At 64.2% G+C, this 56,090-nt stretch carries 55 protein-coding genes and 1 pseudogene (1 of these 56 cut by a window edge); 26 read left to right on the top strand and 30 right to left on the bottom strand.

Annotated elements, in window-relative coordinates; genetic code table 11:
* From POM99_RS16365 to POM99_RS16335, 7 genes are all read right to left on the bottom strand, one after another.
* Positions 1–680: the 5' portion of an Eco57I restriction-modification methylase domain-containing protein gene (locus POM99_RS16365; RefSeq protein ID WP_277279557.1), read on the bottom strand. 2,392 nt of this gene lie to the left of the window's left edge; 680 of the gene's 3,072 nt are visible here — the first part of the coding sequence; the start codon lies at positions 678–680; its stop codon lies off the left edge, out of view.
* Entirely contained in the window at positions 677–2,386 is a 1,710-nt protein-coding gene (locus POM99_RS16360) for an Eco57I restriction-modification methylase domain-containing protein (RefSeq protein ID WP_277279556.1), read from the bottom strand. The genes POM99_RS16365 and POM99_RS16360 overlap by 4 nt, the downstream gene beginning before the upstream one ends.
* Positions 2,383–2,637 (bottom strand): ribbon-helix-helix protein, CopG family, encoded by a 255-nt coding sequence (locus POM99_RS16355; RefSeq protein WP_277279555.1) that lies wholly within the window; start codon positions 2,635–2,637, stop codon positions 2,383–2,385. Before POM99_RS16355 ends, POM99_RS16360 begins: the two co-directional genes overlap by 4 nt.
* A gap of 50 nt (positions 2,638–2,687) precedes the next feature.
* On the bottom strand, positions 2,688–3,875 hold the full coding sequence (locus POM99_RS16350; RefSeq protein ID WP_277279554.1) for a site-specific integrase: 1,188 nt from the start codon (positions 3,873–3,875) through the stop codon (positions 2,688–2,690).
* Positions 3,872–5,089: a tyrosine-type recombinase/integrase gene (locus tag POM99_RS16345; RefSeq protein WP_277279553.1), complete on the bottom strand. Its 1,218-nt coding sequence runs from the start codon at positions 5,087–5,089 to the stop codon at positions 3,872–3,874. The genes POM99_RS16350 and POM99_RS16345 overlap by 4 nt, the downstream gene beginning before the upstream one ends.
* Positions 5,090–5,347: 258 nt before the next feature.
* Entirely contained in the window at positions 5,348–5,629 is a 282-nt protein-coding gene (locus tag POM99_RS16340) for a hypothetical protein (protein ID WP_277279552.1), read from the bottom strand.
* A gap of 19 nt (positions 5,630–5,648) precedes the next feature.
* A complete protein-coding gene (locus POM99_RS16335; protein ID WP_277279562.1) occupies positions 5,649–5,771 on the bottom strand; it encodes a hypothetical protein in 123 nt (40 codons plus the stop codon).
* Positions 5,772–5,863: 92 nt separating this feature from the next.
* Between POM99_RS16335 and POM99_RS16330 the strand changes: the two genes are divergently transcribed.
* Positions 5,864–6,172 (top strand): hypothetical protein, encoded by a 309-nt coding sequence (locus POM99_RS16330; RefSeq protein ID WP_277279551.1) that lies wholly within the window; start codon positions 5,864–5,866, stop codon positions 6,170–6,172.
* A 343-nt stretch (positions 6,173–6,515) separates the two neighbouring features.
* On the opposite strand, the gene POM99_RS16325 is transcribed toward POM99_RS16330, so the two are convergent.
* Positions 6,516–7,412 carry an OmpA family protein gene (locus POM99_RS16325; RefSeq protein WP_277279550.1) on the bottom strand — a complete coding sequence of 299 codons (897 nt, stop codon included), beginning with the start codon at positions 7,410–7,412 and terminating at the stop codon, positions 6,516–6,518.
* Between the two features lie 234 nt (positions 7,413–7,646).
* Positions 7,647–7,853 (bottom strand): hypothetical protein, encoded by a 207-nt coding sequence (locus POM99_RS16320; RefSeq protein ID WP_277279549.1) that lies wholly within the window; start codon positions 7,851–7,853, stop codon positions 7,647–7,649.
* 108 nt (positions 7,854–7,961) lie between these two features.
* On the opposite strand from POM99_RS16320, the gene greB reads away from it, so the two are divergent.
* The 5 genes from greB to POM99_RS16295 all read left to right on the top strand — a co-directional run bounded on the left by greB (position 7,962) and on the right by POM99_RS16295 (position 10,110).
* Positions 7,962–8,441, top strand: a complete 480-nt coding sequence (greB, locus tag POM99_RS16315) for a transcription elongation factor GreB (protein ID WP_277279548.1) — start codon at positions 7,962–7,964, stop codon at positions 8,439–8,441.
* A gap of 197 nt (positions 8,442–8,638) precedes the next feature.
* Complete coding sequence (locus POM99_RS16310; RefSeq protein WP_277279547.1) at positions 8,639–9,244, top strand: phosphoglycerate mutase family protein; 606 nt, start codon at positions 8,639–8,641, stop codon at positions 9,242–9,244.
* Positions 9,244–9,435: a DUF4169 family protein gene (locus POM99_RS16305; RefSeq protein ID WP_277279546.1), complete on the top strand. Its 192-nt coding sequence runs from the start codon at positions 9,244–9,246 to the stop codon at positions 9,433–9,435. The genes POM99_RS16310 and POM99_RS16305 overlap by 1 nt, the downstream gene beginning before the upstream one ends.
* Complete coding sequence (locus tag POM99_RS16300; RefSeq protein WP_277279545.1) at positions 9,419–9,622, top strand: hypothetical protein; 204 nt, start codon at positions 9,419–9,421, stop codon at positions 9,620–9,622. Before POM99_RS16305 ends, POM99_RS16300 begins: the two co-directional genes overlap by 17 nt.
* A complete protein-coding gene (locus tag POM99_RS16295; RefSeq protein WP_277279544.1) occupies positions 9,622–10,110 on the top strand; it encodes a hypothetical protein in 489 nt (162 codons plus the stop codon). Before POM99_RS16300 ends, POM99_RS16295 begins: the two co-directional genes overlap by 1 nt.
* A gap of 21 nt (positions 10,111–10,131) precedes the next feature.
* Here the strand turns inward: POM99_RS16295 and POM99_RS16290 are convergent, their stop codons facing one another.
* Complete coding sequence (locus tag POM99_RS16290; RefSeq protein WP_277279543.1) at positions 10,132–10,809, bottom strand: outer membrane protein; 678 nt, start codon at positions 10,807–10,809, stop codon at positions 10,132–10,134.
* Between the two features lie 78 nt (positions 10,810–10,887).
* Positions 10,888–11,601: an outer membrane protein gene (locus tag POM99_RS16285; RefSeq protein ID WP_277279542.1), complete on the bottom strand. Its 714-nt coding sequence runs from the start codon at positions 11,599–11,601 to the stop codon at positions 10,888–10,890.
* A gap of 287 nt (positions 11,602–11,888) precedes the next feature.
* On the opposite strand from POM99_RS16285, the gene POM99_RS16280 reads away from it, so the two are divergent.
* Together POM99_RS16280 and rlmN are read left to right on the top strand one after the other, a co-directional pair.
* The gene (locus tag POM99_RS16280; RefSeq protein ID WP_277279541.1) at positions 11,889–12,617 is read left to right on the top strand and encodes a 2OG-Fe(II) oxygenase; all 729 of its coding nucleotides are present in this window, start codon (positions 11,889–11,891) and stop codon (positions 12,615–12,617) included.
* Positions 12,618–12,709: 92 nt separating this feature from the next.
* On the top strand, positions 12,710–13,972 hold the full coding sequence (gene rlmN, locus POM99_RS16275) for a 23S rRNA (adenine(2503)-C(2))-methyltransferase RlmN (protein ID WP_277279540.1): 1,263 nt from the start codon (positions 12,710–12,712) through the stop codon (positions 13,970–13,972).
* 34 nt (positions 13,973–14,006) lie between these two features.
* On the opposite strand, the gene POM99_RS16270 is transcribed toward rlmN, so the two are convergent.
* Both POM99_RS16270 and POM99_RS16265 read right to left on the bottom strand, forming a co-directional pair.
* Entirely contained in the window at positions 14,007–15,302 is a 1,296-nt protein-coding gene (locus POM99_RS16270) for a hypothetical protein (protein ID WP_277279539.1), read from the bottom strand.
* A gap of 60 nt (positions 15,303–15,362) precedes the next feature.
* Positions 15,363–16,226 carry a PhzF family phenazine biosynthesis protein gene (locus POM99_RS16265; protein WP_277279538.1) on the bottom strand — a complete coding sequence of 288 codons (864 nt, stop codon included), beginning with the start codon at positions 16,224–16,226 and terminating at the stop codon, positions 15,363–15,365.
* A 195-nt stretch (positions 16,227–16,421) separates the two neighbouring features.
* On the opposite strand from POM99_RS16265, the gene POM99_RS16260 reads away from it, so the two are divergent.
* Together POM99_RS16260 and POM99_RS16255 are read left to right on the top strand one after the other, a co-directional pair.
* Positions 16,422–16,826 (top strand): glycine zipper 2TM domain-containing protein, encoded by a 405-nt coding sequence (locus tag POM99_RS16260; protein WP_277279537.1) that lies wholly within the window; start codon positions 16,422–16,424, stop codon positions 16,824–16,826.
* Positions 16,827–16,939: 113 nt separating this feature from the next.
* Complete coding sequence (locus POM99_RS16255) at positions 16,940–18,217, top strand: SAM-dependent methyltransferase (protein ID WP_277279561.1); 1,278 nt, start codon at positions 16,940–16,942, stop codon at positions 18,215–18,217.
* Here the strand turns inward: POM99_RS16255 and POM99_RS16250 are convergent.
* From POM99_RS16250 to POM99_RS16240, 3 genes are read right to left on the bottom strand one after another with little or no spacing between them, the layout of a single operon-like run.
* Complete coding sequence (locus POM99_RS16250) at positions 18,209–18,649, bottom strand: hypothetical protein (RefSeq protein WP_277279536.1); 441 nt, start codon at positions 18,647–18,649, stop codon at positions 18,209–18,211. The genes POM99_RS16255 and POM99_RS16250 overlap by 9 nt on opposite strands.
* A gap of 22 nt (positions 18,650–18,671) precedes the next feature.
* The gene (locus POM99_RS16245; protein ID WP_277279535.1) at positions 18,672–19,031 is read right to left on the bottom strand and encodes a hypothetical protein; all 360 of its coding nucleotides are present in this window, start codon (positions 19,029–19,031) and stop codon (positions 18,672–18,674) included.
* A gap of 44 nt (positions 19,032–19,075) precedes the next feature.
* Entirely contained in the window at positions 19,076–19,534 is a 459-nt protein-coding gene (locus POM99_RS16240) for a response regulator transcription factor (RefSeq protein ID WP_277279534.1), read from the bottom strand.
* A 625-nt stretch (positions 19,535–20,159) separates the two neighbouring features.
* Between POM99_RS16240 and POM99_RS16235 the strand changes: the two genes are divergently transcribed.
* The gene (locus POM99_RS16235; RefSeq protein WP_277279533.1) at positions 20,160–21,434 is read left to right on the top strand and encodes an MATE family efflux transporter; all 1,275 of its coding nucleotides are present in this window, start codon (positions 20,160–20,162) and stop codon (positions 21,432–21,434) included.
* Positions 21,435–21,452: 18 nt separating this feature from the next.
* Here the strand turns inward: POM99_RS16235 and POM99_RS16230 are convergent, their stop codons facing one another.
* Complete coding sequence (locus POM99_RS16230) at positions 21,453–23,501, bottom strand: S46 family peptidase (protein WP_277279532.1); 2,049 nt, start codon at positions 23,499–23,501, stop codon at positions 21,453–21,455.
* Positions 23,502–23,745: 244 nt separating this feature from the next.
* Between POM99_RS16230 and POM99_RS16225 the strand changes: the two genes are divergently transcribed.
* On the top strand, positions 23,746–24,612 hold the full coding sequence (locus tag POM99_RS16225) for a calcium-binding protein (RefSeq protein WP_277279531.1): 867 nt from the start codon (positions 23,746–23,748) through the stop codon (positions 24,610–24,612).
* Positions 24,613–24,736: 124 nt separating this feature from the next.
* Positions 24,737–25,951 (top strand): argininosuccinate synthase, encoded by a 1,215-nt coding sequence (locus tag POM99_RS16220; protein ID WP_277279530.1) that lies wholly within the window; start codon positions 24,737–24,739, stop codon positions 25,949–25,951.
* Between the two features lie 770 nt (positions 25,952–26,721).
* Here the strand turns inward: POM99_RS16220 and POM99_RS16215 are convergent.
* Positions 26,722–28,755, bottom strand: a complete 2,034-nt coding sequence (locus POM99_RS16215; protein WP_277279529.1) for a tetratricopeptide repeat-containing sulfotransferase family protein — start codon at positions 28,753–28,755, stop codon at positions 26,722–26,724.
* A 404-nt stretch (positions 28,756–29,159) separates the two neighbouring features.
* Between POM99_RS16215 and POM99_RS16210 the strand changes: the two genes are divergently transcribed.
* Positions 29,160–31,934, top strand: a complete 2,775-nt coding sequence (locus POM99_RS16210; protein ID WP_277279528.1) for a TonB-dependent receptor — start codon at positions 29,160–29,162, stop codon at positions 31,932–31,934.
* Positions 31,935–32,092: 158 nt separating this feature from the next.
* On the opposite strand, the gene POM99_RS16205 is transcribed toward POM99_RS16210, so the two are convergent.
* The 7 genes from POM99_RS16205 to POM99_RS16175 form a co-directional block, all read right to left on the bottom strand.
* Complete coding sequence (locus POM99_RS16205; RefSeq protein WP_277279527.1) at positions 32,093–32,710, bottom strand: S8 family serine peptidase; 618 nt, start codon at positions 32,708–32,710, stop codon at positions 32,093–32,095.
* Positions 32,703–34,382, bottom strand: a complete 1,680-nt coding sequence (locus tag POM99_RS16200) for an ABC transporter ATP-binding protein (RefSeq protein ID WP_277279526.1) — start codon at positions 34,380–34,382, stop codon at positions 32,703–32,705. The genes POM99_RS16205 and POM99_RS16200 overlap by 8 nt, the downstream gene beginning before the upstream one ends.
* A gap of 20 nt (positions 34,383–34,402) precedes the next feature.
* Positions 34,403–35,416, bottom strand: coding sequence for a hypothetical protein (locus tag POM99_RS16195; RefSeq protein WP_277279525.1), 1,014 nt, complete (start codon positions 35,414–35,416; stop codon positions 34,403–34,405).
* A complete protein-coding gene (locus tag POM99_RS16190) occupies positions 35,413–35,802 on the bottom strand; it encodes a YncE family protein (RefSeq protein ID WP_277279524.1) in 390 nt (129 codons plus the stop codon). Before POM99_RS16190 ends, POM99_RS16195 begins: the two co-directional genes overlap by 4 nt.
* Positions 35,763–36,281 carry a hypothetical protein gene (locus POM99_RS16185; protein WP_277279523.1) on the bottom strand — a complete coding sequence of 173 codons (519 nt, stop codon included), beginning with the start codon at positions 36,279–36,281 and terminating at the stop codon, positions 35,763–35,765. The genes POM99_RS16190 and POM99_RS16185 overlap by 40 nt, the downstream gene beginning before the upstream one ends.
* A 144-nt stretch (positions 36,282–36,425) precedes the next feature.
* Positions 36,426–38,624 (bottom strand): xanthine dehydrogenase family protein molybdopterin-binding subunit, encoded by a 2,199-nt coding sequence (locus tag POM99_RS16180; protein ID WP_277279522.1) that lies wholly within the window; start codon positions 38,622–38,624, stop codon positions 36,426–36,428.
* Positions 38,624–39,088 (bottom strand): (2Fe-2S)-binding protein, encoded by a 465-nt coding sequence (locus POM99_RS16175; protein ID WP_277279560.1) that lies wholly within the window; start codon positions 39,086–39,088, stop codon positions 38,624–38,626. Before POM99_RS16175 ends, POM99_RS16180 begins: the two co-directional genes overlap by 1 nt.
* Before the next feature lie 126 nt (positions 39,089–39,214).
* Between POM99_RS16175 and POM99_RS16170 the strand changes: the two genes are divergently transcribed.
* The 10 genes from POM99_RS16170 to POM99_RS16125 all read left to right on the top strand — a co-directional run bounded on the left by POM99_RS16170 (position 39,215) and on the right by POM99_RS16125 (position 47,531).
* Positions 39,215–39,892 carry a TetR/AcrR family transcriptional regulator gene (locus tag POM99_RS16170; RefSeq protein ID WP_277279521.1) on the top strand — a complete coding sequence of 226 codons (678 nt, stop codon included), beginning with the start codon at positions 39,215–39,217 and terminating at the stop codon, positions 39,890–39,892.
* Between the two features lie 93 nt (positions 39,893–39,985).
* Positions 39,986–41,155, top strand: a complete 1,170-nt coding sequence (locus tag POM99_RS16165; protein WP_277279520.1) for an MFS transporter — start codon at positions 39,986–39,988, stop codon at positions 41,153–41,155.
* Between the two features lie 96 nt (positions 41,156–41,251).
* Positions 41,252–42,427, top strand: coding sequence for an amine dehydrogenase large subunit (locus POM99_RS16160; RefSeq protein WP_277279519.1), 1,176 nt, complete (start codon positions 41,252–41,254; stop codon positions 42,425–42,427).
* Positions 42,424–42,966 (top strand): MauE/DoxX family redox-associated membrane protein, encoded by a 543-nt coding sequence (locus POM99_RS16155; RefSeq protein ID WP_277279518.1) that lies wholly within the window; start codon positions 42,424–42,426, stop codon positions 42,964–42,966. The genes POM99_RS16160 and POM99_RS16155 overlap by 4 nt, the downstream gene beginning before the upstream one ends.
* A gap of 3 nt (positions 42,967–42,969) precedes the next feature.
* Positions 42,970–43,572: a thioredoxin domain-containing protein gene (locus POM99_RS16150; protein WP_277279517.1), complete on the top strand. Its 603-nt coding sequence runs from the start codon at positions 42,970–42,972 to the stop codon at positions 43,570–43,572.
* Between the two features lie 36 nt (positions 43,573–43,608).
* Entirely contained in the window at positions 43,609–44,151 is a 543-nt protein-coding gene (locus POM99_RS16145) for a methylamine dehydrogenase light chain (protein ID WP_277279516.1), read from the top strand.
* A gap of 12 nt (positions 44,152–44,163) precedes the next feature.
* On the top strand, positions 44,164–44,676 hold the full coding sequence (locus POM99_RS16140) for a cytochrome C (protein WP_277279515.1): 513 nt from the start codon (positions 44,164–44,166) through the stop codon (positions 44,674–44,676).
* Positions 44,673–45,575 (top strand): XdhC family protein, encoded by a 903-nt coding sequence (locus POM99_RS16135; protein ID WP_277279514.1) that lies wholly within the window; start codon positions 44,673–44,675, stop codon positions 45,573–45,575. Before POM99_RS16140 ends, POM99_RS16135 begins: the two co-directional genes overlap by 4 nt.
* Complete coding sequence (locus POM99_RS16130) at positions 45,565–46,146, top strand: nucleotidyltransferase family protein (RefSeq protein ID WP_277279513.1); 582 nt, start codon at positions 45,565–45,567, stop codon at positions 46,144–46,146. Before POM99_RS16135 ends, POM99_RS16130 begins: the two co-directional genes overlap by 11 nt.
* Positions 46,143–47,531 carry an aminotransferase class III-fold pyridoxal phosphate-dependent enzyme gene (locus tag POM99_RS16125; protein WP_277279512.1) on the top strand — a complete coding sequence of 463 codons (1,389 nt, stop codon included), beginning with the start codon at positions 46,143–46,145 and terminating at the stop codon, positions 47,529–47,531. Before POM99_RS16130 ends, POM99_RS16125 begins: the two co-directional genes overlap by 4 nt.
* On the opposite strand, the gene POM99_RS16120 is transcribed toward POM99_RS16125, so the two are convergent.
* The 4 genes from POM99_RS16120 to POM99_RS16105 form a co-directional block, all read right to left on the bottom strand.
* Positions 47,501–48,883 carry an amino acid permease gene (locus POM99_RS16120; protein WP_277279511.1) on the bottom strand — a complete coding sequence of 461 codons (1,383 nt, stop codon included), beginning with the start codon at positions 48,881–48,883 and terminating at the stop codon, positions 47,501–47,503. The two genes, POM99_RS16125 and POM99_RS16120, sit on opposite strands and share 31 nt — an antisense overlap.
* Before the next feature lie 53 nt (positions 48,884–48,936).
* The gene (locus POM99_RS16115; RefSeq protein WP_277279510.1) at positions 48,937–50,661 is read right to left on the bottom strand and encodes an amidohydrolase; all 1,725 of its coding nucleotides are present in this window, start codon (positions 50,659–50,661) and stop codon (positions 48,937–48,939) included.
* Positions 50,662–50,759: 98 nt separating this feature from the next.
* On the bottom strand, positions 50,760–52,103 hold the full coding sequence (aptA, locus tag POM99_RS16110; protein WP_277279509.1) for an omega-aminotransferase AptA: 1,344 nt from the start codon (positions 52,101–52,103) through the stop codon (positions 50,760–50,762).
* An 11-nt stretch (positions 52,104–52,114) separates the two neighbouring features.
* Complete coding sequence (locus POM99_RS16105) at positions 52,115–53,182, bottom strand: ABC transporter substrate-binding protein (RefSeq protein ID WP_277279508.1); 1,068 nt, start codon at positions 53,180–53,182, stop codon at positions 52,115–52,117.
* A 106-nt stretch (positions 53,183–53,288) separates the two neighbouring features.
* Between POM99_RS16105 and POM99_RS22490 the strand changes: the two are divergent.
* A pseudogene (locus POM99_RS22490) lies at positions 53,289–53,411 on the top strand (twin-arginine translocation signal domain-containing protein); the annotation flags it as partial.
* Positions 53,412–53,501: 90 nt separating this feature from the next.
* On the top strand, positions 53,502–55,235 hold the full coding sequence (locus tag POM99_RS16100; protein WP_277279507.1) for an FAD-dependent oxidoreductase: 1,734 nt from the start codon (positions 53,502–53,504) through the stop codon (positions 55,233–55,235).
* Positions 55,236–55,352: 117 nt separating this feature from the next.
* On the opposite strand, the gene POM99_RS16095 is transcribed toward POM99_RS16100, so the two are convergent.
* On the bottom strand, positions 55,353–56,033 hold the full coding sequence (locus POM99_RS16095) for a GntR family transcriptional regulator (RefSeq protein ID WP_277279506.1): 681 nt from the start codon (positions 56,031–56,033) through the stop codon (positions 55,353–55,355).
* Between the last annotated feature and the right edge of the window lie 57 nt (positions 56,034–56,090).

Genomic DNA, 56,090 nt, shown 5'->3' with positions numbered 1-56,090 from the left:
ACTGGGTTGTGCCGGTGAATGTCAACGGCAAGGCGTTCGCGCCATGAACGGACTTGGCGCAAGAAAAAATCGTCAAACTGATTGGCACCATGCCGGGTGACATCGACTGCAAATTCGCGGTCGAACTCGCCGGAATAGACCGCCTCGCGGGAAAGCAACGGCCAAAGCTCGTCAAAGCGGGCTTCGAAATCCTCGTAGCCGACAAGCATCCGACGTGCGACGTGCGCTTCATCGGTTTGACTCGGCAACGGGACGCAGTCGTAAATGGCGAGCTGATGGAAGTTCGTCAGAACGGCGATAGGAAGGCTTGCCGAATAGCCGTAGCGCCGGGTCTGGAACGCCGCGTCTCGGCTTCGATCAATGCGAACGCTGGGCTTCTTGGCCTCGATGAACAGCTTGCGCTGGCGTGCCAAGCGCAGTTCATAGTCGGGCCGTTTGGACAGCTTCTCTTCGCCGACCTCGACGGTGGCTTCCTCGATGACCTCTCGCAAGCCAAGGGGTTGCCCGGCAACGTTATGAACATCCCAGCCGAAGGCCTCCAAGAGAGGCGTGATGAAGTCCGTGCGCGCCTGCGTCTCGTTGTAAGCTGCACTCAGGTAATCCGCTTCATTGCGCTGGAAGGCGCGAACAAGCTCTGCGACGCAGGCGCGGGCTGCCGCTTTGCCCCCGTCTCCACTCATCGGCTGGCGCTACGCCGCCGCGACATGCGGCGGTCGCGCATTTTCGTCCACGCGCCTTTGAGCAGGGCGCAGTCAGCCGCTGACAGACCCATGTGACCCATGAGAACCGCGCGGGCGTTTTCCTCAAGAACATCATCTAACCGTCCCGCCCGGGTCAGGCGGTCAGCCTCAGCAAGCGGCATTGCACCGTTAAGCGTGGCGGGCATCAAGAGGCGCTCCGCCTCGGTTGGTTCAAGTTCAAGAACTCCGCCGCCATAGCTGCGCCCCTCAATCTCAGCTGACGCTGCGGTCAACCAAGAATAGGTATTGGCGATGATGCGCTCGGGCTTTGCGCCCTTACTGCTCAGGCGATGAATGGTGTCGGTGGATGTGGCTTCTGACGCATTCAGCACCATACGCGGAAAGTCGTAAATCTGCCGGAAGGCGAAACCGTCGGGAATCCATACGGACGGCACGGCATACCACGGGCTGCGGATCGAACACTTGTAGCCCTTATGAAACTCTTTGCGTTCCCCCTCCTCAATATAGCGGCGCAGCTTTGGACTCAAACGCGCCGCCTGAGCCGGGGCAATGGTCAACAGATGGACGCGGTCACCAGCAGCGGAGAGTGATTTCCAGTCAGCTTTGCCGATCCGTGCACCCTTAAGCTGCACGGATCGCGAGACGAGCGGGGTCGTATATGCAGCCAGCTCCATGTCAGCGACTTGCTCGCCGGTGAGCACGAAAAACTCGTTCTTGCCTGTGACCACACCAACGTTGATGTGAGCGTGGGCCGACATTGGTGAGGTGATCGCTGAATCGCGAAGCTCGCGCATGAACTCGATCTGTTTGTTGTCGAGGAAGTATTTGAGCCACTTTTCACTGTCATGGCGAATGACCTTGGGCTGGGCGCTCTTCAAGAAGGCGGCTGGCGCATAATCGGTGATCGCCGCTACCGTATCGGCCTCAGTCATGGCCACGCGGCATGTGTTTGTTTCTGACGCGCGCGCCAAGGCGCCATCGGCCAGCAGCAACACGACTTCTTGCTCGGCCTTCTCAAAAAACAATTCGTTGCACGCCACCACGTCGATGCGCTTGAAATGGTCGGTCAGGAACGAGCGAAGTTGTGCCGCATATGTGACTTGGAGGATCTCCGCAGGGAGAACCAAAGCAAGCCTGCCGCCCTTCTTGAGGCTGGCGGTCGCAGCGACCACAAATGGCACCCAGATATTGGTTAGGCGATTCGGTGTCAGACCTTGCTCGCCCATGATTGCCATCGCCAGCGTGCGGTGCGGCTCGGGAAATGACTGGTAGCGAATGAAAGGTGGATTGCCGATGATGACATCAAAGGTTGGCTGCGTGGCATTCTGCCACCACGCGAAAAAGTCCGATGAAACGACGGTTTCATCTGCGGCAGGACCAAGCAGTGGCTTGAGCCTTTTGCGGGCGCTGCGTGCTTCGCTGGCGACGATTTCAACGCCGCGCACGTTGGCAGCAATTTGTGCGGGTTTGGCTCCGAGCGCGGTTAAGCGATTGGCTGCCGCTTCAAGAAAGGCACCGTCGCCACAGCTTGGTTCAAGTATGGTCTCATTGACGTCGCGGACTGCCCAGGCACAAAGCCATTCGGCCACATTTGCAGACGTGTAATAGCCGCCGCGCAGCTTGTCGGTATCGAGGTCCGCATAGCGGCCTCGCGGCGCGGTCGGTACTTTAAGCGCCACAGTCATTCTCTCCCCACGTGCAACAGCGGAACGTCATCTCGCAGAAGCCTGTCAATGGCCTCGCGGACGACCCACGCGGCTGATACTCTATTTTTGCGCGCAATCTCGTTGAGCTCGCGATATTGCTCGGCTGTCAGACTGACAGACAGGCGATGGGGTGACTTTTCTTCCTGAGCCTGAGCGGCGATTGGCATGGCTTGCTTCACTTTTGCATCGGATTGCACCACCTTACACCAAAGCGGTGCAGCCGCCAGCAAATATTGCTTGATTTGTCGTTTTCTGGGCTGCTGAATTGCCGGAAAGCAAGTTATCCGCTGAAATACAGGTCCAGCAATAAGCCAACCTTATCGACAGCCTGCAAAATCTGCCGGTCATCAAGGTGTGCGTATCGAGCCGTCGATCCGATTTTGGCGTGGCCAAGTAGCTTGCCAATCATAGGCAATGTCTCCGACATGGCAGCTGCATGGCTGGCGAAGCTGTGCCGAAGATCGTGCAAACGAACGTGCGGCAGGCCGACCTTATTTTTCGTCAATCGAAAGTGATAATCGACGGAGTTTTTCAGGGTATCAAGATCGCCGCTCCAAAATACGCGATTGTGTTTTGGGTGCCGTGGCAGGGCGTCAATCAAAGCCCGGACCTCCTCACCCACCCAGACCGTGCGAGGGCCGGTCTTGCTGTTGTGAAGCAACAGGCGTCGTCCTTTGACCTCACCCCACGTCAGGCCAAGGATTTCACTCCGGCGGCATCCAGTTAGTGCCAGGACAAGAATTGCAGTAGCTTGCGCCGGATAATCGCGCTTCAAATCTTCCAGCGCCGCGCCAAGTCGGGCAAGCTCGTCGTTCGACAAGAAGCACTCATATTTGCGACGCCGGTTTGGCCGAATGCCTTGGCAGGGATTCGAGCATTCTTCTCGGTAGCCCCAAGCCTCCGCTTTGTTCATCATCGTTCGCAGAATTTCCAACGTCCGGTTGCCCGCACCGGGTCCGCCTGTGTTGCTAACGCGGGCAAACCATTTGACCACCTCGGCATGGGTGATTTCATCGGCAAATCGCTTGGGGAAAGCATCGTCCAGATAGAGGCGGCGATAACAGTCATTGGTGTAGCGGGTCAGAGGTTTCCACTGAACGGCAACTTTTTTCCAAAACTCTTCGAGGAACACGTCAAAGCGCGGTGACGCCTTGATGCGCTTCGCAGTGTCGGCGGGGTTCTCACCATTCTGGGCGCGCAACAAAATTCTACGCGCAACGTCCGTTGCCTCGGCATCGGTGAACAGGTTGGCGTTGCCAAGCGTCATCGTGCGAAGGCGACCGCCCATTGCAGTCTGCACGATGTACACCCTTCTACCTGTGGAATAGTGACGGACGCCGAAACCGGGCAACGTGGTTGACCAGACAGTGCGGCGGGGACTCCCCCACCTGCCAGTGCCTTTGAAACCGACGATGCCAACGGTTGCCAGTTCTTCCGCAACAATGCGGGCAAGGCTGTGCGCTGTCATGTCCTAACCCCCAGCGCGGATGCAATCGACGAGCAAACGCGCGTTGCCGCCTCTATGACGGCCCCATCAGCAAGATGAGCATAGCGCGCGGTTGTCTCGGGCAAGGCATGGCCCAAGAGCTTGCCAATAAAGTTCAGCGAAATACCATCGCGGATCGCAACAGATGCAAAACTGTGGCGAAGGTCATGCAAGCGCACATCGGGAAGCGCCGCCCGCTTTCGCAGCATTCGCCACACCGGGTCCAAATTGAACGGCTTGGTCGGTTTATATGGTTTTGGAAATAGCAACCCCGACAAAGAGCGGTTCGGTAGCGCATCAATCACTGCCTGCGCCTGACGGTTGAGATAGATCGTCTTCGCACCCGTCTTGCTGTCTGGCAGAAAAATGCGGGGCGGCTTGATGTACTCCCATCGCAATCCCGCGATTTCTCCACTGCGCGCACCCGTGTAGATCAATAGCCATATCATCGCGACCGGAAGCGGAAGTTCGCCTTCCGCTTCCCTCAATGTCGCCGCAAGGCGGCGATATTCCTGCGCGCTAAGGTAGCGCTCGGACAGTTCACGCTTGTAGCGCGGTGTCCCTCTGCACGGGTTCGAGCCTTTGCGCCGATAGCCAAGCTGCTCGGCATAACTGAGCATAACCGCAAGGACTGGCAGCGTCCGGTTGAAAACACCCGCCCGCGCCGCCATACCGTCTCGCCACCGGTTAATGTCGCTCCGCGCAATAGCGGCAAGCGGCATGTCACCGAACACAGGCGTAAGCTCGCGCCGGATTGCGTATTTGCTTCGATAGAGCGTGGCGGGTTTCCAGTGCCGTCCATAGTCCTCTAAAAACTCGTCAACATAGCCGCTGAAAGTGACCGCTTTCGGCAAAGTGACCTTCGCTTTGGTCGGCAATCCGTTTAACTGGTTCGCCGCGAGAATTTTGCGGGCGCTGTTCCGCGCTGACTCGGCGTCCACTTTGCTGACCGGGCCAAGGCTGACTGTTCGGACGATCTTGCGTTCCCGATAGCGAACAATCCAGCTTTTGCCGTTGGGCGGACGAAACCGCAGCCCAAAACCGGGCAACTCGCTATCCCAAAGAACCTCGCTGCGACGTCCGCAGTTCCGGCGAGCTGTATGGCCAGTCAGTCTTACAAGGGGGTGTTGGCGTGTCTTGCTGGCTTGGCAGGACCGATTCGCGGCGGCCTTTTGGCTGTCGATTCTGGCGATCACATAGCCATAATCAATAGGCCGGATGGCAAGGACGCTTTCCGACTTTACTCTATCATTTTCAATAGTTTGACTCTCATTTTCTACTGCTGGCAGTGTAGGGTGTGCTCGGTTCACACCTCGATCACGCGCGTAGCGCGGCGCTCGGTGGTCGTGGGAGTTCGAGCAGGATAGGGACAGGCTTTGACCAGCGGTGACAATTGGGGATTTAGTAAAGTGGCACCGTAATCCAGGGCTTCATACCGCCACCGCTCGGGAGCTCTACCCCTCGTCGTTAGCTGTTTTCGCCTTCCGCTTGGTCAGCAGGTCTTCCATCTCATGGATCAATGCGCGGCCCGCCAAGCCGTCCTCGGTCTTATCTTCAGGGTCCGCCTCGAAGTGCGCCCGCATCCGGTCGGACAAGGACACCAATGCCGCATAACGCTCCTCGCCCAGCTTCTTCCGGACCACCTTCAAGCCTTCGTTGAGTGAGAAGAAAACCGTATCGATGTTCTGATCAACAAAATAGTCATCCATAAAGGTGGGCGATTTCAGCATCATCATTCCAAGGTGGTCCATTATCTCACCAACTGCTTGAGGAACATAAGGCTGATAGGGACGACGTGGCATGATTACCTCGGGGCTTGTTGGGCAGCAGCAGCTCGATCACGCGCCATTCGAAGCCGGTCAGGTCGTATCGGCTCATTGCAAGCTTGAATCAGAAATCGGAGCGATATGAAAGGGGCCACTTGCGCTGGAGAGTTGCAGTCAGACACCTTCCGCTACAGGATGAGCGGCATGTTCAATTACTATCTGATCTCGCCGGGTGAGCGGCCACAATCCATCTCGGTCGGACGCCACCTCTGGGGCAACGACTGCGACTTCGATTCAGACGGAAATGATGATGAAACGCCTGTCGGTGGCTGGACGGAACTGACCGTTGCACTCCGCCCGGAATGTGAAGAGCGCGTCGATGTCGATCCCATCGACGACAAAGAGCCTCTTGTGCTTGAAATCCGTTCAGAATCGGCCGATCTCGCCAAGAAAGCCGCTCTATTTCTCCAGCAACATTCCGGCGGAGAACTCAGCGAACAAGCGCCTCGCTAAACCAATTCCGTTCCATGATTTTTATGGGTTCACGGCCTAGCCCTTGGGCCACGAAATTGAATGCAGTTTCTGCGGCAAACCGTGCATCAAAGAAATAGTGCGCAATTCCCCTATCGGTGCGGGAGAAGGGCTTTGATTGAGCTCGCAGCATTTAGCCACACGATCAGGGAAGAGCACGACATCGTCAAGGTCCGCAAGTGGGCGCAAACAGACATTAGTGCTTACCCCCCGCGCTTCTATTGAGCCGGACCCCACAGTTGCCCCAACCTCAAATCACACCGCTCATCCAGCGCCCCCAAAGCACCCGGCGCAGCGCCCCTGAAAGACGCTGCGCCGGAACGCTTTACATCCCGTCCACGCTCTTGCTGACGAGGATATTCACCGCCACGCGGCGGTTCTGGGCGCGGCCTTCGGGGGTGGAGTTGTCGGCCAGCGGGTCTGCGGTCGCCATGCCGGTGGGGGTCAGCATGCGCCACGGCTTCCAGTGGCACTGCTGCTGCAGATAGTTGATCACCGCGCCCGCGCGCTTTTCGCTCAACGGCTGGTTCACTTCGTCGCTGCCGGTGGAATCGGTATAGCCGACCACCAGCATCAGCGCGTTGTCGGTCGCCTCGGCCTGTGACGCAGCGGCGCAGAGGTCCGCCTTGGCGCGGGGCGAGAGCACGGCCTTGCCGGTGTCGAAATAGACGTTGGCAGTGCTCTTGATGTTGTACTTGTCGATGTCGGCCATGCGGCCGCGCAGCGCCTCGGTGGCGGCGGCCTGTTCGGCAAAGCCCTGCGCCGTGCCGGTGCGGATCATCGCAGCGGTCTTCAGGTCGTTGCCCTTGAAGGTGATCTGGCTGGCGACCAGCCCGCCTTCGGCCTGCCAGGTCTTCACCGTCACCGGCAGGCCATTGAGCAGCGCGTTGGCGCCCAGCTTCGTCTTCGCGCCGAACAGACCCTTGCTCGACCGGATCTGCGTCTCTTCGCTGATGTAAACGACCGTGCTGGTGCCGTCTTCCGCGGTCACCTGCACCTTTTCACCGCTGCGCGCGGTGATGTTGCCCTTCACCTCAGGCCCGGCGACGCGCTGCGCCGGATCGGGCAGGCGCACGCCGTTCACGATGATGCGGCCCTGTGCATCCTGCGATGCGTCCTGCGCGGGCAGTTGCTGATCCTGCGCCAATGCCACGCCCGCGGCCGAAGCCGCCAGCACACCTGCTGCAACCGCAGCGCCGAATTTGTGGGAAATGACCCCCATCTCGAAAATCTCCTGTACCAGTCCCGGTGGCCCCGCCTGTTCGGCGGCACCTTGCACGCAGATGAACGCTGCGGGCAAGTCCGGGAACTCAACGGGCGATCCGGGCGATGGCTGCGGCGAACCGATGGGTGTGGTGGTTAATTCAAGGTGCGTTGATGCTGCCTCACCCCTCCCCGGCAGGGAGGGGCTATGGGTTGCAACCAACGCAACCTGGCATGAGACGGCGGTCCCGGATCAATCTTCGGGCAGCAGGTCGCGCAGGCGGGTCAGCAGCTTCTGGATGTTCAGCGCGGCGTCCTTGAACGTCTCCACGTCCTCGCGCGCATTGTTGCCGCGCGCTTCCTTGGCGGCTTCGACATAGCCTTCCAGATCGACCTCGAGCGCGTCGCACAGCATCTCCAGCTCGTCGGCGGTCACGGTCAGGGTAATCTTGTCGGCCATGGGAATCATACTCGCACTGTGAACCTGTGCGCCTAGGCAAGGCCAGGCGATCAGGCAACCGCCCTCACCCGCTTTCGCCACAGGCTGGATCGCCCTAAAGACGCGTGCATGAAACCCGATGGCAATCCGATTACGCCCGCCGGCCTCGCCGCGCTGCGCGCCCGCTACGATCACCTGCTCGGCACGGAGCGGCCGGCCATCGTCGAGATCGTCAGTTGGGCGGCGGGCAATGGCGACCGCAGCGAGAACGGCGATTACCTCTATGGCCGCAAGCGGATGCGCGAGATCGACCGCGAACTGGCCTACCTCGCCCGGCGGATGAAGGCGGCGCGCGTGGTCGATCCCGCCCGGCAGGAAGATCGCACCCGCGTGCTGTTCGGCGCGACGGTGGAGATCGCGGACGAGGACGACAACCGCAAGGTGCTGACCCTGGTGGGAGACGACGAGCAGGACGCATCGAAAGGCCTGATCGGCTGGAGCGCCCCCATCGCCCGCGCCCTGCGCGGTGCGCGGGTGGGAGACCTGCGCGTGGTGCGCCTGCCCAGCGGGGAAAAGGAGTGGGAGATCATGGCGGTCAGCTATCCGTGAAGCCGCCAGTTTGCGCTGTCCTACACGATGGCCGAAGGGTAAAAGGGCGGTCCATTGCTTGTACCCGTGAAGCGCTCCTGATCGTGAAAAGCGATTGGAAACGCCCTACTGATCGAAACCGATTTTTCCGCAGGACAGTGTAAACTGTGTCAACCTCGCCCCGAATCCCCGGCAGAATCCCGGGCCGTTTCTTCATCATGCGCCACGGGGAAACCGTCTACAACGCCACCCGCACGCTGCAGTCGAACTCGATCCACACCCCCCTCACCCGGCTCGGCTTTGAACAGGCGGTGGCGATGGGACAGGCGCTGCGCCACCATTTGGGTGAGCGGCCGCAGGTGACGCTGCACGTTTCGGACACCGGCCGCGCGCTGCAGACCGCGGCGCTGGTGTGCGAGGAACTGGGGCTGGACTGGTTCGCGGCGCAACGCACCATGGATCTGAAAGAGATCGACATGGGATCGTGGTGCCTCAGGTCCTATGACGCGGTGGAGGCCGAACACGGCCCGATCACGCTGGCCGACCACCTGCTGCGCCCCGCGCCCGACGGGGAGGACTACCCGGCGATCGCCGAGCGGCTGAAGCGCTGGATCGATCTGTTGGGCGATGGCGGCGGCGATCATGTCGTGGTGATGCACGGCATCTCCAGCCGGGTTCTGCGCGGGCTGATGGCCGGGTATCCGCAGCATCCCGAACATGGCGCCCCGATTGCGCCTTCACTGGTGCAGGGATCGATCGCGCTGGTGGAAAACGGGGTGGAGACCGTGCTGTTCGGATCGGAACGCGGGACGGAGCACGCCTGATGGCTGAAGTGATCAACCTGCGGCAAGCGCGCAAGGCCAAGGCGCGGGGTGAGGCAAAGGTGCAGGCCGCCGCCAACCGCGCCCTGCATGGCCGCACCAAGGGCGAACGCCAGCGCGAAGCAATGGACGCCGCCCGCGCCGAGCGGCAGATCGACGGCGCAAAGCGAGAGACCGATGCGAACGACCTATGACACCGCCACCGTGCGGCTCTATCATCTGGGCGACGGGCCCGAGTGCGGATCGGCGGACACGCTGTTCTATGGCCCGCTGGCCGAGGCGCTGGCCATTGCGGCACAGCAGCCCGAGGCGATGCAGGAGGGCCTGTTCATCGCCACCGACAACGACGTGGTCGCCTATCTGGACCTGATCGAGGAATGATGAAGCGACTGATCCTTGCCGCCGCCCTGCTGGCGGGTGCCCTGCCGGCCCAGGCGCGCGACAGTCTGGGCATCTGGAACGATTGGGGCGCGTTTCGCGACATGGGGGTGCCGCGCTGCTACGCCATCGCCATGGCCGTGCCCGTGGTGGGAAAGCGCATTGATTTCCAAGGATACCTGACTGTCGGCACGTGGCCGCGCAAGGGCACGAAGGGTGAGGTGCACGTGCGCCTGTCCCGCCGCCTGGCCAACGATCCGCAAGTGGTGCTGACCGTGAACAACCAGCGTTTCCCCCTGGTGGCGGGGCCTGCCGATGCATGGACCACCGACCAGCGCGCCGACGCCGCGATCATCGCGGCCATGCGATCGGCAGACAACCTAGTGGTCATGGCGCGGGGCGTGGATGGACGCACCTTCCAGGATCGCTATCGCCTTGCCGGGGCAGCATCGGCCATGGATGCCGCCACGCTGGGCTGCGCCCGCGCCTGATCGGCACGAGCGCGCTCAGGATCAGAAGCGCATGCCGACGCCGACCGCCACCTGGTGCCGGTCGGTGTCGAGCCGGAAGCGGCTGCTGTCGGGCGTGTTGCCGTTATAGTCGTACTCGCCCTTGCCGTACTTCGAGTAGCGATACTCGATCTTGCCGTACATGTTCTCGCCGAACTTCTGTTCGACACCGGCACCCACGCGCCAGCCGTCGGTATCCAGCCGTTGACGCTGGCTTACGGTGCCATCAGTGCCCAGCAGGTTGTAACGGGCGTTGGTATAGCCACCCTTCAGGTAGACCAGCGTTGCGGGCGACATGGCATAGCCGACGCGGCCGCCGACATAGATGTCACGCCCGGCCTTCACGCGGCCGAGGTTGAAGGTGTTGGGAACGCCGTTGTTGTTGTCCCACTTGGCAGTGCTGCCGGTGACTTCGGCTTCGACGCCGGCGGTCAGGTTGGTGCCGAGAGCAGCGTCATAACCGATGCCGGCGCCATAGAGCAGGCCGTCGATCGACTGCTTGATGTCGGCGTTGGTGTCGATGTCCTTGGTGCTGCCAGAGCGGTTGTGGTCATAGCCGATGATGGCTTCCACGCGCGGACCGGCAAAGGCCTCGGCCGGGGTGCCGGCTTCCTGCGCCATCGCGGGGGCGGAAACGGCGAGTGCGGCGCCGGCGGCGAGCAGTGCGGTCATGGTCTTCATGGGGGTACTCCGTTCAACAAGGGTTGCCCGCTGGACGGCCCTTCCTTCGGGGGCAGTCCAGCGGGCGGGTTCGGCGTGTCAGAAGCGCACGCCAACGCTGGCGACCACCTGGTGGCGGTCGGTATCAAGGCTGAAACGGCCGCTGTCCGGAATGTCGGCGTTGTAGTCGTATTCACCCTTGGTGTAGTTCGAGTAGCGGTACTCGATACGACCGAAGCCGTGGTTGCCCAGCTTCTGTTCGATGCCCGCACCCGCGCGCCAGCCGTCGGTGTCGAGACGGCGACGCGCCGAAAGACCACCACCGGTCGTTTCGAGGTTGAAGCGTGCGTTGGTGTATCCGCCCTTCACGTAGAGCAGCGTCTTCGGGCTCATGGCGAAACCGATGCGCGCACCGGCGTAGAGGTCTCGCCCGGCCTTCACGCGGCCGAGGTTGAAGGTGTTGGGCTCGCCATTGTTGTTGTCCCAACGGGCCGAGCTAGTGGTGGCTTCGGCTTCGGCACCGATCGTCAGGCGATCGCCGATCGCGGCGTCATAACCGATGCCACCACCGAACACGACGCCGTTGAGCGACTGCTTGATGTCGGCATTCGTATCGATGTCCTTGGTGCTGCCCGAGCGCAGGTGATCGTAGCCGATCACGGTGTTGACGCTGAGGCCGCTGAAATTGCGGGCCGGGGAAACCGAGGGGTCCCCCATGCCGGTTGCGGTGGCGGGCGCCTCTTCCTGCGCAAGGGCGGGCACCGAGACGGCGAGCGCGGATGCGGCAACCAGCGCGGCGGTGATGATCTTCATGCAGATACTCCATCAAGCAATTTGCTGCGCCCCATGGTCACGCCTCAGGGCTGGCAGTCCCCGCAAGAATGACCTGAGGCCCCGCCGGTTTCCTGAACCTGAGACAACAAGAAACTGTGTCTTTTGAGTTACATAAGCATCGACGAGGCGTTGCTTTGACGCGCTGAAGCGGTGGAACCTCAAAGCCCTCCACGGGTTCGCGCGAGGCTTGAAAATCTTGCCCGTGGAACTGGCAGCATACCGGGCAAGCAGCTAGAAAGGTGGCGGAACCAGGAGCAATGCAATCCATGACGGATCGATATGATGGGTTTGCCCCGGTGGCGTCCGAAGAAGCGATCAAACGTGCAGCCGAGACTTTCCGCACGCGCCATGCCGCGCGATTGGAGAACGTCCTGCTGCCTGAATCTGCAGATGCGCTCACCATCTCGCTAGGTAACCAAGCTCCTTGGTCACGGACTTTGAACCAAGGTGACAAGGTGTGGGACCTGGACACGCATACCATGGGGGAACTCGGAGCCGACCGCCTTGCGGCGCTCCTTGAGGCCGTCCACACGCAGGCACGGGACGGGTTCCAGTTCATGTATGACAGCCTGCGCGTGTCTGAGAATCCCGAGGAAAGACACAAACGTGCACTTCCAGTAGATTGCCTGCTTGATGCGCTAAACAGCGATGTGTGGCTGGAGGTTTTCCGCACCCTGACCGAGGAACCCGCCATCCGCCTCGTCGACGGGCAAGCCACGCGTTATCTGCCCGGCCACTTCCTGACTGCGCATGACGACAATGTTCCTGGCAAGAACCGGGTTGCCGCCTATATCCTGTCATTGACCCCCGGGTGGCGAACTGAATGGGGTGGCCTGTTGCAGTTCCACGATGCAGGAGGCGACATAAGTCATGCGCTCTGCCCTCGTTTCAACGCACTACACCTTTTGCGCGTGCCACAGCGCCATTCCGTATCCTATGTGGCTCCGTTCGCCGGGCACGCGCGAATATCGATCACTGGCTGGCTGCGAACCTGACCGCCCCTCTTCAGTGGGTGGCGATTTGCGCCAAAGATCCTATATAGCCCGCCAATATGGACCATCCTGAACACCATCCGTTGCCCGTCGGCATGCCCATCCCGGGCCATATCGATCCCGTTCCCGTGCCGCGCGAAGTGACTGCGCGCGAGGATGGGCGCGTCGACCTCATCGGCCTTCCCCGCAAGCAGATTGCCGAACTGTTCGAGACGGCGGGACTGGATGCCAAGGCTGCGAAGCTGCGCGCCAAGCAGGTGTTCCACTGGCTGTATCACCGCGGCGTGACCGAGTTCGAGGCGATGACCGACATCGCCAAGACGATGCGCCCGTGGCTGGCCGAACGCTTCGTGATCGGGCGCCCAGAGGTGGTGGAGGCGCAGGTTTCCACCGACGGCACGCGCAAGTGGCTGCTGTGCACGGCGGACAAGCAGGACTTCGAGATGGTGTTCATCCCGGATGCCGACCGGGGCACGCTGTGCGTTTCCAGCCAGGTGGGCTGTACGCTCAACTGCCGGTTCTGCCATACCGGCACCATGCGGCTGGTGCGCAATCTGACGCCGGGTGAAATCGTGGGCCAGGTTATGCTGGCGCGCGATGCGCTGGGCGAATGGCCGCGCGGGGCCAATGACACGCGCACGGGCACGATGGCGGGGCTGGACTTCGACGACGAGGACGAGGAAGCCGCCAGTGCCTATACGCCCGACGGTCGGCTGCTGACCAATATCGTGATGATGGGCATGGGCGAGCCGCTCTACAACTTCGACAACGTGCGCGATGCGCTGAAGATCGTGATGGATGGCGATGGCCTTGCCCTGTCGAAGCGGCGCATCACGCTTTCCACCAGCGGCGTGGTGCCGATGATGGCGCGCGCGGGCGAGGAGATCGGGGTAAACCTTGCGGTATCGCTGCACGCGGTGACCAAGGAAGTGCGTGACGAGATCGTGCCGATCAACCGCAAGTTCGGGCTGGAAGAGCTGCTGCAGGCCTGCGCCGACTATCCAGGCGCCAGCAATGCCCGACGCATCACGTTCGAATATGTGATGCTGAAGGACAAGAACGACAGCGATGACGATGCGCGCGAGCTGGTCCGGCTGATCAAGCAATACCGGCTGCCGGCCAAGGTGAACCTGATCCCGTTCAATCCCTGGCCCGGCGCGCCCTATGAATGTTCGACGCCCGAGCGCATCAAGCGCTTCGCCGAGATCGTGTTCGACGCCGGGATTTCAGCGCCGGTGCGCACGCCGCGCGGGCGCGACATCGACGCAGCCTGCGGACAATTGAAAACGGCTGCGGAGCGCAAGAGCCGTGCGGAACTGGACAGGCTGGCCGAAGAAAAGCAGGCGGCCCTGGGGTAATCTCCCGGCCCGCCGGGCCGGGAGATCGTGATGATCAGCTGGCCGAATAGCTGCTGGAAATGCGGAACGTCGTCTGCGCCGCCGCGCCGTTGACATAGCGGACGCGATAGAGCGTGGCCGTGCTGACAGCACCGGTCACGCGCACCGACAGGGTGCCCGCCGATCCGGCAGCCAGTGCCTGCGTCGCGACAGGCTGGTAAGTAGCGCCGGTATCCAGCGACTGATCAATGAACAATGTTCCCGCCTGATCGGCAAAGGCAGTCACGTTGAAGTAGGCAAATTGACCATTGCTGTTGGCCCGGCCCGTGCCGGTGAACGTGGCAGACGCGGCAAGGGCCGTGGTGCTGTCGGTGAAGCCGCTGCCCGTGTTGACCGTTCCGGTTACCGTGACCGACCCGGTGACTGATACCGAACCGATTGCAGACGAACCGCCGGCAAGCGTGACGCCGGTGTTCGGTGCAGACTGCTGCTTCTGGTTGAGCACCACGCTTACTGTGCCGCTGGTATACGTGGATACGCGCGCGCGGACGAAGGCTGCGGACGATGTGAAGGCATAGATGCCGGCAGCGGTGGATGTGGTGGTGGGGCTGGCATTCGCCGCTGCGGCCGAAGTGACCGGAAGCGTCACCCAGTTCACGTTGTCGTTCGACTGTTCGTAGGTGATGGTGCAGGTGGTGCCGGCACTGGTCACATGGAACGAACCGCCCATGTAAAGCGCGTTGCTGGCGGAAACGACCGTGGTGGCGGATGTCACGCTGCCGCTTACCGGACTGCCTTCATTGCAGGCGCGGTAGATGGCCGAGAGCCAGCCGGTTACGCCCGTGCCGCCTGCTGGCATGGCGGTTCCGGTGATCGGTGCACCGGCAGGCTCGATGTTGGCAAGGTCGCTCGCGGGAATGGCGGAAAGGCTGGCGGCGCCGGTCTTGGCCCCAAGCGAAGACGGCAATTGAGCCGAGATGGCTCCGAGGGTGGTGTTGCCTGCAACCTGATTTGCTGACGTAGCGGCGCCTGATGAGAGGGGAAGCGCGGCAGTATCGCTGGCCAGCACCACGGGCAGGCTCTGCGCCATCGTCTTCTGGCCGAGCGATGCGGGCAGCTTGCCCAGCAGACGCTTGGTGAGCGCGATCAGCGAAAAGGTGCCGGTGTCGCTGGTGGCGACCGCATCCGCAGGATCGCCAACGCCGCCGGCGCCGCCCGATGCACCGCCGATCACGGTGACGGGCAAAGGTGTGTCCGTGCTGACCGGCTGAGAGGTGTTATCCGGATTGGCGAATGCGATTGCCGATGCGGAGGCGAAACTGGCGGGAAAAAGTATGGGGGGATTGGGCATGCATGATCTCCATCGAGCCTCCCAGGCCACGGGAGGCGCGATGGAAATAACCTATATGGTTCATGTAGGAAAATGAATAAACCAAAACTGCATGGTCAGCAGCCCGCCTTCCGATATCATCACCGCCTTCCCACCAATCCAGACTCCGTCATCTTCCCGGCTAACGGCAACGCGACCGTCTGCCCCGGTCAAACGTCCCTGCGCGGCGATGTAATCGCAAGCGGCATGGCCGCCTTCGAACAGGTAGAGCGCGACCGAGGCATTCAGGCTGCCTGTTACCGGATCTTCCACCAGCTTCCCCTGCGGATTGGTGAAGAAAGCGCGCACTTCAAAGGCGGCATCGCCACCCGGTTCATGCGCGCCGACAAGGCCGATATCGGTCGGTACGCTGGCCGCAGGCGCCGGTTTCGCCGCGAGCACGTCGATCGCCGAGCGCAGGTGCAGCAGCTTCCACCCCGGACCGTTGCAGGCGTGGACCGCCGCCAGCACCGCGTCCTCGTCCACTCCGGCGATGCGGATGGCTTGTGCGCGCTCTTGCGGGGAAAGCGGCCCCGATCTGATCAGCGGTGGCGCCCTGAACGCCAGGTCACCTGCCGTGTCGCGCACCGTGACCAGCCCGATGCCGCATTCCTGCACGATCATGCCGGGCTGGCGCGGCTCACCTCCAGCGGCAAGCCAGGCTCGCGCCGAGCCCAACGTGGGGTGTCCGGCGAAAGGCAGTTCGCCCGCCTGATAGAAGATGCGGACGCGATAGTCCGCAGCCGGATCGGTGGGCGGCAGCAGGAACGTGGTTTCGGAGAAGCCCAGCCAGCGCGTGAGCGCCAGCATTGCCTCGGTGGACAGGCCTTCCCCTCCCCTGACCACGGCAAGAGGGTTCCCGGTGAGCGGGCGCGAGGCGAAAACATCGACAAGATCAAGCAGCATAGACGCACGGTATTGCGTGTGGGGCCCGTTGCAACCCCTGAACAGGGGAACACCTTATCGATGGCTCGGCACGATTCGTCCCGGAACCCGCATTCCAACGAACCGTTCATCGGGCGTTGTGGATCGGGCGCAGACCTTGCGAGTTGCAGGCCCCGCAGACTTACCAGGGTACCCGATTTCCAAGGGAGCAGTCCTATGAAGAAGACCATCATCGCCGCGGTGCTCGCCGCAGTCGCCATCCCCACTGCCCCGGCACTGGCCGATCCGCCTTCGTGGGCACCGGCGCACGGGCGCCGCGCCCACGAGCGCGCAGAGCGCTGGGACCATCGCAACACCTATTCCACGTATGATCGCTATGGCCGCTATCGCGAACCGCGCCGCATCTCGCGCAATGATCGCATCTGGCGCGGCAATGATGGCCGCTACTATTGCCGCCGCGGCAACGGCACGACCGGCCTGATCATCGGCGCGGGCGTTGGCGCGCTGCTGGGCCGGACGATCGACACCAGCGGCGACCGCGCGCTTGGCACCATCCTGGGCGCGGCGGGCGGTGGCCTGCTGGGTCGCGAAATCGACCGCGGCAGGTTGCAATGCCGCTGACGGGCCCTGCCCGACGGTGAAAGGATGCGCGCACGCCTTGCGGGAACGCGAGGCGTGCGTCATCGTTTGGGCGACAGGGGATCAACGGGTCCGGAGCCGAACCGCCGATGTCGATGTTGCTGCTTGATGCGGCGCTCAAGCGCCTTGTCCGCCAGGGCACGCTCACCCTTATCGAACCGGACGGCAGAACGAGACATTATGGCACCGCCAAGGCGGGCTGGCCGGACCTGGCCATGCGGCTGGCCGACAAGGGCGTGGCGGGCGCGATTGCGCGCAATCCCACCCTGGGCCTTGCCGAATGCTATATGGACGGGCGCCTGTCCTTCGAAGGCGGCGACGTGATGGACTTCGTCTCGTTCATCCGCCGCAACAATCCGTGGGACAGCGGGCGCAGCCTGGACAACCCCGGCCTGATCAAGCGCTGGGCGAAGCGCGCACGGCGACGGTGGGACCAGATGAACCATCGTCGCATCTCGCGCCAGAACGTGGCCCATCATTATGACCTTGATGACCGGCTCTACGACCTGTTCCTTGACAGCAACCGGCAATATTCGTGCGCCTATTGGCCCGAAGGCGTCACCACGCTGGAAGAGGCCCAGGTGGCCAAGATGGACCATATCGCGGCCAAGCTGGCGCTGAAGCCGGGGATGCGCGTGCTCGACATTGGCTGTGGCTGGGGCGGCCTTGCGCTTCACCTGCACCGCGCGACGGGCGTGGAGGTGCACGGCGTGTCGCTGAGCACCGAACAGATCGCCTATGCCCGCACCTGGGCCAAGCGCGAGGGCGTGGCCGACAAGGTGACCTTCGGACTGACTGACTATCGCGATGTCGAAGGACCGTTCGACCGGATCGTGTCGGTCGGCATGTTCGAACATGTCGGCGTGCCGCAGTTCGAAGCGTTCTTTCACAAGTGCCATGATCTGCTGGCGCCCGACGGGGTCATGCTGCTGCACACCATCGGCCGCGCGGGACCGCCGAACGTGACCGACGCCTTCACGCGCAAATACATCTTCCCGGGCGGCTACATCCCCTCGCTAAGCGAGACGATGGCGGCGATCGAGCCGAAGAAGCTGATGCTGGCCGATTGCGAGATCCTGCGCCGGCACTATGCGCTGACGCTGCGTGAATGGTATCGCCGCTGCGTGGAGCAGGAAGCACGGATCGTGCGGGTGTTCGACGAACGGTTCTACCGCATGTGGCTGTTCTACCTTGCCGGGGCGGCGACCGGCTTCGAGGAAGGCGATCTGGTCAATTTCCAGCTGCAGTTGGTGCGCAATCGCGATGCCGTGCCGATCACGCGGGACTATATCCATCGCGAGGAAACGCGTCTGGCCGCTGCGCGCAGCGATCCGGAGAAAGTGGTGCCCCTGCGCGGGCAGCAGTCAGGCTGACGCGGGCATCGGACGGCGCAGGCGCCGCCAGTCGAGCAGGATGCCGCATGTCATGGTGACCATCGCCGGCAGGGCCCATGCGGCCGACAGGTTGGCGAGAAACCGGTAGCGCGCCCCGATCTCGCTCCACGCCAGAAGATCGTTGATGACGGTGAGCGCCTGAAGACCGGCAAACCAAAGTGGCCAGTGGCGGTCTGACCGAAGCGCCAGCCACAAGGCGGCGAACAGGATGAGTACATCGACCGTGCGGTTCAGGTCATCAATCCAGTGCTGCGCCAGCATGAGCGGGCTGAATGCCAGCCCGATCACGCTGGCTGCCAGCAGCATGGTGGCGAACGCCTTTTCAGGCCGCTGGCCCAAGGCGAACGCCACCATCACGTTGCACGACAGGACCACCCAGAACAGCGATACGATCGCAATGTTGATGATCATGTCGCGCCGCCTGTAGTCATGGTCAGATCACGGGAACGCCTTCAACACCCGGAACGGTCTCGCGGGTCGGCGCAAGGGTCATGTAAAGACCACCGGGGCAGCCAAACGAAGTTTCGCGCAGGTTGCTGTGGCTCAGCAGCTTGTTCATCTCGCGCACCGAGGCGGCGAGCTTTGCGCGGCCTTCCACGAGGTGGCCAAGCCCTTCGGCAAGGCCCTGCAGCGCAGGCTGGGTCAGCGGCATGGCCAGCTTGCTCTCGTTGGAGGCCTCGATGAAGCTGGTGGCGAGGCGCATCTGCTGGAGCAGGGCCTGATCGAGGATGCCGCCCATTTCCTGGGCATCGCCGGCAACCACGCGGACGGACGTTTCACGAAGGGTAATCATGGACTTGCTCCGATCTTCGAAGAGTTCGGTACCAGGGACCATGATTATACAGCGACCTTAGACAGCTTCAGAAAAAAGATCAAACCAAGAACAAACGAGATCAGGGTAGATGCCACCATTGTCGAAACGATCATCACCTGCACGATCGCGAAAAGCCTTTCCTTCAACGAAAGGGAGTTACGAATCCCGCCGATGGTAGGGATCCGCACCCTGAAATAGGATTTGCTGTTGGATTGGGGCTGGTCAGGCCGGTCCCCTTGGACCGTTTCGGCCGCCGCCATCGATTCGCGATATTCCAGGTACCAGCGCGCCACGGCATTGCGGTTGGCAAAGCCGAACTGATGCATGGCCGACGCGATGTGATTGTCCACCGTCGATGGCGATATGCCAAGCTCGCGGGCGATTTCCTTCGAGCTCAGCCCCTGCGCCACACGCGCGATGCAATCGGCCTGCCGCTGCGTCAGCCGCGCTTCTCCACTCCGGTCCAGTCGTTCGTCGAGCATAAGCATTTGTCCTTACTCGATCTTACACGAACCATCAGCACCTGCATCTTAAAGTACTGCCAATCTGGAACTATGGTCCGAATCGGAGATATTCTGACCATTCGTTAGTTCGCCCGGAATCCAAGGCATTTTGCGCGCCCTCCGTGCCCGCCTGCCCGCTTATCCGGCCTTTTCCGTCCAATCTCTATCCGATCTCCAGCCATCTGGAGATGACCTTAGGCATTTCCCGTGTCCCTCTAGGGACCCAACTCCACTGCGTATTGGAGAGGAACGATGTCTTACTCGCGCTTGCGAAAGGCGGATTGGCCATAGCTCCGGAGGGTTGCCAAGGGCGTGGGTAGTCCTGGCAGCTGCTATCCGTCGGAGGCTCCACACCTTCGACCCGCCGACCCTTATGCCCTTGCCCATTCCGGGCGGGTGCATTCGCAGACAAGATTGAGCCATCGGGTACACAGCAGCACAGGAGTTGATGGTCGGACGATAACGAGATGGTCAGAGACGACACAGCGTGACCGGGTCCTCCCTTGCCTGCGCACTTCCCCCGTGGAAGGAGCACGGCATGGGGCACCCACACACAGATCGCGCGCTCACTCGCCGAGCCATCCTTGCGCAAGCCTGGCCTATCATGCTGGGGCAAGCGCTGGTTCCACTTGTCGGTATCGTCGATGCGGCCGTGATCGGCCGCACCGGCGATACCGCAGCACTCGCTGGCGTGGCGCTGGGCGCGGCGATCATCAACCTGGTGTTTTGGACCTTCGGTTTCCTTCGCATGGGCCTGTCAGGGCTGGTGGCGCAGGCGGCAGGAGCGGGTCGTCGCGACGAGATCGATGCGTTGCTGCTACGCGGCGTGGCGCTCGGCGTCGGGCTCGGCAGCATCATCCTCGCCTTGCAATCACCACTGACTGAGCTGGCCTTCCTGTTGCTTCCGGGAGCCGGGCAGGTTGGCACACCGGCCCATGCCTTCGTGTCCGCCCGCTTCCTTGGCGCGCCGGCCGCGCTCGCAGTCTTCGCCATCAACGGCTGGCTGATCGGCCTGGGCCGCACGCGCGCCGCGCTGGCGCTGCAGATCGTGATGAATGCGGCCAACCTGCTGATCGATGTTGTGCTGGTCTGGCGCTTCGGGATGGGCGCTCGCGGCGTAGGCCTGGGCACGGCCAGCGCGGAGTGGATCGCACTCTTCACCGGCCTCCTGCTGGCCGTGCGCGTGGGCGGAGCTGCGCCGGTCGCCCTGCTGCGCCGCTCAGGCTGGCGCACGGTGGCGGATTATCGCGCATTGGCCCACCTGTTCGCCGTGAATCGTGACCTGATGATCCGCACGATCGCGTTGCTTGCGCTGTTCACCTGGCTTGCCAACGCCGGCGCACGGCTGGGTACGACCACGCTGGCTGCGAACCATATCCTGCTGCAGTTCGTAAACGTTGCCGCATTCGTGCTCGATGCCTTCGCCTTCACCGCCGAAGAACGCATCGGTCATGCGGTTGGGGCAAGGTCGCCCGAGCGCTTCCGGCTGGCGCTGCGCCTAACCGGCGAATTCACGCTCGCCGGCGGCCTGGTCATGACAGTGTTGACGGTGCTGGCCGGTCCGCTCGCCATCTTTGCCATGACAACCGACGCGCAGGTCCGCGCTGCCGCGCTATCCCTGCTGCCCTTCGCTGCGGCAGCACCCCTGCTGGGCGGGCCAAGCTGGCTCCTTGACGGCGTTTTCATCGGTGCAACGCGCGGACGCGCCCTGCGCGATGCGGCGCTGGTCTCTACGGCAGGCTATCTGGCGCTGGACCTGGCCTTGAGGCCGTGGGGCGCGGTTGGCCTGTGGACCGCCTTCTGCACCAGTTACCTGCTGCGTGCCGGCACCTTGGCCGTTCGCCTGCCCCGCCTGATGCGGGAGGTGGCGGGCGATTGAAGCGCCCGCCACCAGTCCTCACTTAGCCGCGAGTTCCTTCACCAGCGCCGGCGCGGGATAGATCGTCTCCAACGCTTCCTGCACTGCCGCCGTGCTCACCACCACGGTGCGGTTCACCTCCGGCTGATAGCCATAGTTGCCGCCCAGCGAGTGAATGTTGCCATCAAAGGCTGCGCCGATCACGCTGCCGTCCTTGTCCACCACGGGCGAACCGGAATTGCCGCCGATGATGTCGTTGGTGGTCACGAAGTCATAGGGCGTCGTCTTGTCGATCTTCGCCTCGTTGGCGGTATAGGCCTTGGCCAGCACGAACGGCTCCGCCCCGGTGGCGCGATCGAATGCGCCGCCCATGGTCGTCACCGGGGCCACCATCGCGCCGCGCTCCAGCCACCCGGCCACCTTGCCATAGCTGATGCGCAGCGTGAACGTGGCATCGGGGTAGAGCGCATCGCCATAGGCGGCAAAGCGCGCATCGGCCAGCTTGGCCCCGGCGGCGGTCAGCGGCCCCTGATAACGTTCGTCCACCACCTTCTTCAGCTCGCGCTGCCGCGGCTCCAGCTTCAGCGCGTACTGGATCAGCGGATCGTTGCTGGCCCTGATCGCGGCCATGCCGCCTTCCCACAATGCCTTGCGCACTGCCGGGTCGGCCAGCCTGGAGCCTTCCACCAGACGCGCCGCCAAGCCTTCGGGCGATTCCTTGCCAAGCAGCAGCCTCGTATCGGCATCGTCTGCGCCCAGGTATTCACGCGCCTTGGAAAGGCTCCATTCCAGCCAGATCCGCTCAAGCCAGGGGTAAGTGGGCTTTTCATCCAGCACCTGCTTTTCCAGCAGCGGCAGGGCGGAATCGGTATAGCCCGGCTCTCGCTCGGCATTGGGCTTCTCGCGCTCGATCGCCGCCTTCACCAGATCCTCGGCATAACCATAGAGATCGCCCGAAGGCTGGGTGAAGCGATAGGACAGATAGACATCGCGATAGGCCTTCACCGCGCCGGCCACCTGGCCCCACGGATCGCCAATGGCAGCGTTGCCCGCGCTCTTCGCCTTCAGGTCACCCTCCGCATCGGCCAGCGCGTTGAAGAACTTGGGATCGTTCAGCGCACTCTGGCGACCGACATAGACCTTCAGGCTGTTTTCGATGCCGAACAGCGTATCGCCGCCCTCGCGCTTCTTCTCGGGGCTCTGCTCCATGGCGGAGAGAAGCCGTCCGCGCAGTTCTGAAAGGACGCGGTTGGTGATCGGCAACTGCACCTCACGCTGGAAGGCCAGCTGATCGGTGGTGAACAGGCGCTGGGTGGATCCGGGGTTGCCTACCACGAAGGTCGCCTCGCCTTCCCTGGGCGCGCGCGGGTTCCACTTCAGGTACTGCTTCAGCTTCACCGGCTTGCCGTTTTCATAGGCGCGCAGGAACGAGGCATCGAGCGCATAGCGGGGGTAGTTGAAGTTGTCGGGATCGCCGCCAAAGAACGCGGCCTGGAATTCCGGCGCCCACACCAGCCGAACGTCGGAGTACTTGCGATAGGTGTAGAGCTTGTACTGACCGCCGCCGAACAGCGTCACCACCTGGCACCGCATGGTCGCGGTGTCCTTGCAGCCGGCCTTCTCGATCTCCGCGATTCTTGCGTCGCGCGCCTTCACCAGCGCCTCGCCCATGGCGGTGCCGATTGCGGCCTTCACGTCCTTGGTCACATCGGTGATCATGGTCACCACCTCGGCCTGCTGGCCGGGGCACTTGCGCTCTTCGGCGCGTGTCTGCGCGGTGAAGCCGTTGGCGACCAGGTCGCTGGCCTGCGTCGAAAGGTTCTGCGCGCAATCCACCACGCAGTGATGGTTGGTCAGGATCAGCCCGTCTGCTGACACGAAGCTGGCCGAGCACCCCCCGGTCAGGCGCACCGCAGACGCGCGCACATTGTCCAGCCACTTCTGGTCCGGCGCCCAGCCATAGTCCTTGCGCATCTTCGCAGCGGGAAAGCCATCGAAGGTCCACATCCCTTCATCCGCCCGCGCAGGCGCGGCGGCAAGGGGCAGCGAAGCAGCGACAAGGGCAACGGTTACGGCGCGTAGCGACATGGGTCAGCATCCTTCCTGATGGGCCGCATGGGGGTGCGGCGGGATCGGCGCAGGATCAATTGGGCCGATGATGGCCACGGCATGCCGCGATCCGGTTCCAGATGCAACCGGATGATTGCGCAATCGGCTTGCCTTGCCGTGGCCTGCATTCTGTCGCGTAACGGGACGCTCGTGGTTGAGTGATCGACAGCCCCCGCCTTGCCGGGCAGAACACCCCCCGCCAGTCCCTTGCTGCGGAGTTCCCATGGTTCGCGCCCGTCACACCATCCGTTCAGTCATTCTCGACAGCGGCCCCGTCGTCCAGGCGGCCCTCGTCGAACCGGGCACCGATTTCCGCCTCCCGGCTGGCGTTCCAGACCTGACCGTCACCGATGCCCCCGCCACGGGACTTCGTGCCGTGCTGTTCGGCAATGCGCTCAACAACACGATCACCGGCTCGCTGGCGGACGAGACGATCTCGGGACTTGCCGGAAACGACACGATCGTCGGCAACGGTGGCCGCGATGTGTTGCGGGGTGGATCGGGCAACGACGTGCTGGTGGCCGGAGACGGCAATGACCGGCTGGTCGGCGGCACCGGCAACGACACCATGGTCGGCGGGCTCGGCAACGATGTTCTGATCGGCGGAGACGGGAACGACGTGCTGGCCGGTGGCGGTGGATCGGACCGGCTCATTGGTGGAGCGGGCGATGACGATTTCAGCGCCAGCGGACGCGCGAAGGTCACCGGAGGTGAAGGCGCTGACCATTTCCACAACGGCACGGCCGGCGGGTGGCGCTTCATCTACACCTCGGCCGGCGATTCAACCCTCAGCGCGCCCGATGTGTTTGACAACTTCAAGGCCTGGACCGAAGCAGACCCGAAGCACTTTGACGTGATCGACCTGTCCCGCGTGGACGCGGATGCCACGACTGCCGGCCAGCAGCACTTCTCCCTGGTCAACGGCCCCACCGGTACGGCGGGCGATCTCTGGATCATCCGCGGCGGGATCGATGGCGATGCGGGAATCCGCTTCTTCTCGTGGATCTATGGCGATGTTGATGGCGATGGCGCGGCTGACATCTACATCAACGTGCCCACCATCATATCGGACAACAACCTGATCCTTTGATCGTCCTGCCGCCCGGCAACCCGGTGTTGCCGGGGAACCTTTCGGGCGAACGCGGTTGCACCCCCGCCCCCGCCCTGTTACGCGCGCCCCGCGAAATTCAGGCGCGAATGTACGGGAGTCGCCCATGTCCGATATCAAGCGTGTCGTCCTCGCCTACTCCGGCGGGCTCGATACCTCTGTCATCCTCAAGTGGCTGCAGGTCACCTACAATTGCGAGGTGGTGACCTTTACTGCCGACCTCGGCCAGGGTGAGGAACTGGCTCCGGCCCGTGCCAAGGCCGAACTGATGGGCGTGAAGCCCGAGCATATCTACATCGATGACCTGCGCGAGGAATTCGTGCGCGATTTCGTCTTCCCGATGATGCGCGCCAATGCCCGGTATGAAGGCGATTACCTGCTCGGCACCTCGATCGCGCGCCCGCTGATTTCCAAGCGGCTGATCGAGATCGCCCGGGAAACCGGGGCCGACGCCGTCGCCCATGGTGCCACCGGCAAGGGCAACGACCAGGTCCGCTTCGAACTTTCGGCATATGCGCTCGATCCCTCGATCAAGGTGATCGCGCCGTGGCGGGAATGGGACCTCACCAGTCGCACCGCGCTGATCGCCTGGGCCGAACAGCACCAGATCCCGGTGCCCAAGGACAAGCGCGGCGAAAGCCCCTTCTCCACCGACGCGAACCTCCTTCACACCTCGTCCGAAGGCAAGGTGCTGGAAGATCCGTGGCAGGAGACCCCGGACTACGTCTATTCGCGCACGGTGAACCCCGAGGACGCGCCTGACGCGCCTGAATACATCACCATCGATTTCGAAAAGGGCGATGGCGTTGCGCTCAATGGCGCGGCGATGAGCCCAGCCACCCTGCTTGCCGCGCTCAACGACCTTGGCCGCAAGCACGGCATCGGCCGCCTCGATCTGGTCGAGAACCGCTTCGTCGGCATGAAGAGCCGCGGCATGTACGAGACGCCCGGCGGCGAAATCTACGCCCGCGCGCATCGCGGCATCGAATCCATCACGCTCGATCGGGGTGCCGCGCACCTCAAGGACGAACTGATGCCCAAGTATGCCGAACTGATCTACAACGGCTTCTGGTTCGCGCCCGAGCGCGAGATGCTGCAGGCGGCCATCGATCACTCGCAGGCCCGCGTGAACGGCACCGTGCGGCTGAAGCTCTACAAGGGCAGTGCCTCGGTCGTCGGACGCAGGTCGGCCGACAGCCTCTATTCCGAACGCCACGTTACGTTCGAGGACGATGCCGGCGCCTATGACCAGAAGGACGCGGCGGGCTTCATCAAGCTCAACGCACTCCGGTTGCGGCTTCTGGCGCAGCGCGACCGCTGACCTTCTGCGGAGGCGCGATTCACAAAATCACGCCTCCGCAACAGCTTGCAGACTTGTCCACCGCAGACCGCAGGGCCTGTGGATAACTCATGCATTTTTTGCTTGCGCGACTCGGCTCTGAGGCGCAGCTTTTGTCTTGTCGAGACGCGAAAGAGACCCCCGATAGCCAGGCCAACCCCCTGATATCGCTGGAAACTCGAACGCCTCACACCGGTCCTGAAAGTTCATGTTGAAACCGGTTTCCGGCAGCACCTCACGGTGTTTGCAGGAGCGGGGAAGGCATGGCCGAAGCACCGGATCGGTCGCCGGCAATGGCGCCAGCAGGTCCCTGCGCGGAAGGGCGAAAGCCCTCAACCGGCGCAAGACGACGGCGGGCGAACATGCCAGCGGCCGGACCTTTCCGCCCCCGGCGGGATCCGTCCACGCACTGCCTGCAACGGCGGCGCGAGGGGAGCGGTGCATCGGGGAATGGAGGGACCAACGCCCGCCCGGCGTACCGGTCCGCAAGCGATCTTCGCAAGATGACGCGCGGCGAGGCTGGAACAGGCGGCGGACAACCGGCGCAACCGGCCCTTCACGGGCAGGACCGTGACCGAAGCGATGGCCAACGTGCCGCTGCACAAGGTTCCTCCGGAACCGAAGCGCACCGCCAGGGGCCAGATGCGAAGGCACGGGCACCGGACAACCGCCTGCCATCCGGCGGACGACAGTGGGGGCCGGCAGCGATGCCGGCCCCCATTTGCATCCGGCATTGGAAACCGGCCTGGCTGTCAGCCCGAAACCGCCAACCCCTCCGGCACCGCCGGATAAGTCTCCGCCACTTCACCCAGCGCCGCCTTCAGCGGCCCCAGCCACGGCTCATAGGCCTTCCACTGCTCCACCGCGTCCCGGTAGATCGGCTGGCGCACCTGTTCAGAACTCGCCGTGCGCACAGCGCGGTCATTCTTGTAGAACTCCAGGCATCCGGCCTCGAAAGGCAGGCTCAGATAGTCCAGCACCCGCCGCACTTCGGCTTCGGTGTCTTCCACCATGCGTTCATAGATCACCCGGTGCACCGCGCCCGGCGCCGCCGCGTCATAGGCCGCCATCGCCGCCACGTAATCGCGATAGTACCGCCCGATATCGCCCAGGTCATACGTGAAGGTCTGCCCGCGCGCGAAGTGCTGCTTCCATCCGGAAAAGCAGCATGACAGCGGATGCCGCCGCGCATCCACGATCTTCGCGTTGGGCAGGATCAGCTTGATCAGCCCCACGTGCTGCCAGTTGTTGGGCATCTTGTCGATGAACAGCGGCCGGTCGGTCTTGCGATGAACCCGCGTCCGCTCGATGTATTCCTCGCCCAGCCGCGCCCGGTCTGCCGGGGTCAGCGATCGCACCATGCTGGCGAAGTCGGGAAAATGCCCCTCTTCCACCCGCGCCTGCAGCCGCCCGGCGATGATCATCATCTCGGGCAGTTCCATCGTCCCTTCCACCTGCGAATGGCTGGACAGGATCTGCTCCACCAGCGTCGATCCCGATCGCGGCAGCCCGACCACGAAGATCGGGTCCGGCGCCGGGCACCCGCCCTCCCCCATCGCGGCAATGAACGGCGCGGTGAACGTCTCCGCCGCGGCGCGCACCTCGGCAGCAAACTCGTCCGCATCATGCACGATCATCGTGCGCCGCAGCCGGTTGCCCGCGTCATAGTGGCGGAACGAGGCCTCGGTCTGCCTCGCATCCTCATAGGCCTTGCCCAGCGAGAAATGCAGGTGGAACACGTCCTCCTTGCGCTCTTCGGCCTCCGGCTCCAGCGCCACCAGCGCCTGCTCCATCGCCGCGATGTCCTCCGGCCCCAGCTTCACCGTCTTCAGGTTCGCCAGGCTCCACCACGCCTCGCCCATCGTCGGCTGGTGCGTCACCGCCGCGCGATAGGCGTCCACCGCGCCCGGCTGGTCGCCCAGCGTCTTCAGCACGTGGCCCAGGTTCTGCCACACCTGCGGCTGGTCCGGCTGCAGCGTCAGCAGCTTGCGATAGATCGCGCCCGCGCGCTCCTGCTCGCCCAGCCGCACCAGCACCGATGCCAGCAGCAATTCGTGCCCCGGGCTCTTCACTGGCGACCGCACCAGCACTTCCACATGCTCCAGCGCCTCGGGCAGGCGGTTGGTCTGCAACAGCAGGCGGATCAGGAAATCGCGCGCCAGGTCAAAACCCGGGGCCATCGCCACCGCCTTTTCCACCAGATCCAGCGCCGTGGTCATGTCCCCGCGCCGCCACTGCACCTCACCCAGCATGCGCGTGGCCACCGCATCTTCGGGAATGCGCGAAAGCCGCGCGGCCAGCATGGCATTGGCTTCGTCCAGCTCGCCGCCGTTCATCGCCATGGCCGCCTTCAGCAGCTCGGGATCGCGCGAGGCCGCGTGAACGCCGGATAGGTCCGCACGCCATCCGTCCTGCTCGCGCCCTGCCTTGCGCAGTTGCGTGGCAAGCAGGAACCACCCCGTTGAAACCTGCGGCGATTGCCGTGTCAGCGCCTCCAGCGCAGCAATCGCCTGCTCCGTCGCGCCCGCTTCGCTGGCCGCCTGCGCCAGCTCCCACTGCAGCGCCGGCACGCGCGGCTGGCTCTTCGCCAATGCCGCCAGCCTTGGCAGCGCCTCTGCCGCACGGCCCATCCGCCGCAGCGCCTGGCACGCCAGGAATTCCGCCGGTGGCACTTTGCCGCGCGCCAGAATCGCCTCCGCCCGCGCCAGCGCCTGCTCCGGCTGCGCCTCCAACAGGGCACCCGCGCTTGCCAGTTCCTGCTGGATGGAAGGCGCGGCGGTGGTCACGCGCGTGCTCGCGGCAAAGTCATGTGCAGGCCCCGTTTTTCTGTTCGCACCTGCATGATGAAACCGATTCGAACGCGGTGCAACCACCCTTTCAAGCTGTCTTTGCGCACCTGCAAAACAAGGGTGTTGACTCCGTGCTGCATTGCGACATTTTTGAAACTTGGACGACCGTCAAGATGTACGGAAAGCCAAGGGGTACAAAAGTCAAACCGATCTTCTTGTCGCATTGCGGCAGGCCGGGAAACGCATCTCGTTTCTGGGTGCAGGGGCACTTTGCCTGCCGCTGGGAGAACGGAGATCAAGGCCAACCCCGGCCATGCTGCATTGCGGCATGAAAGCGGTTTGGGACCGCACTTGGGAGGGGTCGATCGGGTAAGTCTCGGTTCGGACAGGGGAGTTTTGAGATGAGAATGCAATCAGGTCGCAAGTCGCAATTCCTGCGCGCCCTCGGCGTCACCACCATGCTCGCCGGCATGAGCCTGCCCGCCATCGCGCTGGCGCAGGAGGCACCCGCCGTCGAACCTGCCCCCGCCGATGCACCGGCCGCGGGCGAAGGCTTCACCGAAATCGTCGTCACCGCCACGCACCGTTCCGAAAGCGTGCAGAAGGTGCCGATCTCGATGCAGGCGCTCAGCTCGGATGCGCTTGAACAGCGCCAGGTAAAGGGCCTGTCCGATTTCGCCGCGCTCCTGCCCTCGGTCTCCTTCGCCGGCATCGGCCCGGGCCGCAACACCGCCTATTTCCGCGGCATCGTTCCCGCCGGCGGTACTTACGCCTCGGTCGGCTATTACATCGACGACATCCCGATCACCGGCACCGGCGTTCCCGATATTCATGTCTATGACGTTGAACGGATCGAGGCCCTTTCCGGTCCGCAAGGTACCCTCTTCGGCGCAAGCTCGCTAGCCGGCACGATCCGCTTCATCACCAACAAGCCCAAGATCGGCGCCTTTGAATTCGGTGCTGATGTCGAAACCAACAAATACGGCAAGGGTGCTTTCGGCGGCCAGATTCAGTCCTATGTCAACGTGCCTGTTAGCGACACGCTCGCCGTAAGAGCGATGGGATACTATCGCAAGGACGGTGGCTACATCGATAACACGCCCAATAACGGCAAGTTCACCGATAGCGTTTGCACTCGGACGCTCGACAGACAACCTGGTTGCTCATCAACGCTGCAGTTGGGTGATGACAACAATGACACTCCTGAGGATGATAACCCGTCAACGTTCTACTCGCTGAACAACTCAGCAATTGCGCGCAAGGATTACAATCCGATCTATGAATACGGTGGCCGGTTCACCGCCTTGTGGGAACCAGCGACTGACTGGTCAATCATGCCCAGCGTCACTGCGCAGCGCCAGATCGCCTACGGCTACTTCGGCTACGATCCGCGCGTGGGTGACCTGCAGGTTCACGATTATGACCTGACTCGTCAGGACGACAAATGGTATCAAGCCTCGCTGGCCATTCACGGCCACATCGGCGATTTTGATCTCGTCTCGGCCACCGGTTACTTCAAGCGTCGCACCAACCTGCGCAACGACTACACCTACTATACTGTCACTTACGATGGCTTCACCAATGGGTATGAATCCTACCTGCAGTTCTTCGACAAGTCTGGCTGCACAGGCTCGGGTGTCACGCTCAAATGCACCAAGCTGATCAATCCTACGCAGTTCTTCCACGGTGACACACACCGCAACAAGTTCACCCAGGAACTGCGCCTGACGACGCCGAAGTCCTGGCCGTTCGACGTTACGATCGGCGGCTTCTATCAACGACAGAAGCAGGAAAACAACACTTACTACGCCATTCACGGGCTTGACCAGATCGTCGGCTACACTGCTGCGGGCGGCGGCATCGACAACCCCGCCGGCTTTGGCATTCCCGAGGCGCAAGGCGGCACCATGGTGCTGGGCAGCCCTGCCGTGAAGCAGGATGGCTTCTACATCATCGAGAGCGACCAACTCTACCACGATACTGCGGTCTTTGCAGAAGCGCACTACAACATCACGCCCACTCTGAAGGCGACCGGCGGCATCCGCTACTTCTGGACGGACTACGAGACCACGGGCTTCGCCGGGGTCGCTGCGTCGGCGCTCAACCCGCCGTCGATCTTCCTGCCCAGCCTTGGCGATCCGGGCTACACCGGCGGCTGCCCGCTGCCGCTGCCGGAAGAGCGCCTGCAGTGCCGCAACATCAACCGCCTCGATCCCAAGAGCATCGGTCGGTACAAGGAACAGGGCGAGACCCACAAGGTCGCGCTCGATTGGCAGTTCACGCCGGACAAGATGGTCTATTTCAACTACTCGACCGGTTTCCGCCCGGGTGGTTACAACCGTCCGCTTCGCATCCGCGCCACGGAAACCACGCCTTCGTTCGTCGCGGCGGCGCCCGGCTTCAAGTCTGAAAAGCTTATCAACTTCGAGCTTGGCGTGAAGACAACCTGGAACAACATGTTCCGCTTCAACGCTGCCGTGTACCTCGAAAAGTGGAACAACATTCAGTACGGCGTGGTTGTCGCCGGGGCCCAGGGCGCAGGCTACACCGGCAACGCCGGCAAGGCCGAGGTCAAGGGTATCGAATACGATGCCGACCTGAAGCTGGGCAAGGTCACCATCAGCAGCTCCGGCGCCTTCAACGACGGCAAGCTGAAGGGCAACTTCTGCAACTTCACGGCGGACCCCGTTTCCGGCTCGATCAAGCAGTTGGACAGCTGCCCAAGCAACACCGGCGTGGGCGGCAACATCAACAACTCGGCCATCGCCGCCGTCGATGGCACGCGCCTGCCTCGCCAGCCCAAGTTCAAGGGCACCACGTCGATCCGCTATGACACCGAGTTCGGCGATATGAAGACGTACTTCCAGGTGGCTGCTCTTTATCAGACCAGCGCCACGCAGGATCTCAACGTCTTCAATAACAACCTGCTGAACTGCCCTGACCAGGCAGACACGCTTGAAACGGCCTGCGCCACGCCCGGCTTCGTCAGCTTCGATCTGGCGGCCGGCGTCAAGAAGGACAACTGGTCGCTCGACCTCTTCCTTCAGAACGCCTTCGACAAGCGCGGGGTGCTCACCACCAACACATTCTGCTCGATCACCTTCTGCGCCGGCTCCGCGCGCAACTTCCCCATCAGGCCGCAGTTCTTCGGCATCAGGATGGGCGTGAAGTACTGATCTGACCGTTCTACCCTGACTTGAAATCATGCCTCCCGTGCCCCGGCACGGGAGGCGCCTTTTTATGCGCGGCAAAGAAAAGCCCTCTCCCCTTCAGGGGAGAGGGTTGGGAGAGGGGCAAGCCGCCCGCACCAATTCTCAGGCATTCGCGCTGCAGATCAGCCCGGCAGCAGCCCCGCCGCCATCAGCCCGCACACATTCGCCGTGGCAAAGCTCACCCCATGCAGGTTGCGCCGCTGCGGCACGCCGGGGATCGGACGGGGATGGCCGCTGGCATGCCAGGCACCGTCCGCAAACCGCGCCTCCTCGCGCGGCATGTCCCAATCCAGTTCCACCGCCACCACGCCTTCCACGCAGCCGGGCCAGCAGGCATCCTCGCCCACCCGGCGCGGCGCCACGATCTGTGCCGAGCATCGCGCCACCGCCGCGGCAAAGTGTGCGGCATGGGCCGGATTGGTCGTCCCCAGGCTCAGGTTGATCAGGTTCGCACCCATCGCCGCCGCCCGGTCGATCGCCACGATCAGTGCGCGCGGAGACGCCCGCAAGCCATCGTGGAACACCCGGATCGGCAGGATCAGCGCATCGGGCGCCTTTTCCTGGATCGCCGCCGTCACCGCCGTGCCATGGCCCAGCCGGTCCTCGCTCGCGCCGCTGCCTTCCACCACCGTGCCATCAGCCAGCACGGCCACGCCCGGCAGCAGCCGATCCGCCACGATGTGTGGGTGCGATGGCTGCACCCCGCTGTCGATCACTGCAATTCGCATGGGTTCAGGCATGCTCGGGCAGGCGCTCGGTCACGCTAGCCTCGCCATCCTTCAGCGTGACCACCATGTCCGCCGCCTCGGCCAGCGCCGGCTTGTGCGTGATCACGATCAGGGTGGCTTCGGGCAGCGCGGCACGCAGCCCCTGCACCACCCGCGCCTCGGTACCACTGTCCAGCGCCGCGGTCGGCTCATCCAGGATCAGCACGGCCGGCTTCCTCAGCAGCGCTCGCGCCAATGCGATGCGGTGGCGTTCCCCGGCGGAAAGCTGAAGTCCCCGTTCACCCACCGGCGTTTCCAGACCTTGCGGCAGGCGGGCGATCAAAGGCCCCAGCCCGGCATCCCGCGCCGCCGCAGCCACCGCTTCGGGCGCAGCGTCCTCCACCGCAAAGGCGATGTTGGCGGCGATGGTCATGTTGAACAGCGTCGGGCTCTGGTCCACCAGCAGCACGGTGCGGCGCAGGTCCGCCAGCACGATGTCGCGCGCATCCACCCCGTCAAACAGCACCCGGCCGGACTGGGGATCAAGGAAGCGGACGAGCAGGTCCGCCAGCGTCGATTTGCCCGCTCCGCTCTCGCCCAGCACGGCGCAGAAGGCGCCGGCGGGGATGGTGAGGTTGAGGCCCTTGAGATTGGCCTCGCGACCATGGCTGAAATGCACGTTCTGCAGCTCTAGACCCCCTCTCAGTCCGTTTAAGGGTGTCCTCAGTCCTTCTCCACTTACGTCCGCAGGCGTGTCGAAAAGCTCGAAAATACGGGCGAGCGACACCCGCGTGGAGGCCAGCGTGCTGCCAAGGCCAAGCAGCGACTGCACCGGCGCGAACACTCGCCCGTGATAGGCCATGAACGCCACCAGTGATCCAATCGTCTGATATCCCTCGATAATCCGCCAGCCGCCATAGAGCATTACCGCGCTGGTCGAGGCGGCCAGTAGCGTGCCCGGCAGCGCGCCTGCCATGAAGCTTGCCACCTGCATCCGCAGCATGGTCTGCACAAAGGCCCTGTTTCTCCAGGAAAAACGTTGTATTTCATGCTCTTCGGCACCCAGCGCAGCAATCGTGCGCATGCCCATCACGGTATCCACCAGCAAGCTGCCCAGGTCCGCGCCGCGCTCGCGCATTTCCCGGGTGATGTTCACAAGCCTTTGTTGCAGCTTGATAAATACCGCCACAGCAAAGGGCACCAGCACCGATCCCACCAGGAACAGCCGCCAGTCCAGCCACACCATCATCGCCACGCAGCCCACCAGCGCGAAGACATTGCCCAGCGCCGCCAGCAAGCTGTCCCCCGCAGCGCGCTGCACGTCAGACACATCGCTGTTGATCCGGCTCATCAGGTCACCCAGCCGGAATCCACCATAGAATCTGGGGCTTAGGGTCTGCAGATGGCGCAGCAGGGCGACGCGGATGTCATAGAGCATGCCCGCCGAAAGCTGCACGTAGCGATAGCTCGCCGCGATATTGAGAACGTAGCCGCCGAGCGTAACGCCGACCATTGCCCCCGCGATCACCGCCAGAGCCGTCAGGTCCCGCTTCATAAGCGCCTGATCGATCATCATTTTCGAAAGATACGGCTGCACCAGCCCGACCGCCGTGGCGGCAAGGCTGATCAGCAGCACCACCGCGAACCGGCCGCGATAGGGCTTCAGCCACGGCAGCAGCCGGCGATAAGTCCGCCATTCCGCCACGGGCAGGGATGGAGGCTGATTCAGGCTGCTTTCTCCCGCGGGATCAGGCGGTTACCCTGCAGCACGAAGCGTGGGTCACCCACGCGTGCGAGGAAGCGGGTGCACCAGGCGTGCCCTTCGGCCACTGCATCGGCCTGCGCCAGCCACCAGGTAGTGCCACCACCGCTGCGATAGAACGGCAGGCTGACCTGAAGATGCCGCCGCATGGCCGCCACCATCATCGCATTGTAATGGCCCAGCAGAAGATCGGCGTCCTGCCCCTCCGCAATGCCGGCGACGACCGCCGCGGCAAGGATCGCGGCGCGCGCAGCGGTGGCGGTGCCATCTCCGCAGATCGGATCGAACGCAAGTGCATGATGCCCGAGCGCGAGGAAATCCTCGCCCACAAGGACCTGCAGCATTCTCGGCGCGGTCTCAAAGCGGGCGACGACCGGGGAGAGCGACGCGACCGATGACGCAACGAGCGGCGCGGAGGCCAGCAGGGCATCGGGATCGCCACCCACACTCAGCAGCCAGCCCGCCCCCTGCCCCTGCGGGATCAGGAACAGCCACCCGGCCTCGGTCGCCTCCACCAGCGCGGCGTGCGTATCGGCAGTAGGTGCAAGCTGGACAGGAGCCGCCGCAGCCGGGCGGGAGCCGAAGCGCAGCATTGCCTCTTGCGGGAACGGCGGCACCGTGTGGACAGTGAATGCAGCCTCGCCCGCCTGCAGGGTCGGTTGCGGCAGGGCAGCGGCCAGATCCACGCCGGAAATCGCCAGTGCGCGGTGCGGCACCACGGCAGGATCGCCCCCACCCCAGCGGACGATGCGGCGGTCGATGCGGTGCGCGGCGGAAAACAGGGGCTTGCGGAACAGGTCGGACAGCAGGCCCACCGCCTGTTCGCCCAGCATCACCACCGGAGCAGAGCCGCCGTAAGCGCCCTGCCCACCATCACCGAAAACCGGGAAGTTCTCACCCGCCAGAACATGCACGAAGGCTGCGGCGGCGATGCCGCTGCCGTGGAGCGCAACCCCGGCGGGCGAGCCCCCCCTCATTTCAGGATAAGCATTCCGGCCATGGTGGCGTCGGCGGCGAGATCCCAGGTCTTTTCATACTTCATCGTGGCGGCGTCATAGACCTCGATGTCATAGCTGGCGCCATAGATGTAGAGCTTCTTGCCATCGGCCGACATGCCGAACTGGAAGCGCGAACGGCAGGGGAATTCCACCTTGTCCTCCAGCTTGGCCGAAGGCATTTCGAACTTCCAGAATTCGCAGCGCTTGTTGCCGATATTGCCATTGGTGACGACGGTATAGGCGGTCTTGCCATCCGGAGTCAGTTCCAGCCCGGTGATCGCGGTGGTGACCGGGCCGATCGGCGTGAAGCTGAACTTGCGGTGGTTCAGGTCAAAGGTGCCGAGCCCGAAGACCTTGTTGTGCACCCAGGGGTCGGACGCGCGGCGCAGCTGGTGCGCACGGATTCGCTGGGAATGTTGGTTTCGTCGATCACGCGCTTTTCGACGAGGTACATCACCGGCTTCGCCTCTTCAGGGGCAAGGCCGTGGCTGTTCGACAGGTAGCGCACGATGTGACGCGCTTCCTCGGGCGTGACGGCCGCGCCGTTCAGCTTGACCATGCGCTTGATCGCCTGGTCCCAGCCTTCGGGCGTGGTGCGCACCCACGAAATGCGCGAGAGGTTGCCCTTGGCGTCAGCCGTGTGGCACGCGCCGCACTTTTCCTTGGTCAGCGCGTCGGTAACCGGGATGCCTTCCTCGGTCTCGCTCGGCTCTGCCGCCATGGAGGACTGCTGCCCGGTGACGGCGGTGGCGGTGCCGAGACCGGCGGCCCCGATCAGCAGCAGCGTGGAGAAGCGACGGAACAGGCTGGACCGGCCGGCGGCGTTTGAATCCGGGAAAGGCATGCGCGCGAAATCCCCCTGCATGATTTCGGGAACCGATGAGTCGTGCGGTTCCGATGGGGGAAGTCTTGACGGGTGTCCAAGATTCGTCAAACGCTTTGTTGCAGTGCAAAACACCCTTTTAAGCGGTGGCGTTGCAGCGGCCTTTCAGCCTAGGTTGAGCGGCAGGGAACGGAGCCGTTTTCCAGTGGCGCGATAGATCGCATTGGCCACCGCGGGGATCACCGGGGGCAACGCCGGTTCGCCAAGGCCGGTGGGCGGGAAGTCGCTCTTCACCCATTCCAGCGCGATCTCCCCCGGCTTGCCATCCATGCGCAGCAGCGGGAACTCGCCAAAGTTTTCGGCGGTGACGCGGCCCTGTTCCTGCACGATCGGCTGCAGCACCAAGGCCTGTGCCAGCCCTTCGATCGCCGCACCCTGCGACTGGTGCTCGGCGTTGATCGGATTGATGATCTGGCTGCCGATGTCGCCGGCGATCCACACCTTGTCCACCTTCACCGCGCCATCGGCCACGGTCACATCAGCCACCTCGGCAAAGTATCCCCGGTGGCTGAAGTAGAAGCCGAAGCCCCGGCCCTTACTTTCATTGGCCTTTCCGGGCGTGGTGGATGGCTTGCCGGTCCAGCCGGCCAGCTTCGTCACCGCATCGATCACCGCACGGGCGCGGCCGGTGTGGAACACCAGCCCCTGCCGCTCGGTGGGCAGTTCGCGCGCCGGGCCCAGCGTGCGGCGCATCAGTTCGGGCAGGTCGGTGCCCGCCGCCTCGGCCAGTTCGTCCATGAATGACTGGAACACGAAGGCCAACGCGTTGGACGAAGGCGCCCGCAGCCAGCCGGTGGTGAGGTTGGTGGCAAGGAAGGACTGCCCCATGTGCACGTTGGGCAGCACCGGCGCAGGGTATTCGGTGGAAGAAAGCTCCGCCGCGCGGATCGCCTTGCCGTCGGCGCCAAAGGTGATGAAGTGGTCCTTGAACGCCACGACCTGCCCCTGCGCATCCAGGCCGGCGGTAAAGCGATGCCAGCCCGCAGGGCGGTAATAATCATTGCGCAGGTCGTCGGTGCGGTCGAACAGCAGCTTCACCGGCTTGCCCGGCAGCGCCTTGGCCACTTGCGCGGCCAGCACCATGTAGTCGTTCATCAGCCTCCGGCCAAAGCCGCCGCCGATGCGGGTCATGTGGATGGTCATCGCCTCGGGCGCGATGCCCAGCATGGCGGCCACGTCCTTGCGGCCATTGCCGGGGTTCTGCGTGGGCGCCCAGAACTCCAGCTTGCCATCCGCGTGCCACAGCGCAGTGCAGTTCTGCGGCTCAAGCGTGGCGTGGGCTAGGAAGGGGTAGCTGTAATCGGCGGTGATGACCTTGGCCGCTCCGGCGAGCGCCGCATCGGCATCGCCCGCCTTGAATATGGTGGCGGCCGGCGCCTTGGGCAGCAGGTCTGCCGCCGCCCTGGCATAGCCTTCGGTAGAGAAACCGTCCTGCGCGGCGGTGTCCCATTCCACGGACAGCTTCTCGCGCGCCTTGTGCGCGGTCCACCATGAATTGGCGACCACGGCCAGCGCGTCCATCTTGCCCGCAGGGCACTGGCCGCTGCTGATCGGCACAACCGCGATCACGCCGGGCACGGCGCGCGCGGCGGCGTCATCCACCTTGGCCAGGGTGCCGCCGATGGCAGGGCACTTGACCAGCGCGGCATGGACCATGCCGGGCAGGCGCGTATCTATGCCGAACAGCGGCTGCCCGCTGACGATCTTCGGCACATCGACACCCTTCTTGGACTGGCCGATGATGCGGAACGCGGCCGGGTCCTTCAAAGGCACCTTGGCGAGGTCGGGCGCGGTTTCTGCCGCCGCCGCCCTGGCCAGCGCGGCGTATGTGGCGCTGCGCCCGCCTGCCTTGTCGAGCACACGGCCCGCCTCGGTCGAAAGCGTCGCGGCATCCACGCCCCACTGCCTGGCCGCCGCCGCAACCAGCATCGCCCGCGCCGCCGCGCCGGCCTGCCGCATGGGCAGCCAGTTCATCGGCGTGGCCGTGCTGCCGCCCGCCACCTGCGGGCCGTACTTCGCCTGGTCGGCGTCGGTCTGCTCGATCCGCACCTGTTCCCAGCTGATGTCCAATTCCTCGGCGATCAGCATCGGCAGCATCACCTTCACGCCCTGCCCGATCTCCGGATTCTTGGCGCCGATGACCACGCTGTTGTCCGCCATCACACGGATGAAGGCGTTGAGCGTGACCGGTTCCGGAAGCATCGGGCTGGCGGCGAAGGCCAGCTGCGCCTCAAACGTCAGCGTGGCGCCACCGGCCAGCGAAGCGGCGATGAACGAGCGACGGGAAAGCGTGGGCGCGTTCATCAGGCCTGCTCCAGCCCGGCGGCCTTGCGGATCGCCTTTTCGATGCGGACATAGGTGGCGCAGCGGCAGATGTTGCCGTTCATCCCGCCAAGGATGTCATCGGCACTCGGCTTGGGCGTCTGCGTCAGCAGCGCGGTGGCCGACATGATCTGCCCCGCCTGGCAATAACCGCACTGCGGCACGTCAATGTCGAGCCAGGCCTCGACCACCTTCTTGCCCACGGGCAGCGCGGAAACGCCCTCGATCGTGGTGATCTGCTTGCCCGCCGCATCGGCGATCGGCGTCTGGCAGGATCGCACCGCCACGCCATCCAGAATGACCGTGCAGGCCCCGCAAAGCCCCGCCCCGCAGCCGAACTTGGTGCCCGGCATGTCCAGATCCTCACGCAGAACCCACAGCAGCGGCTTGTCGCCCTCTGCCTCCACCATGCGCTTCTTGCGGTTGACGGTGATGGGGATCGCCATGGTGCGCGCTTTCGATACCATTTTGGAGGGACGAGCCGAAATGTTGGACAGGCTTCAAGTATTGGTCAAGTTCGTTGTTGCCATGCAGCATGCTCCGTGCTTTGCCGGACGGCAGGAGACGACTGCATGCTGGACAAGGTTGCCGCAGCAAAGGACGAAGGGGCGCCCGCGCCTGCCGGCCGCCCGGGCACCTATGCCCGCGGCACAGAGACCGTCGATGCGATCCTGAAGGCCGCGCTGACCGTGCTGATCAATGAAGGCGCCGCCGCCTTCACCATCCGCCGGATCGCGGCGGAATGCGGGATGAAGGTGGGGAACGTTTCCTACCACTTCCCGCGCAAGGAAATGCTGATCCAGACGCTGCTGGACGAACTTCTGGTCAGCTATGACAAGACGCTGGAAAGCCGCGTGCGCCAGCCGCATCTGAGCCCGGAAGAAAAGCTGCGGCTGATCATCGTGATCTGCCTTGAAGATATCGCAGGCAAGCGCACCACGCGCCTGTTCACCGAACTGTGGGCGCTGGCCAACCACAACGCCTTCGTGGCTGACCGCGTGCGAGCCTTCTACCAGAGCGTGCACGATTTCATCGGCGAGGTAGTGGCCGAACTCAACCCCGCTCTCTCGCCCGATGACGTGCACACCGTGGCACTCTACATCAGCGCCTCTATGGAAGGGACCACGCCCTTCACCGGCTTTGACAAGCCGTGGGCGGCCAAGATGCCGTCAATCACCCTTGTTGCGACCCATGCGCTGGTCCAGCTTGCCAAGTCGATCACCCCGGAACAGATTGCCGCCCTGAAATAAGGGCCTGCCGATAAGGACATGCGCCCGTCGGGAGCTTGGCCTGGCAGGCGGCGCGCGCCCGCAAGAGGCGCGGCATGCAAAGGGTAGTCGTGAATGCGTTGGCGTGCGCGATCGCTGGTTCTCGGCCTTGCCGCGCCTTCGGCGGCCGCGATCGGCTGCCTGCAGCCCGGGATAGACCCTGTCTTCCTGGCGCTGCTGACCCACGCCAATGGCCTGCCCGCGGAGTGGCATGGCCTCGTCGTCGGCGCCACCCAGGGCGGTGCGGCGCTGGGCGCGCTTGCAGTCTGGCGGCTTGGCGCCGCGCTGCCTCATCGGGCCGTGATGGCGGCGGCACTTTTCGCCATCGCCTGCAGCCTGTTGACCCCGCTTGCTGGCCCCGGAACCGCGACGCTGGCGGTGCGCGGCGGTTATGGCACTGCGATGGGCGTGGTCTATGCCCATGCCATGGGCGCCTATGCCGCCCGTGCGCCCAACCGCGCCTATGCCGCCGTTTACCTGGCGCAGCTGCTGATCGCCACGCTGGCCTCGGCCCTGCTGCCCGAAGCGGCATTGCTGATGGGGGAAAAGGGCGCCATCGCCCTGCTCGCACTTGCGCCAGCCTGCGCGTTCCTGGCGCTGCTGGCGACGAAACCCACATCGGACAGCCCCCCCGCCGAGGCCCACCGCGCTGTCATCCCTCTCGCTGGCTGGGCCCTTGCCGCCGCCACCTTCTGGTTCATCTGCGCCACCATGCTGGTTTGGAGCTTCACCGCCGCCCTGGCCGGAGAGGCCGGGCTGCCTGACCGCACCATCGGCCATGCCGTCGCGATCGGATCGGTGGTCGGCGTGCTGACCGCCATCACCGTCATGCGCGAAAGCCGGATCGTACCGGTGCCGCTCACCGCGATTCTCTCGCTGCTAGGCCTTGCCTCCCCTCTGGCAATGACCCGGCCGGGCGAGGATGGCCTGTTCATCCTCTCGGTCATCCTGCTGAACATCGGATCGACCGCCATCATCATCCGCTGTTCGGGCATGGCCAGCGCGGCCAGCATGGATTCGCGCTTCCGCACCTTCGTCGCCTGCACCCATGCGCTGGGTACGATCGCCGGCCCGCTGGCAGGATCCGCGCTAACCCACGTCTTTGGATTGGATGGCCTTCCGGCAGGTGTCGCCTTTGCCGGGGGTGCCGGCGTGGCCATGATCGTTCTCGCCTCGCTTCGCACGGCCAACCCTTTTTCAGGCAAGGACCCCCAGCCCCCCTTCGCAGATGCGAAAGGCGCTTGACTAAACTAGGACACGCGTCAAAAGTTGTGATCGCACATTGAAGCGCCGCCCGGGAACGCGGCGCACAGGCAGGCGAATCAAGGGGGCAGTGCCACAATGAAGTCCGCAGCCAAGGCGAAGCTTTCTGCCGCGCTCACCGCGCTGGCGCTCGGGTCCGCTCTGGGATCACTGACGGCCAGCCCGGTCATGGCCAAGGCTTCGGTCGAGCCCGAGGAATCGGACGTCAATACGCTGCCCGCCGCCACCAAGAGCTGGTTCTTCGTGCAGCGCGGCTTCGTGCTCAGCGGCACCAGCATCTATGATTCGGCAACGGGCAAGCTGCTGGGCCAGGTGGAGACCCCGATCCTGAGCGACATGGCGCTCGACCCTCTGGGCAAGGCGTACTACGTCTCGCAGAGCATCTGGACCAAAGGGTCACGCGGCACCCGGCAGGATTACATCACCATATACGACAGCACCGCGCTCAAGGTTCAGGCCGATATCGACATGCCGGGCCGCCTGCTGGTGGGTGGGCGCAAGAACAACTTCATCGTCAGCGAAGACGGCAAGTGGGGCTTCGTCTACAACTTCAGCCCGGCCTCCTCCGTCAATCTCATCGATTTCACCAAGCGCAAGTTCGTCAAGACAATCGAGCTGCCCGGTTGCGCAGACCTGATCCCGAACCCCGGCGTCGGCTTTTCCGCGCTGTGTTCGGATGGATCGATGGCCACGGTCTCGGTCATGGGCGCGAAGCCGGCGATCACGCACACCGCGCCGTTCTTCGAGGCGACCAACGATCCGGTGTTTGACAACCTGGCCTATGACAAGGGCCGCAAGCAGGCCGTGATGATGACCTACACCGGCCTGATCCATATCGCCTCGATCTCGGCCACGCCGACCATTGCCCCCGCCTTCTCGATCCAGGAAGCCGCCGGCATCCGCAAGGGCGAGACCAAGCCGCTGGAAGTGAACTGGTATCCGGGCGGTGGCCAGCCAATGGCCTTGCACCGGCCCAGCGGTCACCTCTTCGTGCTGATGCACAAGGGCGAATACTGGACACACAAGGAAGGCGGCGAGGAGGTCTGGGAAGTCGATCTCGCTGCCAGGAAGGTGGTCAAGCGCCTGATGGTCGAAGGCAAGCCGCGCTCGATCGAAGTGACGCAGGAAGCCTCTCCCAGGATCATCACCGCGGGTGAGGACGAGGCGGTGCGCGTGATCGACCCGGCCACCGGCAATGCCACCTACACCATCGAGCACGCAGGCGGCGGTCCGATCACGGTGATCGAACCGTGACCAGCGCCATGGAAGCCGGCCTCGCCACGGGAGGCCTCGTCGCCTCCGTTGGCGTGGGGCTGGTCTTCCTGCAGGCCGGCCTTGCCAAGGTGCGCCATCGCGAACTGGTGCCCGGCGTGGTCGCCAACTATCGCCTGCTGCCCGATGCAGCGGTGGCGCCATTCGCGGCGGCCCTGCCTTTCGTGGAGCTTGGCCTGGCGGTGGCGCTGCTTGCCGGCCTGCGCGTGGCCGCTCCGGTTGCGGCCGCGATGCTGGTCCTTTTCGCGCTGGCGATGGAGATCAACATCCGTCGCGGTCGCAGCCATATCGATTGCGGGTGTGGCCGATCGCAGCTGCGCCAGCCCCTTTCGCGCCTGCTGATCGGGCGCAATCTCGTGCTTGCGGCGCTTCTGGCGCCCCGCCTTCTGCCGGCGCCATCACCCACCCTGGCCACGCTGGCGCTGGCGGCCGCGGGCGGAACGGTGCTGTTCGTACTGTACCTGCTGTTCAACGGTCTGGCGGCGCTCTCCGCCTCGCCGCTGTCCGCTTCCCGGAGATAAGCGATGTTGACGACGCTGATCGTTTCGCAGGTGATTTCATGGATCGTGATCCTCGTGCTGGGTGTGGCCATGCTTGCGCTCGCGCGGCAGGTGGGCGTGCTGCACATGCGCGTGGCCCCGGCCGGCGCGCTGACTACCGCGGGCGGCCCCAAGGTGGGCGCAACCGCCCCGGCGATCCCGGCCAGGACCATTGATGGCGCGGCGGTCACCGTCGGCGGCGCGGCGCCGGGCGCGGCGCTGCGGCTGCTGATGTTCGTTTCGGCCACCTGCCCGCTGTGCAAGAACCTGATCCCCATGGCCAAGAGCTTTGCCCGCGATGAACGCGTGCAGCTGGTGTTCGTGGGGGATGACAGCGAACAGGTGCAGCGCGGCATGATCGAAGCGCACGGCCTTTCAGGCTATCAGTTCATCAACGGGCCCGATGTCGGCCAGGCCTTCGAAGTGGGCAAGCTCCCCTATGCGGTGCTGCTCGATGCCGATGGCGTGATCCTGTCAAAGGGGCTGGTGAACAGCCGCGAACATCTCGAAAGCCTGGTGATCGCGCACGAAATGGGCGTGCGCAGCGTGCAGGATTATATCAAGGGCATGAAGGCCGAGCTGGCCTGATCGGCCGCATTGGATTGGACAACAGGGGATTTGGCGATGAAGAAGTTCGATCCTGACGCGCTGGGCGAAAAGATGCTGCGGCGCTTCGCCGGCGGCACCTCGCGCCGCGGGATGCTGGCGCGCTTTGGCGCGGCGCTGGTGGCGGCGCCGGTGTTCCCGCTGCTGCCCGTCAGTCGCGCGGAAGCAGCCAAGCCCGACCGCTCGCCCGAAACGAAGACACTGTTCGCCCGCACGGCACAGACCGCTGACGACACCAAGTGCAACTACTGGCGTTACTGCGCGATCGACGGTTCACTGTGCACCTGCTGCGGCGGTGGGGTCCACACCTGCCCGCCGGGCGCTGAACCGTCCCCCGTTTCGTGGGTCGGCACCTGCATCAATCCGGAAGATGGCAAGGCCTATCTGATCGCCTACCGCGATTGCTGCGGAAAGGCTTACTGCGCGAAGTGCGATTGCAACAACACCGATCGCGAAACGCAGCTCTATACCCCGCAATTGAACAACGATATCATCTGGTGCTTCGGCACCACCAGCATGGAATACCACTGCTCCACAGCGGTTCTGGTGGGTGCGGCCTGATCGGATCTGACAATGAAGAAGGGGTTGAAGGTAGCTTTTGCGGGTCTTGCACTGGCGGTTGCATTTGCCGGGCACGCCGCGCCTTCGCAGCCCGATCCGGCCTCGATCCTGGTCGATCCGGAACAGGCGAGGATCGATTACATCGAAAACTGCGCCGGCTGCCACGGTGTGAAGGGCGATACCGTACCGGCCAAGCTGCCCGAGCTGCAGGGCCGGGTCGGCTGGTTCATGTGCACGCCCGAGGCGCGCGCCTACCTGATCCGCCTGCCCAACGTGGCGCACAGCCGCATCGCCGACAACGATCGGCTGGCCGACATGATGAATTATGTCGTCTTCGTGCTGGGCCAGGGCAGCGCGCCTGCAGGGACCAAGCCGTTCACCACGCAGGAAGTGGCGTATGAACGGCAATTCGCCCTGTCTGACAAGTCGCTGACGGCCGAGCGGCTGCGGCTGGCGAAGCAGGTGGTGAAGACCTGCCACGCGCCTGAATCGATCAAGCTGCTCTACCCCGGCGAGACGCAGTGATCGCTGCTTTCCCCGCGGATGCCCTGCGCCTGCTGGCTGAAGGCGCGCGGGCAGGCGTGGCGGGGACGCTGGTCACCCTCACCGCCATCGCAGGCTCTTCCTCCCGCAGCATCGGCACGCAGATGGCGGTGCTGGCGGACGGCCGCACGGTCGGCTCCTTCTCCGGCGGTTGCGTTGAACGCGCCGTGATTGAAGAGGCACAGGCCGTGCTGGAAGGCGGCGAACCGCGCACGGTGCGCTATGGCTCAGGCTCACCCTATATCGACCTGCGCCTGCCCTGCGGCGGCGGGATTGACCTGCTGTTCACCCCGCGGCCCGATTCCGCTGCCATCGATGCGGTTCTCGCCGCGCTGCATCGGCGCGAGGCCGCAGTGCTGGACCTCGGCACATGGCGGCAGGAATATCGCCCCGCGCCCCGCCTCCTCGCCTTCGGCCATGGCGAGGATCTGGTCGCACTGGTCCGCCTGGCGCGCGCATGGGGGCTGGAAGTCGAAGCCTTCGCCCCCGAAACCGACCTGCATCGCACCGACGGCATCCGGCCGATGAAGATGCGCGAGCGCCTGCCCGATGTGGCGGGCGATGCCTGGACCGCGGTGACTTTCCTGTTCCACGATCGTGACTGGGAAGAGTTCCTGCTGCCACAGGCGCTGGCTCTGCCGGCGTATTATCACGGCGCCGTAGGCAGCCGTCGCACCCACCGCGCCCGTGTGCAAACATTGCGTGCTGCGGGCGTGCCGGAGGGTCGCATCGCGGCGCTGCGCGGCACCATTGGCCTGATCCCCGGCACGCGCGATCCGGCCACGCTGGCGCTCTCGATCCTGGCCGAGGTGGTGCAGGACTATCACGCCTGCGCCGGTGCGCGGCAATGGACCGGGCACGCCGTCGCACATGTCCTCTGACCTGCGCGGTATTGTGCTCGTCCTGCTCGCAGCAGGGCGCAGCGAACGCTTTGGTGTCGGCAAGCTTGGCGCCATGCTGGCCGGCGAGACCGTTCTTGCCCGCACCATGCACCAGCTGGCCCCACTCCCCTTTGCCGCCCGCATCGCGGTGATCGCCCCCGGATCGGCCCTTCTGGACAGCTACACCTGCCTTCCGCTCGATCCGCCCGATGCCCCGCAATCGCGCTCGCTGGCCCTCGGCGTCGCCGCCGCGCAGGCCACCGGTGCGCGGGCGGCAATGATCGCGCTGGCAGACATGCCGCTTGTTCCCACCAGCCATTTCGCCGCGCTCGCCTCTGCATTCGATGGCGATCGCATCGCCAGCAGCCACGGTGACCTGCGCCTGCCCCCGGCGATATTCGGGTCACAGCACTTTCCGGCCCTGATGGCGCTTTCCGGAGACCGGGGTGCCGGCGCGCTGCTGCATGATGCCCCGCACTTCCGCCTTCCGCCCGACGCGGAACTGGATATCGACACGCCCGGGGATCTTGCCCGGGCCGAAGCCCTGCTTGCCACTACGAGGATCGCATGAACGCCATTCCCAACCGCTCGCTGATCGAGATCGACCGCGACCACCTGATCCACCCGGTCATGTCCTTCCGCGGCCATGAAAAGGCCGGCGTGCGCATCCTTGAATCCGGCAAGGGCATGTGGCTGACCGATGTGGACGGGCGGCAGCTGCTCGATGCCTTCGCCGGGCTGTGGTGCGTGAATGTGGGCTATGGGCAGGACAGCATCGTCGAAGTCGCCACCGAACAGATGCGCAAGCTGCCCTACGCCACCGGCTTCTTCGGCTTCGGCTGCGAAGCGGCAATCCAGCTTGCGGGCGAACTGACCGCGCTCGCCCCCGCCGGTCTCGATCACGTCTATTTCACCCTCGGCGGGTCTGACGCGGTGGACAGCGCCATCCGCTATATCGTGCATTACATGAACGCCACCGGCCGCCCGGAAAAGAAGCAGTTCATCGCGCAGGTCAACGGCTACCACGGCTCTTCGAGCACGGGCGCAGGCCTCACCGCGCTGCCGCACATGCAGCGCGGCTTCGACCTGCCCTTGCGCTGGCAGCACCACATCCCCTCCCCCTTTCCCTATCGCCACCCTGCGGGCGATGACCCGCAGGCGCTGATCGCCGCCAGTGTTGCCGCGCTGGAAGCAAAGGTTGCCGAACTGGGCGGGTCAGACAAGGTCGCGGCCTTCTTCTGCGAACCGATCCAAGGCTCGGGCGGTGTCATCGTGCCCCCGGTCGGCTGGCTCAAGGCCATGCGCGAGGCCTGCACACGGCTCGACATCCTGATGGTAGTGGACGAGGTCATCACCGCCTTCGGCCGCACCGGGCCGATGTTCGCCAGCAATGCCGAGGGCGTCTCGCCCGATCTGATGACCATGGCCAAGGGCTTGACCGGCGGTTACATGCCGATGGGCGCGGTGATGTTGGCCGATCACATCTACCAGGGCATCGCCGATGGCGCGGCAGAGAGCATGCCGATCGGCCATGGCTACACCTATTCCGCCCACCCGGTCAGCGCCGCGGTCGCGCTGGAATGCCTGCGGCTTTACCAGAACGGCCTGCTGGCCAATGGCGAGAAGACCGGCCTGCGCTTTGCCGAACACATGGAGCGGGTGAAGGACCACCCACTGGTGGGCGACGTGCGCTGGCGCGGCATGCTCGGCGCGATCGAACTGGTCAACGACAAGGCGGCAAAGACCAACTTCGCCTATGACCTCGACATCGGCGGCAGGCTGGCGCAGCTCAGCTGGAACGAAGGCCTGATCGTGCGCTGCTTCGCCAACGGCGGCCTCGGCTTCGCCCCGGCCCTGTGCTGCACCGAAGGCGAGATGGACGATATCTTCGCCCGCGTCCACACCACCCTGGACAAGCTGCTGGACTATCCGGACGTGCGCGCCGCCATGGCGTGATTGGACCGATCGCGCCCGGCGAACGATCCCGCAAGCGCGATGCCCAGCACCACAAGGCTGCTAACCAGTTCCACCCGCGATCCGGGGCGGAAGGCCATCGCCGCCAGCACTGCCCCCATCGCGGCAAAGGTCACCCACGCGCCATAGGGGTGCCACCACATCAGGATGGTCGCTCCCTGCGTGCCAGCGCGCCGCCGCATGGCCAGCTGTGACAGGCACACGAACATGTAGATGAAGATCATCAACGCGCCCGATGCATTGACCAGATAACTGAACACCAGCTCGGGCGAGAGAACGGAAGCGGCCAGCGCGGCATAGGCAAAGGCGCTGGCGATCAGCGTGGAGCGCACTGGCACCGCGCTGCGGCTCAGCGGTGCCAGTGCGCGCGGCGCATCGCCCTTGTCCGCCAGCACGTAGAGCACGCGGGATGACACATACATGCCCGAATTGAGGCACGAGGTGACCGCCACCAACACCAGCAGGTTCATCAGGTCCGCCGCATGGGGAATGTGCATGGCGTCCAGCGCCTGCGCGAACGGCGATACCCCCGCCTTCACCGCATTCCACGGCATCACCGAAACGATCAGTCCGATCGAAAGCACGTAGAACAGCAGGATGCGCGTGGCGATGCTGGCGGTCAGCTTGGCGATCACCTTGGCCGGCTCGTGCGCCTCGGCGGCGGCCACCGTGGCGATCTCCGCGCCGCACAGCGCAAAGATCACGCTCGTCACGCCGGCAATCGCCGCACCCCAGCCCTTGGGCGCAAAGCCGCCGTGCGCCACCAGGTTGCCAAAGGTCGGTCCGTTCGGCGATGTCAGGCCAAAGGCCCAGGCACCGGCCACCAGGATGAAGCCGATGATCGCCCCCACCTTGGTCAGCGACAGCCAGAACTCGAACTCGCCATAGGACTTGGCCGAAAGCAGGTTCACGCCCGTCAGCCCGGCCAGCAGCACCGAACCGATCAGCCACACCGGCATCGCGGGGATCCAGCCGTGGATGATCACCGCCCCGGCAATCGCCTCGATCGCCACGACGACGACCCAGAAGTACCAGTAGAGCCACCCGCAGACGAAGCCCGCCCGGTCACCCAGCCCCAGCCGCACCAGTTCGGTGAACGATCCCGCGCCGGGGTGGCGGCTGGCCATCTCACTCAGCATGCGCATGACCAGCAGGATCACCGTTCCGGCCATGGCATAGCTGACCAGCACCGCCGGCCCGATCTGCGAGATCGATGTGCTCGATCCCACGAACAGCCCCGCCCCGATGATCCCCCCGATGGCGATCATCGAAACGTGGCGTGATTTCAGCGAGGCGGCAAGGCCCGAAGGCCGGTCGGCATGGTGGGCGGTCAAGCAGTTGTCCCCGATATTTCAGTCATGCAGTCTGGCCACGCCCACCGCCACGGTCAACGCGAATAGACCAGTTTTCCGCCAACGAAGGTCATGTCCACCTTGCCGTTCAGGAAGACGTCTTCCGGCGCGGTCAGCGGATCGAACGGCAGCACGATCATGTCGGCCAGCTTGCCCGGTTCCAGCGTGCCCTTCTCGGCCTCCTCGCGAGAGAGGAACGCACCGTTGGCGGTATACATGCGGATCGCCTCGGCCCGGCTCACCGCTTCCTCGGCGCCGTGCACCGCCCCGCTCGGCCCCCGCCGGGTGATCGCGGCATAAAGCCCCACCAGCGGCCCCACCGGCAGGTTGTCGCTGGAAAACGCGGTGAAGATGCCGAACTTGTGCGCCGGCGTGTGCACCGGGTTGTTGTGCGCCAGCCGCCAATCGTCCAGCACCTGCATGTACCGGTCTTCCAGGTTGTAGAGGAAGTTCGGCTGCTGCGCGATCCAGATCGAATGGCTCGCCATTTTCGCCATCGTCTCGTCGGGCGGCATGATGGTGAAATGGTCGGTGAACCAGCGCCTGTCCTCCATCTTGTGGTTGGGATCGGGAATGGCGTCGAGCGATTTGGCATAGGCGTCGATGGTCTGCACGATCGCGGCATCGCCAATGCAGTGCAGGCCCAGCTGCCAGCCCAGCCGGTTGGCGGTATCCACCATGTCCTGCAGTTCGGCATCGGTGAAGCGGCCCTTGCCGCGGAAGCCAGGCTGCCCCTTGTAATCGGCCAGCAGCCACGCCGTCGGCCCGGTAAAGCCGCCGTCCACCGCGCTTTCGCCAATCGCGCCCAGCCGCACGCGGTTGTCGCCATATCCGCTGGTGTGGGGGAAGGCCTTCAGCCGCTCCGCCCCGGGATAGGAGATGTACATGGTCACGCGCGGCAGATCCGCGCCATATTCGGCATAGATCTCGCGCGCCCGGCGAAAGGTCATGTTCGGCCCGCCGAACAGGTCGCCGTTCTTGGTCGGCTTCACCCCGCCCTGCCCTACCGGCTCGTCGTCGATGGTGCCACTGGCGTCCCAGAAGCTGGTGATGCCCAGCGCCAGGATGCTTTTCAGCCACGCGACATAGGGCATCTTCATTTCGGCCCAGGTCGGCTGCGGGATGAACTTCTTCACCAGGTCAAAGCGTTCGCGGATGATCCCGTTGGGCTCGCCGCTGGCGTCATGCTCGATCAGGCCTGATTTGGGATCGGGCGTGTTGCGGTCGATCCCCGCGATCTTCAGCGCCATCGAGTTGGACACCGACGAATGCGATCCCGCGCGCGTCAGCATAACCGGGTTGTTCGGCGCCGCCACATCCAGGTCCGCGCGGGTAAGGTTGCGGTTTTCCGCCAGGTTCGATTCCTGCCAGCCATATCCGGTGATCCACTTGCCCGGCCCCAGCAGCTTGGCCTTTTCGCGCAGCATCGCCTGCACTTCGGCCACGGACTTGGCCTGCGCCACCGGAATGTCGGACGGTGCCACCGGAAAGGGATGCAGGTGCGCGTCGATGAAGCCGGGCATCACCGTGCGCCCGCCCAGATCCACCACCTTGGCCGCGTCAAACTGCTCCAGCAGGTCCTCGCCCCCGGTGGCAACGATGCGCTCGCCCTTCACCGCCACCGCCGTCTTCACGGTGAAGTCCCTGTCCACCGTCAGCACGCGCGCGTGATGCAGGATCAGGTCCACCTGCTCCTTCGCCAGCGCAGGCGAGGCAAACGCCACCGCCATCGCCGCACCCGCCAGAAGCCGCTTGATCATATCACCCCCAAAGCAATTCCGAATTCAGGACACTCGTCCAATAATGCTAGCGCGGCTCTCGGCGTAAGCAACCAGGCGCAAGCACCTTTGTTGGCCGGTCAGGCGGTTTCGTGCAGCACCGTGCGCAGCTTGTCCGCAATCTCGCCGATCTGCGCCTCGCTCACGATCAGCGGGGGGGACAGTGCGATGATGTCGCCCGTCACGCGGATCAGCAGCCCGGCGTCGAACGCGCGGTGGAACGCCTCCATCGCCCGCGCCCCGATCGCGCCGTCGCGCGGCGCCAGCTCGATCCCGGCCACCAGCCCCACGTTGCGGATATCGATCACGTTCGGGCAATCGCGCAGGCCATGCATCGCCTCTTCCCACACCGGCGCCAGCGCGGTGGTGCGGGCGAACAGGCCCTCCTGCCGATAGAGCGCCAGCGCCGCGAGGCCGGCTGCGGATGCCAGCGGATGCCCGGAATAGGTATAGCCGTGGAAGAACTCGATCCCCGCGGGCGATCCGTTGACGATGGTGTCGTGCACCTCACGGCTGGCCACCACCGCGCCCATCGGCACCGTGGCGTTGGTCAGGCCCTTGGCAAGTGTCACGATATCGGGCGTCACGCCAAACACTTCGGCCGCCGTCGCCGCATCGCCCACGCGGCCAAAGCCGGTGATCACTTCGTCAAAGATCAGCAGGATGCCATGCTTGCGGGTAATGTCGCGCAGCGCCTGCAGGTATCCTTGCGGCGGCACCAGCACGCCGGTCGATCCCGCCACCGGCTCCACGATCACCGCCGCGATCGTTTCCGGCCCGTGCAGCGCCACCAGTTCCTCCAGCTCTTCGGCCAGCCCGCCGTTTCCGGGCTGCAGCCCGCGCTGGAACCGCACCGCATCGCCATGGGTATGCGCCAGGTGGTCCACGCCCCACACCTGCGAGACATAGCGCCGCCGGTTGCCGCCAATCCCGCCCACCGACATCCCGCCAAAGTTGGTGCCGTGATAGCCACGCTGCCGCCCGATCAGCCGGAAGCGCGTGGAATCGCCCTTGGCGTGGTGATAGGCGAGCGCCATCTTCAGCGCCGTGTCCGCGCTTTCCGATCCGGAATTGGTGAAGAACACCCGGTCCAGCCCGGCCGGCATCATCGCCGCCAGCTCGCTCGCCAGCCGGAACGGCAGCGGGTGGCCCAGCTGGAACGTGGGGCCGAAATCAAGCACGCCCGCCGCCTCGCGGATCGCCTCGGTGATCGCCTCACGCCCGTGCCCGGCATTCACGCACCACAGGCCCGATGTCGCGTCCAGCACCTGCCGGCCATCGGCGGTGGTGAAGTGCATGTCCTTTGCTGAAACGAACAGGCGCGGGTTCGCCTTGAAGAAGCGATTGTTGGTGAACGGCATCCAGAAGTGCGAAAGGTCCAGCCCTTCCGCGCTTGCCCAGTCGATCGCGGCTGCGCTCGCCATGCCGTCGCTCCTCAGGCCGCGCGCACGCGGGTGATCACGTCCTGGAACGTGCGATAGGCATCCTCGCCCAGGTATTGCGCATACTTGCACTTGGCCATCGCCTCGGGCGGCGGGAAGATCGCGGGATTGTTGCGATACTCCTCGGGCATCTGCGCCAGCGCCGCCGCATTCGGCGTGGGGTACGATATGGTGCGCGCAAGGTCGGCCCCCGCCTCGGCGCTCAGCACGTGATTGATGAAGGCATGGGCCGCATCGGGGTTGGGCGCGCCGGCCGGGATGCAGATCTGGTCCGACTGGATCACGCTGCCTTCCTTCGGCACCACGAAGGCCAGGTCGCTGTCCTCCTTCATCACCTGCGCGATGTCGCCGTTGTATTCGATCACCAGGTCGGCATCGCCTGACAGCAACAGGTCCTGCCCGTTGTCGTCATGGAACGTCGCCACGTTGGGTTTCTGCCGGATCAGCAGGTCCTGCACCTGCGCCAGCGCGGCAGGGTCGAAGGTGTTGATGTCCTTGCCCAGATACATCTCGGTCAACCGGCAAAGGTCCGCCGCATCGGAAAGCAGCGCGATGCGGCCCTTGTACTGCGGTGAATCGAGCACGGTTCTCCAGCTGTCGGGAACGCCCTGAACCTTGCTCTTGCGGTAACCGATGCCCAGCACCAGCCAGGTATAGGGCATCGCGAACTTGCGCCCGGGATCAAACGGCGGATCGGCAAACTGCGGCGCGATGTTCTTGATGTTCGGGATTTTTGCGTGGTCCAGCGGCATCAGCATGTTGGCCTTGGCCATGCGCTGGACAAAGTCGTTGCTCGGCACCACCACATCATAGCCGGGGTTCCCCCCGCGCAGCTTGGCAAACAGTTCGTCGTTGTTGGAATACAGGCTCAGGTTCACATGAACCCCGCTCTCCTTCTCGAAGCCTGAAAGCGTGTCCTTCCCGACATAGGTATCCCAGTTGTAGAAGTTCAGCTGGCTCTTCGCCGCCCGCTTGCACCCGCCCAGCCCGCCGAAGGTGATGCCAACGGCCGCCGCGCCAAGCCCGGCCAGAAATCCGCGTCGCGATTGGGGAAGCCGCATCGAAGCCCTCTTGTCTGTTCTGTGCCCGCTTGAAAGGCGTTGCTTCAGGTCAGGTTATGTGATCACAGTACGCCCGTAAAGACCTGCCAGCAGGAAAGCCGGGACCATGCACAACAAGGGTGACGGGACGGGTTCGAAGAAGGGCATCTTGGGTCCGCAGGTGACCCGAAGAGACTTCGTGCAGGGCGCTGCTGTCGCCGGTTCGGTGGCCTCTCTGTCCATCTCAACCCCCTCTCAGTCGGCCTCAACCCCTTCTCAACCCGCCTCAACCTACGCCAATTCTGAACCTTTTGGCTATTATCCGCCCTATCGTTTGGGAATGCGCGGATCGCATCCCGGCTCGTTCGAAGTGGCCCACGCCCTGCGCGATGGTGAGGCGATCGGCCAGGCGCTGGCCGGCCCGGCGGCCGAGGACTATGACCTCGTGGTGGTCGGCGGCGGCATCAGCGGCCTTTCGGCAGCGCTATTCTATCGCGAACGCAACCCGCAGGCACGGGTGCTGATCGTGGAGAACCACGACGATGTTGGTGGACATGCCAAGCGCAATGAGTTTCGCGTTCGTGGACAGACACTTATCATGAACGGCGGCACGCTGGGCATCGACAGTCCCGAGCCCTACAGCCCCGTGGCCGACGGCCTGCTGCGCAAGATCGGCATCGATGTTCCGGCGCTTTCCGAAAAGTATGGCGAACATGCGGGTGCAGGGCTGAAGGCATACAAGCTGGCCCCCGCCGCGTTTTTTGACCGCGAACACTTTGGCCGCGATGCCCTGGTGCGCCTGCCGCATGAAGAAGAACTACCTGTAAAGCTTGGCAAATCCCCCTTCTCGGCAGAGGCGCTGGCGCAGATCGTGGCCCTGGAATCGGGCAAGACCGACCCACTCGGCACCATGCCGATGGAGATGCGCAAGGATTACCTCAGCCGGATCAGCTACCGCGATTTCCTCAAGAAACACGGGGGTTTGGGCGACGAAGCTCTGCAATGGTACCAGAACCGCCCGCTCGGTTGGTGGTGCGTGGGCGCAGACGGCATTTCCGCGCTCGACGCCTGGGGCGCCCGCCTCGCCGGGTTTGCCGGGACCAGGCTGGAAAAGGGCGGCACCATGCGCATGGGCTATACCCCGCGCGGCTTCGCCCAGACCGGCGGCTCTTATGAACTGCATTTCCCCGACGGCAACGGCACGGTCGCTCGCCTGCTGGTGGCAAAGCTGGTGCCGGGGTTCATGAAGCCCGGAGTTTCCGTTGAGGAATCAATCCTTTCGCCCTGCCATTACGACGCGCTGGACAAGGCCGGTCAGCCGGTGCGCATCCGCTTGAACAGCACCGTTCTGCACGTGGAGAACCGCAGTTCAGCCGGTGTCGACATTGTCTATGCAAGCGGCGGAAAGTTAAGCAAAGTTGCCGCGCGCCACGTGGTCATGGCGTGCTGGAACATGGTGATCCCCTATCTGATCCCCGCGCTTCCTGCCGCGCAGAAGGCGGGCCTGCACGAACTGGTGAAGGAGCCGCTGTGCTATATCAGCGTCGCGCTCGACAACTGGCGCGCCTTTGCCAAGGCGGGGATCAGCGGCGCGACCTGCCCCACCCACTGGTACCACGGCTTCAACCTTGACCGGATCGTGGAGATCGGCGGTTACACCGGGCCGAAGACCCCAGACGAGCCCATCGTGATGCGCCTCTCGCGCATCCCGCACGCTCCCGGCCTGCCCGAGCACGAACAGAGCAAGGCCGGCCGCGCCGAACTGCTCGCCACCGATTTTTCGAAGTTCGAGAACGAGTTGGTCGACCTGATGACCCGCGCGCTTGCCCCCCATGGCTTCGATGCGCAGCGCGATATCGCCGGCATTGCGGTGAACCGCTGGCCCCACGGCTACGCTCCCGAATACAACTCGCTGTGGGACGCCAGGCGCGACGACGAGCCCGATGCGCCGCACCTCGTCGGTCGGGCGAAATTCGGCTCGATCACCATCGCCAATGCCGATTCCGACCGCGCATCCTATACCAGCAGCGCCATCGACCAGGCCTGGCGCGCGGTGAACGAACTCTTCGCCTGAGGGGGATGCGCCGGCATCCTTCGACAGGCCCAGGATGAGCGGCGGTTGCGATCAATCGATCCAGAACTGCTCGTTCTGAGCCTGTCGAACCACCACAGCACTCCGCCAGAACCCATTCTAAGCGTTCAGTTTTTCCCAATCGCGCATCAGATCGTGGCAATCGCCGATGTCACCCGCAATCGCATCGCGCAGGCCTTCGGCATCGCCTTGCGCGATCGCCTTGGTCGCCGCCTTGTGCTGGTCGATCATGCTGGCAGTGCCATAGCGGCCATAGACCACGCGCATGAACGGGCCGAACTGCATCCACAGGCTTTCGATCATGCGATTGGCCAGCGGCATCGGCGCCGCGCCATAGATCAGCGAGTGAAAGCGGAAGTTCGATTCCATGTAGGCGTTCACGTCGCCATCACGCAGCGCATCGTCAGTCGCCTCGTCCGCCGCGCGGATCTGGCGCAGGCGTTCGCCGTCAATGTGCGGCAGCGCTTCCTGCGCGGCGAGCGGTTCCAGCAGGGTGCGCAGGCGCATGATTTCCATGAAGCGGGCCTGCGTCATCTTCGGCACCATGACCGCGCGCTTTGACCGGATGTCCACCGCGCCTTCGGCCGCGATCCGGCTGAGCGCATCGCGCACCGGCATCTGGCTGACACCCAACTGCTGCGCCAGCCCGCGCGTGGAAATGCCCACGCCAGGCATGATCTTGCCCGTGATCAGGCGGTAGCGCAGGTCGTTGTACACCTGTTCGCGCAGCGAAGCCGTGCCCTCGCCCTCTTCCTCTGCAATCGCGGCTTCGCTGTGCACCATGCTCGCCTTGCGCAACCTCCGTCCTGCGGCAAATCCTGCGGTGATCTTACAAGA

The organism is Novosphingobium cyanobacteriorum (genome assembly GCF_029436685.1).
GTDB classification, from domain to species: Bacteria; Pseudomonadota; Alphaproteobacteria; order Sphingomonadales; family Sphingomonadaceae; genus Novosphingobium; species Novosphingobium cyanobacteriorum.
Note: the sequence above shows the minus strand (reverse complement) of the source record. Positions and strands in the feature narration are given on the sequence as shown.

Coding starts and splice junctions, on each gene's coding strand:
- rlmN (WP_277279540.1), top strand. CDS start 12,710: ATGCCCATCCCGGGCCATATCGATCCCGTTCCCGTGCCGCGCGAAGTG.
- POM99_RS16125 (WP_277279512.1), top strand. CDS start 46,143: ATGAACGCCATTCCCAACCGCTCGCTGATCGAGATCGACCGCGACCAC.
- POM99_RS16340 (WP_277279552.1), bottom strand. CDS start 5,629: ATGATGATGCTGAAATCGCCCACCTTTATGGATGACTATTTTGTTGAT.
- POM99_RS16285 (WP_277279542.1), bottom strand. CDS start 11,601: ATGAAGATCATCACCGCCGCGCTGGTTGCCGCATCCGCGCTCGCCGTC.
- POM99_RS16175 (WP_277279560.1), bottom strand. CDS start 39,088: ATGGCGATCCCCATCACCGTCAACCGCAAGAAGCGCATGGTGGAGGCA.
- POM99_RS16140 (WP_277279515.1), top strand. CDS start 44,164: ATGAAGAAGGGGTTGAAGGTAGCTTTTGCGGGTCTTGCACTGGCGGTT.
- greB (WP_277279548.1), top strand. CDS start 7,962: ATGAAACCCGATGGCAATCCGATTACGCCCGCCGGCCTCGCCGCGCTG.
- POM99_RS16130 (WP_277279513.1), top strand. CDS start 45,565: ATGTCCTCTGACCTGCGCGGTATTGTGCTCGTCCTGCTCGCAGCAGGG.
- POM99_RS16320 (WP_277279549.1), bottom strand. CDS start 7,853: ATGGCCGACAAGATTACCCTGACCGTGACCGCCGACGAGCTGGAGATG.
- POM99_RS16205 (WP_277279527.1), bottom strand. CDS start 32,710: ATGCCTGAACCCATGCGAATTGCAGTGATCGACAGCGGGGTGCAGCCA.
- POM99_RS16270 (WP_277279539.1), bottom strand. CDS start 15,302: ATGCCCAATCCCCCCATACTTTTTCCCGCCAGTTTCGCCTCCGCATCG.
- POM99_RS16260 (WP_277279537.1), top strand. CDS start 16,422: ATGAAGAAGACCATCATCGCCGCGGTGCTCGCCGCAGTCGCCATCCCC.
- POM99_RS16335 (WP_277279562.1), bottom strand. CDS start 5,771: ATGAGCCGATACGACCTGACCGGCTTCGAATGGCGCGTGATCGAGCTG.
- POM99_RS16360 (WP_277279556.1), bottom strand. CDS start 2,386: ATGACTGTGGCGCTTAAAGTACCGACCGCGCCGCGAGGCCGCTATGCG.
- POM99_RS16185 (WP_277279523.1), bottom strand. CDS start 36,281: ATGCCTTTCCCGGATTCAAACGCCGCCGGCCGGTCCAGCCTGTTCCGT.
- POM99_RS16160 (WP_277279519.1), top strand. CDS start 41,252: ATGAAGTCCGCAGCCAAGGCGAAGCTTTCTGCCGCGCTCACCGCGCTG.
- aptA (WP_277279509.1), bottom strand. CDS start 52,103: ATGGCGAGCGCAGCCGCGATCGACTGGGCAAGCGCGGAAGGGCTGGAC.
- POM99_RS16230 (WP_277279532.1), bottom strand. CDS start 23,501: ATGTCGCTACGCGCCGTAACCGTTGCCCTTGTCGCTGCTTCGCTGCCC.
- POM99_RS16145 (WP_277279516.1), top strand. CDS start 43,609: ATGAAGAAGTTCGATCCTGACGCGCTGGGCGAAAAGATGCTGCGGCGC.
- POM99_RS16240 (WP_277279534.1), bottom strand. CDS start 19,534: ATGCTCGACGAACGACTGGACCGGAGTGGAGAAGCGCGGCTGACGCAG.
- POM99_RS16150 (WP_277279517.1), top strand. CDS start 42,970: ATGTTGACGACGCTGATCGTTTCGCAGGTGATTTCATGGATCGTGATC.
- POM99_RS16330 (WP_277279551.1), top strand. CDS start 5,864: ATGTTCAATTACTATCTGATCTCGCCGGGTGAGCGGCCACAATCCATC.
- POM99_RS16100 (WP_277279507.1), top strand. CDS start 53,502: ATGCGCGGATCGCATCCCGGCTCGTTCGAAGTGGCCCACGCCCTGCGC.
- POM99_RS16350 (WP_277279554.1), bottom strand. CDS start 3,875: ATGACAGCGCACAGCCTTGCCCGCATTGTTGCGGAAGAACTGGCAACC.
- POM99_RS16170 (WP_277279521.1), top strand. CDS start 39,215: ATGCTGGACAAGGTTGCCGCAGCAAAGGACGAAGGGGCGCCCGCGCCT.
- POM99_RS16280 (WP_277279541.1), top strand. CDS start 11,889: ATGACGGATCGATATGATGGGTTTGCCCCGGTGGCGTCCGAAGAAGCG.
- POM99_RS16255 (WP_277279561.1), top strand. CDS start 16,940: ATGTTGCTGCTTGATGCGGCGCTCAAGCGCCTTGTCCGCCAGGGCACG.
- POM99_RS16235 (WP_277279533.1), top strand. CDS start 20,160: ATGCTGGGGCAAGCGCTGGTTCCACTTGTCGGTATCGTCGATGCGGCC.
- POM99_RS16165 (WP_277279520.1), top strand. CDS start 39,986: ATGCGTTGGCGTGCGCGATCGCTGGTTCTCGGCCTTGCCGCGCCTTCG.
- POM99_RS16210 (WP_277279528.1), top strand. CDS start 29,160: ATGAGAATGCAATCAGGTCGCAAGTCGCAATTCCTGCGCGCCCTCGGC.
- POM99_RS16250 (WP_277279536.1), bottom strand. CDS start 18,649: ATGATCATCAACATTGCGATCGTATCGCTGTTCTGGGTGGTCCTGTCG.
- POM99_RS16300 (WP_277279545.1), top strand. CDS start 9,419: ATGCGAACGACCTATGACACCGCCACCGTGCGGCTCTATCATCTGGGC.
- POM99_RS16305 (WP_277279546.1), top strand. CDS start 9,244: ATGGCTGAAGTGATCAACCTGCGGCAAGCGCGCAAGGCCAAGGCGCGG.
- POM99_RS16115 (WP_277279510.1), bottom strand. CDS start 50,661: ATGATCAAGCGGCTTCTGGCGGGTGCGGCGATGGCGGTGGCGTTTGCC.
- POM99_RS16245 (WP_277279535.1), bottom strand. CDS start 19,031: ATGATTACCCTTCGTGAAACGTCCGTCCGCGTGGTTGCCGGCGATGCC.
- POM99_RS16105 (WP_277279508.1), bottom strand. CDS start 53,182: ATGCGGCTTCCCCAATCGCGACGCGGATTTCTGGCCGGGCTTGGCGCG.
- POM99_RS16295 (WP_277279544.1), top strand. CDS start 9,622: ATGAAGCGACTGATCCTTGCCGCCGCCCTGCTGGCGGGTGCCCTGCCG.
- POM99_RS16180 (WP_277279522.1), bottom strand. CDS start 38,624: ATGAACGCGCCCACGCTTTCCCGTCGCTCGTTCATCGCCGCTTCGCTG.
- POM99_RS16195 (WP_277279525.1), bottom strand. CDS start 35,416: ATGAGGGGGGGCTCGCCCGCCGGGGTTGCGCTCCACGGCAGCGGCATC.
- POM99_RS16265 (WP_277279538.1), bottom strand. CDS start 16,226: ATGCTGCTTGATCTTGTCGATGTTTTCGCCTCGCGCCCGCTCACCGGG.
- POM99_RS16325 (WP_277279550.1), bottom strand. CDS start 7,412: ATGGGGGTCATTTCCCACAAATTCGGCGCTGCGGTTGCAGCAGGTGTG.
- POM99_RS16220 (WP_277279530.1), top strand. CDS start 24,737: ATGTCCGATATCAAGCGTGTCGTCCTCGCCTACTCCGGCGGGCTCGAT.
- POM99_RS16310 (WP_277279547.1), top strand. CDS start 8,639: ATGCGCCACGGGGAAACCGTCTACAACGCCACCCGCACGCTGCAGTCG.
- POM99_RS16290 (WP_277279543.1), bottom strand. CDS start 10,809: ATGAAGACCATGACCGCACTGCTCGCCGCCGGCGCCGCACTCGCCGTT.
- POM99_RS16225 (WP_277279531.1), top strand. CDS start 23,746: ATGGTTCGCGCCCGTCACACCATCCGTTCAGTCATTCTCGACAGCGGC.